General features: G+C 35.0%; 61 protein-coding genes, 1 pseudogene and 1 riboswitch (2 of these 63 running past the window's edge). Of the genes and pseudogenes, 53 read left to right on the top strand and 9 right to left on the bottom strand.

The window, feature by feature from the left end:
- A protein-coding gene (locus NSQ92_RS12840; protein WP_341152831.1) for a GerMN domain-containing protein crosses the window boundary here: on the top strand, positions 1–14 show its end. Its footprint begins 1,171 nt before the window's first position; only the last 14 of its 1,185 coding nucleotides appear in the window; the start codon falls outside the window, past its left edge; it ends in the stop codon at positions 12–14.
- Between the two features lie 370 nt (positions 15–384).
- Here the strand turns inward: NSQ92_RS12840 and NSQ92_RS12835 are convergent, their stop codons facing one another.
- Positions 385–561, bottom strand: a complete 177-nt coding sequence (locus NSQ92_RS12835) for a hypothetical protein (protein WP_341152830.1) — start codon at positions 559–561, stop codon at positions 385–387.
- Between the two features lie 754 nt (positions 562–1,315).
- On the opposite strand from NSQ92_RS12835, the gene NSQ92_RS12830 reads away from it, so the two are divergent.
- Complete coding sequence (locus tag NSQ92_RS12830) at positions 1,316–2,092, top strand: M23 family metallopeptidase (RefSeq protein ID WP_095320624.1); 777 nt, start codon at positions 1,316–1,318, stop codon at positions 2,090–2,092.
- 237 nt (positions 2,093–2,329) lie between these two features.
- Positions 2,330–2,464: riboswitch (FMN riboswitch) on the top strand.
- Positions 2,465–2,632: 168 nt separating this feature from the next.
- Positions 2,633–3,214, top strand: a complete 582-nt coding sequence (locus NSQ92_RS12825) for an ECF transporter S component (protein ID WP_047940335.1) — start codon at positions 2,633–2,635, stop codon at positions 3,212–3,214.
- A gap of 183 nt (positions 3,215–3,397) precedes the next feature.
- Here the strand turns inward: NSQ92_RS12825 and NSQ92_RS12820 are convergent.
- The 3 genes and pseudogenes from NSQ92_RS12820 to NSQ92_RS12810 form a co-directional block, all read right to left on the bottom strand.
- Positions 3,398–3,568 (bottom strand): annotated as a pseudogene (locus NSQ92_RS12820) (transposase); the annotation flags it as partial.
- A 227-nt stretch (positions 3,569–3,795) separates the two neighbouring features.
- A protein-coding gene (locus NSQ92_RS12815; protein WP_341132648.1) for an IS3 family transposase occupies positions 3,796–5,147 on the bottom strand; the annotation gives its coding sequence in 2 pieces (ribosomal slippage) (positions 3,796–4,697 and positions 4,697–5,147; 1,353 coding nt in all).
- A gap of 250 nt (positions 5,148–5,397) precedes the next feature.
- Positions 5,398–5,646, bottom strand: coding sequence for a ferredoxin (locus tag NSQ92_RS12810; protein WP_047940337.1), 249 nt, complete (start codon positions 5,644–5,646; stop codon positions 5,398–5,400).
- Positions 5,647–5,960: 314 nt separating this feature from the next.
- On the opposite strand from NSQ92_RS12810, the gene NSQ92_RS12805 reads away from it, so the two are divergent.
- From NSQ92_RS12805 to NSQ92_RS12785, 5 genes are all read left to right on the top strand, one after another.
- A complete protein-coding gene (locus tag NSQ92_RS12805) occupies positions 5,961–7,013 on the top strand; it encodes a helix-turn-helix domain-containing protein (RefSeq protein ID WP_047940338.1) in 1,053 nt (350 codons plus the stop codon).
- On the top strand, positions 7,010–8,503 hold the full coding sequence (locus NSQ92_RS12800; RefSeq protein WP_047940339.1) for a RecQ family ATP-dependent DNA helicase: 1,494 nt from the start codon (positions 7,010–7,012) through the stop codon (positions 8,501–8,503). Before NSQ92_RS12805 ends, NSQ92_RS12800 begins: the two co-directional genes overlap by 4 nt.
- 9 nt (positions 8,504–8,512) lie before the next feature.
- Positions 8,513–9,097: a CPBP family intramembrane glutamic endopeptidase gene (locus NSQ92_RS12795; protein WP_047940340.1), complete on the top strand. Its 585-nt coding sequence runs from the start codon at positions 8,513–8,515 to the stop codon at positions 9,095–9,097.
- Positions 9,098–9,173: 76 nt separating this feature from the next.
- Positions 9,174–9,923: a LysM peptidoglycan-binding domain-containing protein gene (locus NSQ92_RS12790; RefSeq protein WP_061798289.1), complete on the top strand. Its 750-nt coding sequence runs from the start codon at positions 9,174–9,176 to the stop codon at positions 9,921–9,923.
- Positions 9,924–10,046: 123 nt separating this feature from the next.
- On the top strand, positions 10,047–10,505 hold the full coding sequence (locus NSQ92_RS12785) for a DUF2663 family protein (protein ID WP_047940341.1): 459 nt from the start codon (positions 10,047–10,049) through the stop codon (positions 10,503–10,505).
- 323 nt (positions 10,506–10,828) lie between these two features.
- Here NSQ92_RS12785 and NSQ92_RS12780 read toward each other — a convergent pair whose 3' ends face one another.
- Genes NSQ92_RS12780 through NSQ92_RS12770 form a run of 3 tightly spaced genes read right to left on the bottom strand, consistent with a single transcriptional unit; the run spans position 10,829 to position 11,935 of the window.
- Complete coding sequence (locus tag NSQ92_RS12780; RefSeq protein ID WP_341152829.1) at positions 10,829–11,398, bottom strand: manganese catalase family protein; 570 nt, start codon at positions 11,396–11,398, stop codon at positions 10,829–10,831.
- 47 nt (positions 11,399–11,445) lie between these two features.
- Entirely contained in the window at positions 11,446–11,706 is a 261-nt protein-coding gene (locus tag NSQ92_RS12775; protein WP_047940343.1) for a spore coat protein CotJB, read from the bottom strand.
- A 7-nt stretch (positions 11,707–11,713) separates the two neighbouring features.
- Positions 11,714–11,935: a spore coat associated protein CotJA gene (locus NSQ92_RS12770; RefSeq protein WP_047940344.1), complete on the bottom strand. Its 222-nt coding sequence runs from the start codon at positions 11,933–11,935 to the stop codon at positions 11,714–11,716.
- Positions 11,936–12,215: 280 nt separating this feature from the next.
- Between NSQ92_RS12770 and NSQ92_RS12765 the strand changes: the two genes are divergently transcribed.
- The 11 genes from NSQ92_RS12765 (at position 12,216) to rpsA (ending at position 23,522) form a co-directional block, all read left to right on the top strand.
- Positions 12,216–13,004 (top strand): metallophosphoesterase, encoded by a 789-nt coding sequence (locus NSQ92_RS12765; RefSeq protein WP_061796526.1) that lies wholly within the window; start codon positions 12,216–12,218, stop codon positions 13,002–13,004.
- Positions 13,005–13,161: 157 nt separating this feature from the next.
- The gene (locus NSQ92_RS12760) at positions 13,162–13,743 is read left to right on the top strand and encodes an adaptor protein MecA (RefSeq protein WP_047940346.1); all 582 of its coding nucleotides are present in this window, start codon (positions 13,162–13,164) and stop codon (positions 13,741–13,743) included.
- A gap of 588 nt (positions 13,744–14,331) precedes the next feature.
- Positions 14,332–15,609 carry a Glu/Leu/Phe/Val family dehydrogenase gene (locus NSQ92_RS12755; RefSeq protein ID WP_047940347.1) on the top strand — a complete coding sequence of 426 codons (1,278 nt, stop codon included), beginning with the start codon at positions 14,332–14,334 and terminating at the stop codon, positions 15,607–15,609.
- 194 nt (positions 15,610–15,803) lie between these two features.
- The gene (locus tag NSQ92_RS12750; protein WP_341152921.1) at positions 15,804–16,772 is read left to right on the top strand and encodes a YpdA family putative bacillithiol disulfide reductase; all 969 of its coding nucleotides are present in this window, start codon (positions 15,804–15,806) and stop codon (positions 16,770–16,772) included.
- 39 nt (positions 16,773–16,811) lie between these two features.
- Positions 16,812–17,480 (top strand): glutamic-type intramembrane protease PrsW, encoded by a 669-nt coding sequence (prsW, locus tag NSQ92_RS12745; RefSeq protein ID WP_047940349.1) that lies wholly within the window; start codon positions 16,812–16,814, stop codon positions 17,478–17,480.
- A 197-nt stretch (positions 17,481–17,677) separates the two neighbouring features.
- Positions 17,678–18,667: a spore cortex-lytic enzyme gene (sleB, locus tag NSQ92_RS12740; protein ID WP_061796524.1), complete on the top strand. Its 990-nt coding sequence runs from the start codon at positions 17,678–17,680 to the stop codon at positions 18,665–18,667.
- A gap of 12 nt (positions 18,668–18,679) precedes the next feature.
- The gene (gene ypeB, locus NSQ92_RS12735) at positions 18,680–20,026 is read left to right on the top strand and encodes a germination protein YpeB (protein WP_047940350.1); all 1,347 of its coding nucleotides are present in this window, start codon (positions 18,680–18,682) and stop codon (positions 20,024–20,026) included.
- Between the two features lie 290 nt (positions 20,027–20,316).
- Positions 20,317–20,988, top strand: coding sequence for a flagellar brake protein (locus tag NSQ92_RS12730; RefSeq protein WP_047940351.1), 672 nt, complete (start codon positions 20,317–20,319; stop codon positions 20,986–20,988).
- A 99-nt stretch (positions 20,989–21,087) separates the two neighbouring features.
- Positions 21,088–21,261 (top strand): DUF5359 family protein, encoded by a 174-nt coding sequence (locus NSQ92_RS12725; protein WP_047940352.1) that lies wholly within the window; start codon positions 21,088–21,090, stop codon positions 21,259–21,261.
- Positions 21,262–21,515: 254 nt separating this feature from the next.
- Positions 21,516–22,193, top strand: coding sequence for a (d)CMP kinase (gene cmk / locus NSQ92_RS12720; RefSeq protein WP_095259104.1), 678 nt, complete (start codon positions 21,516–21,518; stop codon positions 22,191–22,193).
- Between the two features lie 189 nt (positions 22,194–22,382).
- A complete protein-coding gene (gene rpsA, locus NSQ92_RS12715; RefSeq protein WP_047940354.1) occupies positions 22,383–23,522 on the top strand; it encodes a 30S ribosomal protein S1 in 1,140 nt (379 codons plus the stop codon).
- Between the two features lie 46 nt (positions 23,523–23,568).
- Here the strand turns inward: rpsA and NSQ92_RS12710 are convergent, their stop codons facing one another.
- The gene (locus NSQ92_RS12710; protein ID WP_082138218.1) at positions 23,569–23,706 is read right to left on the bottom strand and encodes a YpzI family protein; all 138 of its coding nucleotides are present in this window, start codon (positions 23,704–23,706) and stop codon (positions 23,569–23,571) included.
- Positions 23,707–23,926: 220 nt separating this feature from the next.
- On the opposite strand from NSQ92_RS12710, the gene NSQ92_RS12705 reads away from it, so the two are divergent.
- The 26 genes from NSQ92_RS12705 to NSQ92_RS12580 all read left to right on the top strand — a co-directional run bounded on the left by NSQ92_RS12705 (position 23,927) and on the right by NSQ92_RS12580 (position 50,313).
- Positions 23,927–24,535 (top strand): YphA family membrane protein, encoded by a 609-nt coding sequence (locus tag NSQ92_RS12705; RefSeq protein ID WP_341152828.1) that lies wholly within the window; start codon positions 23,927–23,929, stop codon positions 24,533–24,535.
- On the top strand, positions 24,532–25,422 hold the full coding sequence (locus tag NSQ92_RS12700) for a YIEGIA family protein (RefSeq protein WP_047940356.1): 891 nt from the start codon (positions 24,532–24,534) through the stop codon (positions 25,420–25,422). Before NSQ92_RS12705 ends, NSQ92_RS12700 begins: the two co-directional genes overlap by 4 nt.
- Positions 25,419–25,604, top strand: coding sequence for a capping complex subunit for YIEGIA (locus NSQ92_RS12695; protein WP_047940357.1), 186 nt, complete (start codon positions 25,419–25,421; stop codon positions 25,602–25,604). Before NSQ92_RS12700 ends, NSQ92_RS12695 begins: the two co-directional genes overlap by 4 nt.
- A 376-nt stretch (positions 25,605–25,980) precedes the next feature.
- Complete coding sequence (gene der, locus NSQ92_RS12690) at positions 25,981–27,291, top strand: ribosome biogenesis GTPase Der (protein WP_341152827.1); 1,311 nt, start codon at positions 25,981–25,983, stop codon at positions 27,289–27,291.
- A gap of 14 nt (positions 27,292–27,305) precedes the next feature.
- On the top strand, positions 27,306–28,355 hold the full coding sequence (locus tag NSQ92_RS12685) for an NAD(P)H-dependent glycerol-3-phosphate dehydrogenase (protein ID WP_144544873.1): 1,050 nt from the start codon (positions 27,306–27,308) through the stop codon (positions 28,353–28,355).
- 645 nt (positions 28,356–29,000) lie between these two features.
- Positions 29,001–30,479, top strand: a complete 1,479-nt coding sequence (gene spoIVA / locus NSQ92_RS12680) for a stage IV sporulation protein A (protein WP_047940360.1) — start codon at positions 29,001–29,003, stop codon at positions 30,477–30,479.
- 445 nt (positions 30,480–30,924) lie between these two features.
- A complete protein-coding gene (locus tag NSQ92_RS12675) occupies positions 30,925–31,197 on the top strand; it encodes an HU family DNA-binding protein (protein WP_016203034.1) in 273 nt (90 codons plus the stop codon).
- Positions 31,198–31,557: 360 nt separating this feature from the next.
- The gene (locus tag NSQ92_RS12670; protein WP_161798381.1) at positions 31,558–32,343 is read left to right on the top strand and encodes a heptaprenyl diphosphate synthase component 1; all 786 of its coding nucleotides are present in this window, start codon (positions 31,558–31,560) and stop codon (positions 32,341–32,343) included.
- A gap of 6 nt (positions 32,344–32,349) precedes the next feature.
- Positions 32,350–33,051 carry a demethylmenaquinone methyltransferase gene (locus tag NSQ92_RS12665; protein ID WP_047940362.1) on the top strand — a complete coding sequence of 234 codons (702 nt, stop codon included), beginning with the start codon at positions 32,350–32,352 and terminating at the stop codon, positions 33,049–33,051.
- 197 nt (positions 33,052–33,248) lie between these two features.
- On the top strand, positions 33,249–34,211 hold the full coding sequence (gene hepT, locus NSQ92_RS12660; RefSeq protein WP_047940363.1) for a heptaprenyl diphosphate synthase component II: 963 nt from the start codon (positions 33,249–33,251) through the stop codon (positions 34,209–34,211).
- Between the two features lie 135 nt (positions 34,212–34,346).
- Complete coding sequence (ndk, locus tag NSQ92_RS12655) at positions 34,347–34,793, top strand: nucleoside-diphosphate kinase (RefSeq protein ID WP_047940364.1); 447 nt, start codon at positions 34,347–34,349, stop codon at positions 34,791–34,793.
- A 362-nt stretch (positions 34,794–35,155) separates the two neighbouring features.
- Positions 35,156–35,929: a CheR family methyltransferase gene (locus NSQ92_RS12650; protein WP_341132645.1), complete on the top strand. Its 774-nt coding sequence runs from the start codon at positions 35,156–35,158 to the stop codon at positions 35,927–35,929.
- A gap of 195 nt (positions 35,930–36,124) precedes the next feature.
- Positions 36,125–37,297 carry a chorismate synthase gene (aroC, locus tag NSQ92_RS12645; protein WP_047940366.1) on the top strand — a complete coding sequence of 391 codons (1,173 nt, stop codon included), beginning with the start codon at positions 36,125–36,127 and terminating at the stop codon, positions 37,295–37,297.
- Entirely contained in the window at positions 37,297–38,379 is a 1,083-nt protein-coding gene (gene aroB / locus NSQ92_RS12640) for a 3-dehydroquinate synthase (protein ID WP_095320628.1), read from the top strand. Before aroC ends, aroB begins: the two co-directional genes overlap by 1 nt.
- A complete protein-coding gene (gene aroH / locus NSQ92_RS12635) occupies positions 38,380–38,745 on the top strand; it encodes a chorismate mutase (RefSeq protein WP_047940369.1) in 366 nt (121 codons plus the stop codon). It begins immediately after the preceding gene.
- Between the two features lie 16 nt (positions 38,746–38,761).
- Positions 38,762–39,865: a histidinol-phosphate transaminase gene (hisC, locus tag NSQ92_RS12630; RefSeq protein WP_341152826.1), complete on the top strand. Its 1,104-nt coding sequence runs from the start codon at positions 38,762–38,764 to the stop codon at positions 39,863–39,865.
- A 27-nt stretch (positions 39,866–39,892) separates the two neighbouring features.
- Positions 39,893–40,996, top strand: coding sequence for a prephenate dehydrogenase (locus tag NSQ92_RS12625; RefSeq protein WP_047940371.1), 1,104 nt, complete (start codon positions 39,893–39,895; stop codon positions 40,994–40,996).
- A 15-nt stretch (positions 40,997–41,011) separates the two neighbouring features.
- Positions 41,012–42,304 (top strand): 3-phosphoshikimate 1-carboxyvinyltransferase, encoded by a 1,293-nt coding sequence (aroA, locus tag NSQ92_RS12620; RefSeq protein WP_047940372.1) that lies wholly within the window; start codon positions 41,012–41,014, stop codon positions 42,302–42,304.
- A 139-nt stretch (positions 42,305–42,443) separates the two neighbouring features.
- A complete protein-coding gene (locus NSQ92_RS12615) occupies positions 42,444–43,343 on the top strand; it encodes a hypothetical protein (protein ID WP_047940373.1) in 900 nt (299 codons plus the stop codon).
- A 24-nt stretch (positions 43,344–43,367) separates the two neighbouring features.
- Positions 43,368–44,630, top strand: a complete 1,263-nt coding sequence (locus tag NSQ92_RS12610; RefSeq protein ID WP_047940374.1) for a tetratricopeptide repeat protein — start codon at positions 43,368–43,370, stop codon at positions 44,628–44,630.
- Between the two features lie 138 nt (positions 44,631–44,768).
- Entirely contained in the window at positions 44,769–45,314 is a 546-nt protein-coding gene (locus NSQ92_RS12605; RefSeq protein WP_047940375.1) for a ReoY family proteolytic degradation factor, read from the top strand.
- Between the two features lie 125 nt (positions 45,315–45,439).
- Positions 45,440–46,033, top strand: a complete 594-nt coding sequence (locus NSQ92_RS12600; RefSeq protein WP_047940376.1) for a DUF1405 domain-containing protein — start codon at positions 45,440–45,442, stop codon at positions 46,031–46,033.
- A gap of 73 nt (positions 46,034–46,106) precedes the next feature.
- Entirely contained in the window at positions 46,107–46,907 is an 801-nt protein-coding gene (gene ypjB / locus NSQ92_RS12595; protein ID WP_047940377.1) for a sporulation protein YpjB, read from the top strand.
- Between the two features lie 67 nt (positions 46,908–46,974).
- Positions 46,975–47,649, top strand: coding sequence for a zinc metallopeptidase (locus NSQ92_RS12590; RefSeq protein ID WP_047940378.1), 675 nt, complete (start codon positions 46,975–46,977; stop codon positions 47,647–47,649).
- A gap of 312 nt (positions 47,650–47,961) precedes the next feature.
- The gene (locus tag NSQ92_RS12585; protein WP_144544932.1) at positions 47,962–49,146 is read left to right on the top strand and encodes an MFS transporter; all 1,185 of its coding nucleotides are present in this window, start codon (positions 47,962–47,964) and stop codon (positions 49,144–49,146) included.
- Between the two features lie 132 nt (positions 49,147–49,278).
- Positions 49,279–50,313: a serine hydrolase domain-containing protein gene (locus NSQ92_RS12580; RefSeq protein ID WP_047940379.1), complete on the top strand. Its 1,035-nt coding sequence runs from the start codon at positions 49,279–49,281 to the stop codon at positions 50,311–50,313.
- Positions 50,314–50,396: 83 nt separating this feature from the next.
- Here the strand turns inward: NSQ92_RS12580 and NSQ92_RS12575 are convergent, their stop codons facing one another.
- Positions 50,397–51,275, bottom strand: a complete 879-nt coding sequence (locus NSQ92_RS12575; protein WP_047940380.1) for a YitT family protein — start codon at positions 51,273–51,275, stop codon at positions 50,397–50,399.
- 229 nt (positions 51,276–51,504) lie between these two features.
- Here NSQ92_RS12575 and NSQ92_RS12570 point away from each other — a divergent pair, with 229 nt between their 5' ends.
- The 8 genes from NSQ92_RS12570 to panB form a co-directional block, all read left to right on the top strand.
- Positions 51,505–51,837, top strand: coding sequence for a nucleotide pyrophosphohydrolase (locus tag NSQ92_RS12570; protein ID WP_047940381.1), 333 nt, complete (start codon positions 51,505–51,507; stop codon positions 51,835–51,837).
- Between the two features lie 30 nt (positions 51,838–51,867).
- Positions 51,868–52,668: a 4-hydroxy-tetrahydrodipicolinate reductase gene (gene dapB / locus NSQ92_RS12565; RefSeq protein WP_047940382.1), complete on the top strand. Its 801-nt coding sequence runs from the start codon at positions 51,868–51,870 to the stop codon at positions 52,666–52,668.
- Positions 52,669–52,681: 13 nt separating this feature from the next.
- Positions 52,682–53,128: a methylglyoxal synthase gene (gene mgsA, locus NSQ92_RS12560; protein WP_047940383.1), complete on the top strand. Its 447-nt coding sequence runs from the start codon at positions 52,682–52,684 to the stop codon at positions 53,126–53,128.
- Positions 53,118–53,831: a bacillithiol biosynthesis deacetylase BshB1 gene (gene bshB1, locus NSQ92_RS12555; protein ID WP_047940688.1), complete on the top strand. Its 714-nt coding sequence runs from the start codon at positions 53,118–53,120 to the stop codon at positions 53,829–53,831. Before mgsA ends, bshB1 begins: the two co-directional genes overlap by 11 nt.
- On the top strand, positions 53,828–54,982 hold the full coding sequence (bshA, locus tag NSQ92_RS12550; RefSeq protein ID WP_095259092.1) for an N-acetyl-alpha-D-glucosaminyl L-malate synthase BshA: 1,155 nt from the start codon (positions 53,828–53,830) through the stop codon (positions 54,980–54,982). Before bshB1 ends, bshA begins: the two co-directional genes overlap by 4 nt.
- Complete coding sequence (locus NSQ92_RS12545) at positions 54,966–56,171, top strand: CCA tRNA nucleotidyltransferase (RefSeq protein ID WP_095322310.1); 1,206 nt, start codon at positions 54,966–54,968, stop codon at positions 56,169–56,171. Before bshA ends, NSQ92_RS12545 begins: the two co-directional genes overlap by 17 nt.
- The gene (locus NSQ92_RS12540; protein ID WP_095322309.1) at positions 56,156–57,139 is read left to right on the top strand and encodes a biotin--[acetyl-CoA-carboxylase] ligase; all 984 of its coding nucleotides are present in this window, start codon (positions 56,156–56,158) and stop codon (positions 57,137–57,139) included. Before NSQ92_RS12545 ends, NSQ92_RS12540 begins: the two co-directional genes overlap by 16 nt.
- A 239-nt stretch (positions 57,140–57,378) precedes the next feature.
- On the top strand, positions 57,379–57,671 hold the 5' end (the start) of the coding sequence (gene panB, locus NSQ92_RS12535; protein ID WP_047940387.1) for a 3-methyl-2-oxobutanoate hydroxymethyltransferase. Its footprint extends 547 nt past the window's final position; only the first 293 of its 840 coding nucleotides appear in the window; the start codon lies at positions 57,379–57,381; its stop codon lies beyond the right edge, outside the window.

Below are 57,671 nucleotides of genomic sequence, written 5' to 3'. Positions count from 1 at the left end.
ATATTGAGCAATAATAAAAGAGAATTTTTTTGTATTAGTGAAGTTATATTAGAGATAATATTACAATAGTTCATTTTACGTGCTTTAGCACTTTATATAGAGAAAAAACATATTAAGATGGGTTGGGACATAAGTATTTCAACAAATATAACTCCGAACAATTATACGTATATCCTAAAAAATTCGTATAATTGTTCTGGGTTTTATTCATTTAAGAAAGAATGCTTTTTTTCATCACCTGCAGACTGAATATACTTCGCTTTCCATTGGGCGAGCTCCGATCCGCTTTGTCATTTCACTCTACAAAATTATAATAGTAAATGATTGAAATTTAAGATAACTGATATATAAATAGAGATGCATAATCTTTATTTAACTTATCAGCTATATCCCACAATAGACCGACAATAACTCCTGAAAAATGGATATTCCATATAAATGAGTCATGTCAGTATCGCTAATAATACTTAAAGTAGTATTAACTACCCATCCCGCTACTCCTCCAGCGGTCACACTCACAACTGTTAAGCTTCCACTTCTCCTTTGTATATTCTTTTTCACACAGAACTCTCCTTTAAATAGCTTTGTTACTACTAGTATTAATTGACTATTTTTATGCCTAACTCCCTAAAAGACAATTTTTTCCTTATTGTTAGTATAGTTAAGGACAATTCCTTATCATCTATTTTGTTTTAACATAAATTTACAAATTAGTTTCCAATAAGAATTACAGAAAGAAGGCATCTTTTTTTGATTAATTATGTATGAATATCCATAGTCATCTATACATAAAAAAGAAAATATCGAAAATCCAATATGCGGTCTGCTAATGGCTTTGTTCTTTTTTACGTTAATCTCCTCCTTAGACTTCATCGTAAAATTCATTTTTTATGGAAGTTTTTTATTACCTTAGAATAAAATCAGAAAGAATGTAGACAATATATCGTGTCTCTTTTCCAATTAAAATCAGCTATTGGCACATACATAAAAAATAGATATGCATTTTTCTCTATGCATTCTATAGTTCTAACCATTAACATGTACTCATAAGTTGAAAGAGAAGATTGGATAGGGACAGATAGAAACTTGCCTGCAAGTAATTTTTCTATCTTTGCAGGCGGTTAAAACTTACATAGAATGCAGATAAGTGAATAGGATAGCGCGTTAAGTATTTTTTTAAAGAAACCTTCTCTTCTTGAAGAGTTCTTTATAAACCATTGATACAATACTTTACAACCAAAAGAGAATAGGTAGTATTCAACTGAAAACGGTCATAAATAGGCTGTTGAACACGGACAGAATAGGAGGATACCAAATGGGAGACTATATTAGGAGAATACTTATTGCTGCTATCATGCTTTTGTTCATTAGTTTATTGTTTTTAGGAGGGAAGCATTCTCAAGCACAGTCTTTCTCCTTAGCGGAACGAACAAAAACATGGACATGGCCAAGTGAAGGAATAATCACGGATACCTTTAATACTAGAAATGGTACACATAAAGGAATAGATATTGCAGGCGATTTGGGAGAGGACGTTTATGCAGTTGATGAAGGAATTGTAACCAGATCTTATTATTCCCAATCTTATGGAAATGTTGTTTTTGTTAAACATAAAAATGATCTTGAAACGGTCTATGCTCATTTGAATAAACGATTCGTAAAGGAAAAGCAATTGGTGAAAAAGGGTGAAGTAATTGGTGAAATGGGCAATACAGGACAGTCTTCTGGCGTTCATTTACATTTTGAAATACATAATAAAGAGTGGACTGTTGCAAAAGAAAATGCTATTAATCCAATTTTAGTTTTAGGAGATGTAGAGGTAGGGCAGACTGTGAAAATAGCTGTGGAGGAAGAGAGTGAGGCTGTCATAACAGAGCCATCCGAAAACCTTACCCACACACCACATTCGAACTTAGTTCACGAGGAAGAAAAGAAGTTAGAAGAAGAATACATAAGGAGAAGTATTAAGGAAATGGAAATTAATATAGAAGAGGATAACTCGGAACTATCAACAATACCCTATAAAAAAGCAAGTATTTATTTAAAAAGTAGTAAGTATCTTTTAGGAGAAACAAGCGAGGATTATACATAGAAGCTATATATGGAAAGATACAGAATTTCGCTTTTATGGAGGAAAAACCGCGAAAAGAGTTCACAAGATACTATTTTTTTAAGGAATAAATATAATAGTATTTTGTGAACTCTTTTTGAGTTTAAATGGCATATATTTGTGAATTTATGAACAAAATTTGAAATTATAAGCAAACTTCTTCACAAATATTTATTCCTTAGGGTATAATAACTTATGTAATAAAACAAATTAATATTGGTCTATCTTCGGGGCAGGGTGAAATTCCCGACCGACGGTGATGAGTTTGTACTCAAAGTCCGTGACCCTACTACGGTAGGTTGATTTGGTGAAATTCCAAAACCGACAGTAAAGTCTGGATGGGAGAAGATGGAGGTTCTGCAATCGTTCAAATTATCTGTTAAGAACGTTTATTGAGTTTGCGTACCTTTAATTACTCCCTCAAGTCTCTAGAGCTTGAGGGTTTTTATTTGGCGCATTCCTAAAAAATTGCTGAATCTTTCTTCTTAGGTAGATGGATCCTAATTAGAAGGAGAGAAAAAAATGAAGAAAAAAATGAATGTAAGAAAGTATGTTTTAATTGGGATGATGAGTAGTTTAGCCTATGTGCTAATGATGCTTAAATTTCCAATCCCACCATTTCCAAGTTATTTAAAAGTTGATTTTAGCGATATTCCAGCATTAGTTGCCGCACTTATTTTAGGACCAGGGGCTGGAATATTAGTTGAGTTGATTAAAAATATATTAGATTATTTAATAACCGGAAGTGATACTGGAATTCCTGTTGGTCATTTCGCGAATTTTATCGCTGGAATTTCTTTCATCTTACCGACTTATTTTATGTATAATGCGATTAAATCCAAAAAAGGAATGGCTATCGGCTTAGCCCTTAGTATTATCATAATGACGGGATTATTAAGTTTGTTTAATTACTTTATTATGCTGCCATTCTATAATACATTAATGAAAATACCGACTGATACAACTTTATTAAAACAAACGGTTCTTTCAGCTATTATTCCATTCAATTTGTTAAAAGGAGTAATTATTTCTATCATTTTTGCATTAGTATTCTCAAAAATGGGTGTATGGATTAATAAACAAATCCCTTCTAGGAATGTTTAATCAAAAAACAGTTCAGTGTCTATCTGAATTGTTCAGTTTGTCGACAAAAGGGGATCAGAATGTTTTCATTCTGATCCCCTTTTGTAATTTATGGTCTTTTTTTTGTTATTTTATTGTATTTTGATCTATTCTTTATGCTCTTCTTAAGCTGTTACCGGGCTCACCCAAGTCCAGTTGGCCATTTTCTTTTGCATCTGCGAAAACACGTTCAATCGTTTCTTTTCGCTTGGCATAAATTTTTTTGATAACTTGTTTATGTCGAAGGTGATCTGCTTCTTCCACATACTTTTCCCATGCATGTCTTTGAATGAGTTTTTGGTAACTAAGTGATTTGGTGGAACAAGTTGATCTAAAGCAATCATTTCTACTTTGACCTCTTTGAATAGAAGAATGTTTTGGAAAGCATGATTTCACCTCTAAATAATATCTATATTTTAAACCAGAGCAGTTAAAATTCTAGACTAACTTGATGAAACCAGGTTGATTGGAGCGGAAGGGGGGAGACTCCTAGGGGAGATGCGAGAAAGTCCGAGACCCTGCAGGAGCGTATGCAGTGACCCCCAAAAATTAAACACATTATTTTAACCTATGGTCTGAGTTCGATATTCTGTTGGACTCAGACCATTTAGTTTTGTTTTAATTCGTTTATGGTTGTAGTAATAAATATATTTTTCTAGTTCTTTTAAAAAATGCTCTTTATTTTTAAATTCCATGGAATAGAAAAACTCTGATTTTAGAATGCCAAAAAAATTCTCCATTACCGCATTGTCGTAACAGTTTCCTTTTCGCGACATACTTTGTGTGATTTTCCGTTCCTTTAAGGATTCACGATAAGACTTCATCTGATAATGCCATCCTTGATCCGAATGTAACAGGAGATTTGTATATTTCTTGGGCAAGCGCTTCATAGCCTTTTGTAACATTTCCGATACTAGCGAATAGGTCGGTCTAGATCCTGTGGTATACGTAATAATCTCTTGGTTAAATAAATCTAAAACAGGAGATAAATAGACCTTTTCGCCAAATAGCTTGAATTCGGTGATATCTGTTACCCATTTTTCATTCGGTTTTCTTGCAGTAAAGTCTCTTTTCAATAGATGGGGAGCAGTTTTTCCTACTACTCCTTTATAAGACTTATATTTTTTCAATCGAATCATACATTTTAAGCCTAGTATTTTCATGATTCTTTGCACTTTTTTGTGATTGATTTTATATCCCCTGTTCTTTAATTCACTCCAAACACGACGATATCCATAACGGCCTTTATTTTCAACAAAGATAGAGGTAATCTCCTTTTTCCAATTTTCATCGGGATCTGGCTGATTCATTAACTTAACTCCATAGTAATACGTACTGCGACGAATATTCGCTATTTTGCATAACTTATTCACCGGATATTCATGCCTTAGTTCATACACGACCTTTATTTTGTCTTGTTTGGTGACTTTTCCTTGTCTTGAACTAAGGCATTCAACTTTTTTAAATACGCATTTTCCATACGTAATCGTTCTAATTCTCCCTTTATTTCTTTGATTTCATCTTTCTCTGCTTGTCCTTTTTTCTCCATGGTAGATTTCTCCTCTTTCCTGGAAACAAAGGCTACTTCCCCTAGACGATTATACTTCTCCTCCCACCGTTGGATAGTATACGGGGAAGGTAAGTTAAAGTAAGTGGCAGTATTCAGATAAGATGCCCCTGTCTCTACACGATATTTTAGTACCTCCAGTTTAAAGGAGGGTTCATACACCGTGCAACTATTTCGGGGCATTAGTGCCTCTACTCCATGCATTTGATATAACTTCCACCACTTTATGACTGATTTTTTATCGATCCCGATACGATTAGCAACTTCAAGAAAGGAAAATTTGCCACTTTCATATAGTACAATAGCTGATATTTTTTCTTCTATAGTCCACCGTTTTCTTTTATCCATACAAAAGCCCCAATTCTTGTGGTGTCCAATAATTGGGGTGCAGTTCAGTATGCGACGAAGCGGCTCGGCGCTCGCCCCATGGAAAGCGAACCCCTGTAGCGGAAATCAACACCTTATTAAAAAAGGTCACAAAAAAGACCATAGGCAAAACCTCAAATTTCAAGGAGTTTGTCTACAGTCTGAAACAGTTTAAATAAAAAGAACAGAAAGGAATCATTATCCCTTTCTGTTCTGTGTATGATAAAGAGCGCTATTCGAATTTAAGAGGATCTCCATCAAAGGATTCGTCGCTCACTTTAATCGAATCTGTCGGACAACCTTCAAAAGCATCTAACATATCATCTAATAATACTTCAGGTACTTCCACTGTTCCTTGATTATCATCTAACATAACGAAAGCAATCCCTTCGTCATCGTAGTCATAAATATCAGGTGCCGCTGCTCCGCAAGCTCCACATGCAATACATGTGTCTTTATCAACAATTGTATATTTTGCCATGAGTAAAAAAACCTCCAGTGTTATTCATACGGAGTATATACATGACTAGCATACTCCTTACTATTATCTTATTGTAAGACTGAATCTTTAACTTTTCAATATAAAAGAAAGATAAAAAGTAGAAAGTAAGGACTACCTTCCTTAAAATAGTCAATAACTCAAACGCTTTCCATTATATTTAAAGCCCTTTTTATTGAAAAATATGTGAAGGATATGTGATCAAAGTACACTAAAAAATAAAATTCATGGTAAAATATAAGAAATGTTACAAACAAATTTCAACAAAATTTGTCAAACTGAAGGAAGAGGAAAATATGTCCTTTATTAAAATGATCATTTTAAACTGTCTATATAAAATGAATGGAGAAAGAACTATTTACTCTATTCTTCATATATTAAATGGAAAAAAGTCATCACAAACCATCCAAGATATTCATATCTTTCAGCTGACCTCTTTATTTCAGGCATTCCCTTTATTAACAAGAGAGCAACTGGATCAAATAATTTATACCTTATATAAGGAAGAATGGCTAGAAAAAACAGGAGAAAATCATTATTTAGTTAAAAACGATAGAAAGCTAGAATTAGAAGTATTATTGAAGGATAATCCATTTCCAAAAGATTTAAAAGGCTGGAGATATCATTCATTAACTGGGCCATATTGGCAAAGACTTTCATTATTTGTACAAGTTACTTCTCACTTATCGAAAAAAAGTAATCATTATATGCCGATACAAAGAAACCCTGCAGCACAACTATGGTTGAAGAATACCTTACATACTATGTCGTCTATAGATAGAAGTGAAATGAATCGCTATCTCTATCAGGAAATAGTTGACTGTCTGGAAGAGAGTGAATTAGATCCGCTCATTCTTATTATCCGACTTACCGGAAGTGATAGAATAGGTCTAACTTCAGAGCAAGCAGCAATAGAATTGGAACTAGATCCATACTATTATCAGCTATCTTTCCTTGCTATTCTTCATTACATGATAGAGAAAATTCTATCTAATAAGGGGGAGTTTCCACTGTTAAGTCAAATGATTAAAGAAAGTAAGAAACCATTTACCCTGACAGAGTCAACGGCTAAAACATTTAATTTAATCCAAAAGGGGTTAAGTATCGAGCAAATTGTTCGTGTGAGAAATTTAAAACAAAGCACAATTGAAGATCATATTATTGAAATACTATTGAATGTGCCTAACTTTCCTATAGATAATTTAGTGAGCAGCGAGAATATATCAAAAATCAAAGCATGTATGGAAAAATCGCCTTCTAAATCTTTAAAGGTGATAAAGCAGCAGTTAGCAGATGTTTCTTACTTTGAGATACGTGCAGTGATGGCAGGATACGGTGATTTTTCATGAATTTAGAAGCAATCTTAAAAAACTACTATCAGTTAAGTGCCTTTCGAGGTGGGCAAAAAGAAACGATAGAATCCATTCTTAACAAGAGGCACACATTAGCGATGCTGCCAACGGGGACAGGAAAGTCTCTATGTTATCAATTAGCTGGCAGGCTTATGGAGGGAACAGTAATTATTATTTCTCCTCTCTTGTCACTAATGCAGGATCAAGTGGAGCAAATGAAAATGAAAGGGGAAAAAAGAGTCGTTGCTTTAAATTCCTTTTTGAACCCAGCAGAAAAGAATAAAGTATTACGGCAAATTCAGCAATATAAGTATATCTTTATATCCCCAGAAATGATTTCATTGCCACATATCATAGATCAGCTGCAAAAAATGAAAATTAGTCTATTCGTTATAGATGAAGCACATTGTATTTCCCAGTGGGGATACGATTTTCGACCGGATTATCAAAAATTAGGGGAGATTCGACAAAAAATAAATAATCCCTTAACATTAGCTCTAACAGCAACCGCAACAGAAGCGGTTCGTGAGGATATCATAAAGTCTTTACATTTAGAAATGGTTGAAGAAATCATTTATTCTGTCGATCGAGCAAATATTGCTATAAATCTAGAGGAAGTCTCACACGTTCAAGGAAAAATGGATAAGCTTTTAGAATATATTCAAAGGCTTGATGGACAAGGCATTGTGTATTTCTCTAGCAAAAAGCTAGCTGAACAAACAGTAGCGTTTTTGAAAGAAAAATCTTCCAAACGAATAATGGCATACCATGGCGGCATGACGCAAGAAGATCGTATTCTTGTTCAACAGCAATTCCTAGCAGGACAATTAGATGTTATATGTGCAACAAGTGCCTTTGGAATGGGAATAAATAAAGAGGATATTCGCTTTATTATTCACTATCACCTGCCCACACAATTAGAATCCTATCTTCAGGAAATAGGCAGAGCTGGTAGAGATGGCAAACCGAGTGTATCCATCATCTTGTATACTCCAGGAGATGAGTGGATTGCTTATCAGTTGATTGAATCGGAATTGGCGGACGAATTACAAATTAATAAATGGAAAGCACGCTTAAAAAATTTCCCTTCATTTGAAGCATGGCAGAAAAAAGAAGGCTATCAATTAGAAATGCTCTTTACCGAGACCCAATGGCGCGTGTTGGAGTCTTATATTGAACCGAATAATAAAACGGTCTCCGAGCTATTGCATTCTCTAGATTTATATAACAATTTTAGAGAAAATCGGGTAAATGAAAAAAGACGAAAAGTGCAAGATCTAATGGAATGGCTACATTCTATATCTTGCCGGAGAAGGTATATATTAGAGTATTTCGGAGAAAAGTACGAAAGCAAAGAAAATGAAAATTGCTGTGATAGATGCGGAATAGATTTATCTAATTTCTTTCATAAAAAAAGCATGGAGGATGACGAGGTACTAGTGGATTGGAAAAATCAGCTGGCATTTATTTTAAATATAGTAAAGTAGGATATATAAATGAATAAAGCAAAATATACGGCCATAATTAATCAATTGTCAGACCGAGACTTAATAAAAAATGTATATATAACACAGTTTCTTCTCCTTATCATCACTTTCATACTGTATATTTTTGTTTTTCAATCGAACCCTCCATTAACAACAGTATTTAAGTATGAACAGACAGATTTTATCATTGGTTTGATAGCAGGATTAGCAATAACAGGAATAGATATTTTCTTGATGATACGATTTTCTAAACATTACCACGATGATGGTGGTGTGAATAAGCGAGTCTTTGAAAATAGGAATCCTTTTCATATTGCATTCATCGCATTAATGGTAGCATTTTGCGAAGAAATACTATTTAGAGGAGTAATCCAAACGAATTTAGGGCTGCTGCTAAGCTGTCTCCTTTTTGCTATGATGCATTACCGCTATTTATTTAATCCTTTTTTATTTATGAATGTCATTTTGGTAAGTTTCGTTATCGGTGTCTTATTTGAAGTAACAGAAAATCTCTGGGTGACAGTGATTATGCATTTTCTTATTGATTTCTTACTCGGTTGTATTATTCGGTTCAAGTTATTTCAAACGAGTTGAGTACATCAAGGGGAATGTCATGGAATAACCGCTCCTTTGTTAGGGGATTTTGGGGAATTGTAAGGATGGGATGTTTATGAAGAAAGAGGATCCATATAGAGTTCAGGCACAATTACAAAAACAAAGATTAAAGAAAGTGACAAGTGAAGAAGAAGTACCAGTAACAGAGGAAAGACAAGACTCTTCCCTCCCATCAAGAAGTACTGTTCACAAGAATAAGAAGAAAAAATTAAAGATACCAATTATTAGCTTGTTAGCATTTTTATTTATTTTATTACCAGTAGCTGTATTATTAGTATTAAATGGGAAAGATATTTCCAATCTTTTATCAACCGAGAATACTTCAGGAGTATTTGAAAATGTAAATATTCAAAAAGGGTACTCACCTAATAATAAAACAACACCTGACGATAGTGACAATAATCAAGATGAACTCGTAATTGTAAGTAATTCAACAGTGAAAAAAGAAGAAGAAATTCCTGAAGATAATTTGAAAGAAAAAGCTGAAGAAAAGGCTGAAGAAAAAGAAAAGGAAGCAGAGAAACAAAAAGAACAAAAAGAACAAAAAGAACAAAAGCAACGTTCAGAGAAAAAGATAGATAAGGAGCAGAAGCAGAAGCAAAAAGAAAAAGAAGAGAATTCTAGTCAAACAAATCCTAATGAAAAAATTGTGTACCATACAGTAGCAAAGGGTGAAAATTTATATCGAATAGCTTTAAAATATTATCCAAATGGAGATGGTATGGGGAAAATTAAAGCAGCCAATAATATGACAACAGATCAGGTGCAATTAGGGCAAACGCTGAAAATTATCATTGAACCATAATAACTTATTCTAACTTGTCCTTCCTCCACATATAGTTAAGTAAAGATGTTGAAATTGTTGTTTATACATTACAACGCTATTGGTAAATCAGACTTAATGTGCTATATAAAGGAGGAAGTGACTTTGGAACGATCAATCTTCCCTGAAAGGTATGATTTGGATGGTACGACGAAAAAGGTTCTCATAAAAATCATTGAGAAAAAGAAAAAATATGATAAATTAAAAAATCGACATTTGCTTATTATGTGGTTTACTATCTTTGCCTCATTCTGTTATTTTATTTGGTTATATAAACACATAGCTATACCATATTCACATTCATTTGCAGTCATGTTTTCCGTATATGTAAAAGAGAGTGAAAATTTATATCTCTTATTTCTATTGATTGGTGCATTTGGGTATATGAATGTGTTGAGACAAAAAAGAGATAAAGCGGAAAAGGAATACCATGACTTACGCTGTGAATTTATTGACAAAAGCAAAGATTTATTCGGAAATAGTGAGACTTGGAACGTTCGGCATGAAATATATAATACAATCAAAGATTCATATGATATCAATTTATTCCATCAAGCAAAGTGACAATTAGTTAGGTGGAAGATTACATATCCTGTTACTTATTTAAATATCTGCTTTATATCTATAAGTAGTTAGGGTAAAAACAAAGCAGACTAAAATACACGTAGACTCGTATGGGAGCTTGCAAGAAAGTCACCCGCAGAAACGCAGAGATGAGGAGAATAGGTTCTCAGCCCATGCAGAGAGAAGGGTATTCAGTCTGCGAGTGATTATCGGAAAAGCTGAAACAATCATACGTAATATGGTTAGCATTTCTATATTAAGGTTGCGATTTCTCTTTGGATGGAAAACTTGGAACTCTGCACTGTATTTATATAAAGCGAATACTAAAATATCTTTCGTTGGGCACGATTTTCTTTGATAATTTCTACTGCTTCTCTAAATCGTTGCGAGTGGACGATTTCTCTTTCTCTTAGAAAACGAAGGCTATCATTTAAATCTGGGTCATCACTCATATTAATAATCCATTGATAAGTAGCTCTTGCCTTTTCTTCCGCTGCTATATCTTCATACAGATCTGCGATTGGATCTCCTTTAGCTTGTATGTATGTTGCCGTCCAAGGATTTCCAGCAGCATCATGGTAGAATAAGGCGTGGTCGTGATTGACATAATGGTCACCAAGTCCAGCAGCTTTTAGCTGATCTGGAGTGGCATCTTTTGTCAGTTTATAGATCATAGTCGCGATCATTTCTAAATGAGCAAATTCTTCTGTTCCTATATCTGTTAATAACCCAATAACCCGATCAGGTATGGAATACCGCTGATTTAAGTATCTTAATGCTGCTGCTAGTTCTCCGTCTGCTCCTCCATATTGCTCAATTAAAAATCTAGCAAGCATAGGATTACAAGTACTTACTTTAACGGGATACTGTAATTTTTTCTCGTATATCCACATATCTTTTCATTCTCCTTTATCCCAAAATTATTTAGAAACATATCTTCTTATACTTGCCAAGGCCAAGGAGCAGCATCCCAATCCCATGGGGAACCAGATGGGCTATTTCCAAATTGTAATAAGGGCCCAAAATTATTTTCATATATTTTTTTGAATTTTTCTCTTTCTTTTACATAATGGTTAAATTGATTTATGGCATCTTGATCATAATGATGAGTATCTAAATATAAAGTAAGTTCAACTAATACAAAGTCTACAGCTTGAAGCTGCTCTAATAATTGATAATATTCTGGTGGCAACTGCTTCATTGTCTTTTCACTCCCTTTTCGTTTTTTCATATGGACTGAAATATGGGTCATAGAATGCTTTCCATAATGTTCCTGCTTTTAATGCTTCCATTGGACTAAATTGGGGCAGATTTGGTGGCTGAAAACCTAAAAATAAATTAGGCGGTGTGGAAAAAACTTTTGTTTTTATGGGTGGGCAAGGATCAAATGGACTGATATAAGGCTGATATTCTCTGTAAAATGAAGACATAGATTTCCCTCCTTTTTTTAATTTACTTTACATCTTATGTTGAAAGATTTAGTTACATGCTTGCTTTTAATAAAGTAGCAAATTCGTTTTGGTTTAAGTATGAATAGCTGAAGGGAAGGAAAAAGAGAAGCAGAAATTCTTGAGTAAATTACTTATCATTAGGAGCTATATAGATGGGGAGTGAATAGAGAAAAATTTTCTTAAAAATGGTATTAAGTGTAAGAGGTGTATTAAAATATAAACATCATCCTTTGTAAGATGGGGAAGTTAGGGGGACTTTATGATATATGTACTAGTTGGATTTGTTTTACTTGTTTTGGCAGGGATTGCTTTAATTTTACATATGAGAAAAATTGCAAATGAAAATCATGTTAAATATGAGATGTTTTATTTTCCAAATTTCCCTGCTTCCTTCCGTGAAATCACCCTTTTCTTTATTTCAGATATCCATAGAAGATCAATTGATGATTCCGTTATTAATGAGGCGGTGGATGTAGCTGAGATAGTCATTATAGGCGGAGATCTTTTAGAGAAGGGAGTTAAGTTAGAGAAGACACGCGAAAATTTGCGGAAGTTAAAAAAAATCGGTCCTGTTTATTTTGTCTGGGGAAATAATGACTACGAGATAGACCGAGATGTTTTGGAGACTTTATTACTAGATGAAGATATTATTTTATTGAATAATAAAGCAATAACTTTTCAATCTGCAGATGGGGAAAGCTGGTCCTTGCTCGGTATTGAAGATTATTCATTAGAATATGATGATTTAGAAAAAGCGTTAGAGCAAGTGGGGAATAGTGATTTTAAAATATTAGTCAGTCACAATCCGAAAATAGTGGAAAAGATGGAAGAGAAGGAACAGATTTCCTTAGTGTTAAGTGGTCATACCCATGGTGGCCAAATTCGAATTTTGGGATTTGGTCCATACGAATTAGGAGGAACGAAAGTGGTTGGAAATACTACTATATTTGTCAGTAATGGATATGGCACGACAAGTATTCCATTAAGGCTCGGCGCACATCCAGAAACTCATATTATCAAGATTCAACATAAACAAATGGACAATTAAATTTAAAGCATTATTACGATTTGACCAATATTTCTTTTTTGAATCGGTTGGCTCTTATATATATCATCCTCCACTTTGTAATATTACTCACCGATTCCTGCTTTCATTCATAAACTAAATTAAGAGTTTTTTCAAGGAGCAGGCAGGAGGCGTAGTCATGCGTTTGGAGAGATTGAATAGTAACAGAATTAAAATCCATCTGACCACAGATGATTTGTATGAACGTGGATTGACCAAGGAAGATATATGGAAAGACTCGATAAAGTGGCAGTATTTTTTTCATGAAATGTTAGAAGAAGCAAATGACATATTTGATATGGAGATACACGGATCGGTAGCTGTTGAGATATTTTCCATGAAAGCCCAAGGAATGGTAATGATCTTAACAATAACTGAAACTGAATTGGATACGGAAGAATTATTATCAGAGGGCTTTTTAGAGATGCAAGTAACGGTAGAAGAAACAGTGGATATATTATATGAGTTTACAGATATAGAATATGTAATAGATGCGGTAAAACAGTTAGAGCAAAACAATTTTAAGGGTGGTTCTTTATATAATTTAAATGAAAGGTATTATTTATGCTTTGTCGATATTTCTTCATTTAAAGAAGAACAAATTATTGCTATTCTAAGTGAATTTGGAGAAGCGAGTTTAAAGAGTATATATATAATTGAAGAATATGGGAATGTCATCAAAAAAGATAATGCTATTGAAACATTAGTGCATTTTTTTTAACCAGCTATTTTTAAGATAGAACAATTCCAATTTTTGAAGTTAATCTCAGATAACGGGGATATAGGAACTTCGACGGAGTTTGGAATTATCTATCTTTTTTTGTGTGTTTAAAGGGGATTTTGTACATAAAAATTTCTAAGTTGATGATTGGTAAAACTTGTTGAAAGTGTTAAAATGAAATGGGGAAGATACATAATAGTATTTTACCACTAAATTTTTGTTTAGCCTCAGGGAAAAGCTGTATGGGAAAGTGTAGAAGAAAAGGAAATAATGATAATTAAATGAGGGTGAGGTAGGACAAAGAATCGTTTAATTGAATATACTGATACTAGCAATGAGGAAAAAACAGTTTATCACAGTAAAAAAAGAATATATTATGGAATGAAAGCCTTCTGAAGGAAGGGATTCGTTTAAATCTAAATAAGTAAATAAATGATCTTGCATAATGTAAGTAAAAGTGTATACTATGCTTTGAATTAGCAACTAATTTTGTATTTATGTTTTGCATTCTATTGAAGCTAAATAATTATTCTTATAAAGAAGAACTGCAGTGGATAACTACAAGTAGTTTTTTAGGAGGATTTATTAATGGTAGCCAACAAATCTAATGAGAAGAATCATGTAGAAGAGCAACACGATGTTTTGAAATCAACACAAACAGTAATTCATAAAGCTTTGAATAAACTTGGATATTCAGATGAAGTTTATGAATTATTAAAAGAGCCGATTCGAATGATGACAGTCAAAATACCAGTGCGAATGGATGATGGGACTGTAAAAATCTTCACAGGCTACCGCGCTCAACATAATGATGCCGTGGGACCAACAAAAGGGGGAATTCGTTTTCATCCTAATGTTACGGAAACAGAAGTGAAAGCACTCTCTATTTGGATGAGTTTAAAATGTGGAATCGTTGATCTTCCTTATGGTGGCGGAAAAGGAGGCATTATCTGTGATCCACGTGATATGTCTTTTCGTGAATTGGAAAGATTAAGCCGGGGCTATGTACGAGCAATCAGCCAAATTGTTGGACCAACTAAAGATATTCCAGCTCCAGATGTTTTTACAAATTCACAGATTATGGCATGGATGATGGACGAGTATAGCCGAATTGATGAATTTAACTCCCCTGGATTTATCACAGGCAAACCACTTGTATTAGGTGGTTCACAAGGAAGAGAAACTGCTACGGCTAAAGGTGTTACTATCTGTATACGCGAAGCAGCAAAAAGAAGAGGCATAGAGATAGAAGGAGCACGTGTCGTCGTCCAAGGTTTTGGGAATGCGGGCAGCTTTTTGGCTAAATTTATGCATGATGCTGGAGCGAAGGTCATTGGTATTTCGGATGCGTATGGTGCTTTACATGATCCAGAAGGATTAGATATTGACTACTTACTAGATAGACGAGATAGTTTTGGCACTGTTACAAACTTATTTAATAATACCATCTCAAATAAAGAACTATTGGAGTTGGAGTGCGATATTTTAGTGCCTGCTGCGATAGAAAATCAAATCACAGAACATAATGCAGATAATATTAAAGCAAGTATTGTGGTGGAAGCAGCGAACGGACCAACTACATTAGAAGCTACTCGCATTTTAACAGAAAGAGGAATTTTATTAGTTCCGGATGTTTTAGCTTCAGCTGGAGGAGTAACTGTTTCTTATTTTGAGTGGGTACAAAATAATCAAGGGTATTATTGGACAGAGGAAGAAGTGGAAGAAAGACTGGAAAAAGTAATGAGTAAGTCCTTTAAAAACATCTATGATACTGCCGAAATACGTCGAGTTGATATGAGGTTGGCAGCATATATGGTGGGGGTTAGAAAAATGGCGGAAGCATCTAGATTCCGCGGTTGGATATAAATTTGATTAAATCTATTGCTGATTTTACAAAAATCTCCTATCCTTATAGGTAGGGGATTTTTTATATTGGACCTTTTTAGAGGTACGCCTTTTCTGTTATGAATCATCTATTAGCTAAAATAAATGCATAATAGAAAAGAAAGGATTTTGTTAGAAGAGGCTAACCTTTTTGTAAAATGTTAGGAGTGACTATGTTGAAACGAGAAGAAGCAATTATCATTGGTGCTGGTCCCTGTGGTTTAGCAGCAGGGATCGCCTTAAAGGCAATAAATATAAATCCGTTAATCATTGAAAAAGGGAATGTTGTAAATGCCATACATGGTTATCCAACTCATCAAACCTTTTTCAGTACAAGTGAAAAACTGGAGATTGGGGATGTCGCCTTTTTAACAGAACAATATAAGCCCAATCGGAATCAAGCATTAGTTTATTATCGCGAAGTGGTAAAAAGAAAAGATCTTCGTATCCATGCGTATGAAGAAGTATTAGACGTCAATAGAACAGAGGGACAGGAGTTTCTTGTAAAAACAAAAAAAGAGGAGTATATCACTCCTTACGTTATTGTTGCTACTGGTTATTACGATAATCCCAATTATATGAACGTTCCAGGCGAAGACATGGATAAAGTAATGCATTATTTTAAAGAGGCACACCCTTATTTCAATCATGATGTAGCGGTAATTGGCGGGAAAAATTCAAGTGTGGATGCTGCGATTGAGCTAGTCAAAGCTGGTGCAAGGGTAACCGTTTTGTATAGAGGGAACGAATATTCCACTAGTATCAAACCGTGGATTTTACCTGAATTCGAGTCTTTAGTCCGCAAAGGAATAATTAAAATGGAATTTCAGGCAAATGTTGTCGAAATAAAAGAGGGATCTCTTCTGTATGAAGTAAATGGAAATCTTCATGAAATAAAAAATGACTTTGTTTTTGCAATGACCGGATATCATCCTGATCATGCATTTTTGAAAAAAATGGGGATAGAAATTGAGAAAGAAACAGGAAGACCTGTATTTGATTCGGAAACCATGGAAACAAATGTGGAAGGAATATTTATTGCTGGGGTAATTGCTGCTGGAAATAATGCGAATGAAATCTTTATTGAAAATGGTAGATTTCATGGTGTGCAGATCGCAAAAGCCATACAAGAAAAAAATAAATGAGACCGTGCAACTCTTATATAAGGGAAAAGGGGAAATAAAATGTTGGCGATTTTTTCAGCCGGAATTGCACCAGGTTTAGCATTATTAAGCTATTTTTATTTAAAAGACCAATACGGTTCCGAGCCAATATCACTTGTCATGCGGTCTTTTATTACAGGGGCACTTCTTGTGTTTCCCATAATGTTTATCCAATATGTTTTTCAAGCAGAGCATGTCATTCCAGAGGGAATTTGGAGTTCCTTGCTTACTACGAGCTTACTGGAAGAATTTTTTAAATGGTTTATTGTTTTTTATACAGCGGTGAAGCATGCCGATTTCGATGAGCCTTATGACGGGATAGTCTATGGGGTTGCCGTGTCCTTAGGATTTGCTACTATGGAAAATATTTTGTATTTAGTGGCAAATGGACTGGAGTATGCAATCGGGAGAGCCTTGCTTCCTGTATCCAGTCATGCCCTTTTTGGGGTTATTATGGGTTATTATTTTGGAAAAGGTAAATTTATTGTGCCTAGAGGGAAATGGCTTGTCTATTCCTTGCTTGTTCCTTTTCTGCTTCACGCTATATACGATTATATTGTATCTCTAGAGAAAAATTGGCTGATCTTCATCACTCCTTTTATGTTTTATTTATGGTGGTTAGGCCTTAGAAAGGTGAAAAGTGCTAGAGAATTAAGCAGCGGACATATTCGAAGAATGACAGGGACATAATAGGAATAAGGTAAAGGGAATATTTACCACAATGAAAGGGGAATGGTTAAAATCCTCTTTGGAATAAGTATTTGAAGTATCTAGTATGTAAAAAAGTAGAGTGAAGTCATTCACTCTACTTTTTTTTTGTATAAAAATCCAATTGCTACAAAAAATACAGTTAATGTTAATAGTAATTAGTTATGGGGGTAATAAGCATGAATAAAAAGTTTTTACTCACAAAAATATCAATCATCCTTTTTGTTATGTCAGGACTACTAGTATTTCCTTATGCTGAACAAAAAGTACATGCTTTTTCCAATCAGGTTATTCAGCATGGAGCGGTAGGAGATGATGTTATTGAATTGCAATCAAGACTTCAATATGTAGGATATTATAATGGGAAGATTGATGGGGTATTTGGTTGGCAAACCTATTGGGCGTTAAGAAATTTTCAATATGAATATGGTTTGCCGATAGATGGATTAGCCGGTACGAAAACGAAGAATAAGTTAGCAAGTGCAACGAAATACAATGAGCAATTTGTCAAGGAACAGATAAATCGCGGGAAAAAGTTCTCCCATTATGGAGGAGTAGATTTAGAAAAGCAAAAAATGCCTTCTTCGAACAAAAACACTGCAAAAAAGCAAAACGAAACAGTACAAAAGAAAACAAATAATAACAGTCAAACAGCTAAACAAAATAATGCATCTAGCAACAACGATACAACTAATAAAAGTAGTAATCAAGGTACTACTAACAACAATAATGCGCCAAAGAATACTGCTAATACAAATGGCGGAGAAAATACAACTGGAAAAAAACCTACTGCAGCAAATGTTCCAAATGGTTTTTCGCAAAATGATATTCAAATAATGGCGAATGCTGTATATGGTGAAGCAAGAGGGGAGCCATATGTAGGACAAGTGGCTGTTGCAGCAGTAATTTTAAACAGAGTTAATAGTGCATCATTTCCCAATACTGTATCAGGGGTAATCTTTGAGCCGCGTGCATTTACAGCAGTTGCTGACGGACAGATATGGTTAACGCCTAATGAACAAGCAAAAGAGGCAGTTTTAGATGCAATAAATGGGTGGGATCCTACAGGACATGCGTTATATTACTTTAATCCAGATACAGCAACAAGTGGATGGATCTGGGGTCGACCACAAATTAAACAAATAGGTAAGCATATATTCTGTAAATAGTGGGGTGAGACAATGTTAAGAGGAATATTAATAGGAGTATTAACACTCGGAGTCGCAGGGGTGGCCTTTTGGGGCTATCAGGAACATAAAGAGAAAAATGCTGTATTATTAAACGCAGAGAATAACTACCAGAGAGCTTTTCATGATTTAACCTATCAAGTAGATTTGCTTCATGATCAAATTGGGACAACTTTAGCAATGAATTCACAACAATCTCTGTCTCCTGCATTGGCAGAAGTATGGCGAATTACTTCGGAAGCCCATTCCGATGTAGGTCAACTACCATTGACATTACTACCATTTAATAAAACAGAAGAGTTTCTAGCGAAAATCGGTGATTTTAGTTATCGGACAGCGGTAAGAGATTTAAATAAAGAACCTTTATCGGAAGAGGAATCAAAAACATTAACAAAGCTGTATAAAGATGCAGCAGACATTCAAGATGAATTACGAAACGTGCAGCACTTAGTACTGGAAAAAAATCTTCGCTGGATGGATGTTGAGATGGCATTAGCTACCGATAAACAATTAGATAATACCATTATTGACGGTTTAAAAACGGTTGAAGATAAAGTAGAAGGTTATCAGGAAACGAGCTTTGGTGTGACAAATGTAAACATGGAAAAGAAAGATGAAAACTTTAAAAATTTAAAAGGGAAGATAATTACAGAAAAAGAAGCAAAGGAAATCGCAAAAGAATTTGCAGATTTTAAAAATCCTGTTGATGTAAAAGTCACAGAAAGTGGCAAAGGATCAAACTACGGTTTTTATAGTGTTTCTCTTAAAGAAAAGGGAACAAATGTAGAAGCTAGTATGGATATCACGAAAAAAGGAGGATATCCAATATGGTCAATTGTCTCACGAGAAGTCAAGAAAGATAAAATAAGTCTAAATGAAGCAAGTAATCAAGCAGTTAAATTTTTAAAAGAACATAAATTTAAAAATCTAGCGTTATTCGAAAGTATGCAGTATGAGAATATTGGTGTGTTTAATTTTGTCACCGAAATAGATGGGGTGAAAATTTACCCAGATAGTGTCAAAATGAAAGTTGCTTTGGATAATGGAAATATCATTGGTTTTGCAGCAGAGGATTATTTAATAGCAAATAAAGAAAGAGAAATAAAAGATCCGGTTATTTCCAAACAAGATGCACGCAAGAAAATTAATAAACAAGTAAAAATAATGGATGATGGATTGGCAATCATCTTAAATGACTTGAATAAAGAAGTATTATGTTATGAATTTATCGGGACATTAGGTGAGGACACTTATCGAATTTATATAAATGCCGATAATGGAGTGGAAGAGAAGGTAGAGAAGTTAAAAAATGCTGAACCTGTATATGAAGAAGTTGTGTAATTAGAAAGTCGCTGTCAACAAACTTTTATAAAAGGATGTTGACAGCTTTTTTAATTATTAGTAAATAAAAGCGGAATGATTGAAGTGATAAGGGAAGGGACGGTATTGCCAAATATAAAACGTTCATGTAATAATGATACATAAAAGTAGGTATTTTGATATAATTTACCAAATTAATTATTAGGACTTTAAGTCTAGGAAGGTAATTTTCTAAACGATTTATATATGGAAAAATTAGGTTGTCTAGCATTAAGATATTTATATAATTAAGAAGGAAAGTGTGAGATAAAGTGATTTCAATTGGAGATACGTTAGTAATTGAACCGATTCATGGCGAAACAAAAGTAGAACAGTATAAAAGTCGTATTTTAGGAGTCGAGGAGAAATCAATCAGTATTGAATATCCAATTCACCTTGAAACAAATAAGCTTGTTTTTCTAATGAATGGAGCTCAGTTAAGGATTAACTTTGTAACAAACGAAGGTATCGCTTATTTATTTCATTCAGAAGTTATCGGTAGGAAAAAAGAGAATAATGTTCCACTGTTAATCCTTTCGCTTCCTTCTGATGATCAAATGATTAAGATTCAGCGACGACAATTTGTAAGAATTGAAACAAGTGTTGATATGGCTATCCATCCTTTCAAGAAAGAGAATACTGTCGAACCATTTACAACTGTTTCGTTGGATTTTAGTGCAGGCGGGGCTGCAGTAATAGTTCCTAAACATATAAATCTGCAGCAAAATAGTAAAATTAAAGTTTCGGTAGTCTTACCTTTACAAAATGGTGAGTATAATTATTTACATTTATCTGCGGAAATAAAAAAAATCTTCGAATACAACGAACAGAACTATAAAATGGCTATTGAATTTTTGGACGTCGATCCAGTTGATCGTCAGTCGATGCTGAGATTCAGCTTTGACCGTCAACTTTCGCTAAAAAAGAAAGGGCTTGAAATTTGAATAAAGGCATGCATTTACTCCGATACTATTCCTATAATCTAAATTTTAAATGACTCTAGCTTTTGTGTATAAGAAAAGTAGGAAAAGGAGTTGCATGGAGTGAAAACGGTTGAAAGAATTTTAATAAAGATTATTGGTCTTCAAATTGCCTTTTTTATTATAGGCCAAATGCTTCATACTTGGGACTTTATACCGGAAATAAGAACAATCACTCAATATGAGGGTGTAATGGATTCTAATTTTGTCTCCTTTCTTGAGACCTTTGGAAGATAAGGATGATTTTTCTTAAACTTCCTATCCAAAGAGATAGATAAAAGAAAAGGATTTAATGATAAAAAGTCGAAAGAATATGTTAAAATAAAAGAAAGTGAAGCCATAAAAGCAAAACTTGCTCTCCCTATTATAATAATGTTCTCTTTTATGAATAGGACTAGCTAAGGTTTCCGATTCCTTTTAGAGGAGAAATAGAATAGGAGAATTTTTAATAAGTTAATTGGTATTTTTGAGCCAGTAGTTCAGGAGGATTTATGGAAAAGAAAATTAGCATTGCAATTGATGGACCTGCAGCAGCAGGGAAAAGTACTGTTGCAAAGATTGTTGCGGAACAATTAGGATACATTTATATTGACACAGGTGCTATGTATAGAGCATTAACCTTTAAAGCAATTAATCATCATTTAAATTTAGAAGATGAAAAAAGTTTAATAAATATGTTAAATGAAACAGTTATTGAGCTTTTCCCAGGGGAACATGGACAGCTAATCTTTTTAGATAACCATGATGTCACAAAGGAAATTCGTTCAAGTGAAGTAACTAACTCTGTTTCCATTGTTTCTAAACATAAGCTTGTAAGGGAAGAAATGGTAAGAAGACAACAAATGTTTGCTGTAAACGGTGGGGTGGTAATGGATGGTAGAGATATTGGTACCCATGTTATTCCAACCGCTGAAGTAAAGGTCTTCCTTTTAGCTTCTGTTGATGAAAGAGCAATTAGAAGACATAAAGAGAATGTGTCAAAAGGATACCAATCAGATTTAGAACAATTAAAACAAGAAATTGCTGCAAGAGATAAATTAGACTCAGAACGTGAAATTGCACCATTGAAGAAGGCGGACGATGCAATTGAGTTGGATACTACTTCCTTATCCATAAATGAGGTAGTCGAAAAAATCATGGGGTTAACTAGAGAAAAAATAAGCAATTAATGAAAACGAAAGCAAAAATCACTTAATCTTTCAAACTAGTCTAGTGTTTCTTACTTGACAAAAAAAGAAGTTTGTAAGAACTTTAAAGAGAAGGTTTCTTATAAATCGTAAGGATGATTAATTTATTTTCGGTTGCCTGAACATTTTTCTAGAATGTTCAGGCACTATAGAGTTGAAGGAGGAGTACATATGTCTGAGGAATTAAATGATGTAGTTGTAAATAATTATACTGTCGGAGACGTAGTAAGTGGTCAGATTACGAAAGTGGAAGAGAAACAGGTAATTGTTGCAATCAGCGACAGTAAACTCGATGGGATTATACCAATAAGTGAATTATCTAGCCTGCACATTGAAAAAGCGAGTGACGTAGTATCTGAAGGAGACAAACTTGAATTAGAAGTAATTAAAGTGGAAGAAGATGCTCTCGTTTTGTCAAAAAGAAAAGTGGATGCGGAAAAAGCATGGGATCAGCTTGAAGAGAAGTTTAATTCTGGCGAAGTGTTTGAAGCAGAAGTAAAAGACGTGGTAAAAGGCGGACTTGTGGTTGATCTTGGTGTCAGAGGCTTTGTACCTGCCTCCTTAGTAGAAGCTCATTATGTAGAAGATTTTTCTGATTATAAAGGTAAGACCATTTCTTTTAAAATTGTAGAATTGGAAAAAGACAAGAGTCGCCTTATTTTATCCCATCGTGCAGTTGTTGAGGAAGAGAAAAATAAACAAAAACAAAACCTCCTTGACTCAATTGAAGTTGGCGAAACACTAACAGGTACCGTTCAAAGAATTACAGATTTTGGTGCTTTTGTTGATTTAGGCGGTATTGATGGATTAGTTCATATTTCTCAATTATCTCATGATCATATTTCTAGTCCGACAGATGTAGTTCAAGAAGGACAAGAAGTAAAGGTGAAAGTATTAAGTGTTGATCGTAATAATGATCGTATCTCTTTATCTATTAAAGAAACACAGCCAGGACCGTGGGCAGACATTGCAGAGCGCGCTGAAAAAGGTAGCGTACTAGATGGAACTGTAAAACGTATTGTTTCCTATGGAGCTTTTGTTGAAGTGTTCCCAGGGGTTGAAGGTCTTGTTCATATATCTCAAATTGCCCATAAGCATATTGGAACACCTCACGAAGTATTAAAAGAAGGACAGAAAGTCCAAGTAAAGGTTTTAGATGTGAATGAAGAAGAACAACGTCTTTCTTTAAGTATTAAAGAATTAACAGAAAAAGAAATAGACGAAGAAGAAGTGTATGAACTTCCTGAGGAATCAAAAGGTTTCCAATTAGGTGATATGATTGGAGAGCAATTGAAAAAATTAAAAAATTAATGTTATGGAATCAAGAGGTGGCCATTTTGGCCACCTCTTTTGTATTTTACTTATTATCGTTAAGTAATCTTCCTTCTTCTGGACTTTGTAACCGAGTGGATCCATTATAATGAAGTGCTTGATCACGATCAGATTCTACTCTTTTACTATTTTTTAATTTTTTTTCCTGTCTATCTTTACCCATTTACAATGCCTCCTGCTTTTTTATTTCCATTATAAAATGGATGTTCTCCTTCTTTTCTTTCATAGAAGTTCTTTTTATTATTCTTCCGAAGGCAGAAAACTACTTAATGAAAAAATTTCCTGAAAAAAATTTACAGAATACTCACTATGAGCTCTTCTAACTTTTTCGTTTAAATTACATAGTTCCGAGACATAATGGAAAAATAGAGGAGAGTGAGGATGTGGAAGGATCAATCTTTTTATTTTGTACATGGTGTATCTGGATAATAACAACGTTTTTTATGGACAAAAATAACCCAAGCCGAACGAAATATTCTATTTACATATTAACAGCAATTATTTTAAGTCCTTACCGTTGGGAATGGCAAGGAATAAGTTGCTCTATTTTGCTCCTGATTGTGTTAATAATGTCTTTTTTTTATACAGGTACTTTGCGGTGGATGAACTGTATTTATACGATTATTTCATCTTTTTTTATGATGTTAGCTTATGTTACATATGAGTTAATGGCCATTATTGATCCTGTTTGGGTATTTATTCCAGGTGTGTGGCTGAAAACAAGTATATTATTTACATTCCTTATCTTGTTACATAAAAATATATTTTGCCAAATACTTGTTTTGCTGATTGGAAGTATTAATGGGGAGATGGTTTTAAGCTTCCTTATAAGAAACTATCAGATGGATTATTCCATTGGATCAATGGCCTTTTTCGACTTTTTAACACTTGGTTTGCTAGGACTGATTTCACTTTATTACTTAAAAATAACACTTGCAAGATGGGAAAATTATGTATTTTTGCTTGAAAAGGAGAGACAAAAAAACTTATGAGCAATTTCGTTTATCCAATTTTATTTGGAGTGATTGTTGGAACATTGTTAAGGATGTTTATGCTGCGCACGGATTATAGACAATACCCGACTTATTTGCATGGAAAAATCATTCATATAGCGTTAGGTTTTATTGCAGCAGGTTTAGGTTCGGTTGCAATACCATCGATTTTAAACAAGGATTTTACGGCAGTAACATTTCTTACTGTTGCAGCGTCTCAATTTCGAGAAGTTAGAAATATGGAGAGAAATACATTAACAGAACTAGATAGTTTTGAAATGGTACCAAGAGGAAAAACATATATTGAAGGAATTGCGATTGCTTTTGAAAGTAGAAATTATTTAGTAATGTTTGCAGGATTAGTCAGCACGTTTGGATATATTGTTTTCAATATATGGACAGGAATACTTGCAGCGATCATTTCGGTAGTCATATCGAAGAAACTAATGTCTGGTGGTCAATTAAAGGATATAGTGGATATAGAATATGTTCAACCGACGTTTAAAGGGGCTGGTTTACATATTGATACTATTTACATTATGAATATTGGGTTACCGGAGCGACAGAAAGAAGTGTTGAAATATGGAATGGGATTTATTCTCACACCTAAGAATTTTAACGCGAGAACCACCATTGCAAATTTAGGGCAAAGACAAGCTATTTTATATGATGTTACAACAGCTCTTGGGGTATACCGTGACTCCGGAACACCTGCGTTAGTACCTCTGGCAAAAAGAGACCTTGAAGATGGGAGAGTAGCTGTTTTTGTGTTACCCCAAATACATAATGAAAAAAAAGCTATTCGCATCATTGGTGCAGTTCCAACTCTAGAAAATGCGATTCGCATGCCAAGTAAGCGTGAAGAAAGGGAGGATGAGTTAGAATGACTATAGAGAAATACATTTTAGCCTCCATAACAACTAATCCAAATAAAGTTGCTCCAGGGAGCGGTGTATTTTATTGCCAAGATACAAAGGAATTAGAAACCGTAGCGACAAATTTAGAAGCGATATTAGATGGGATTGCCCATAAAATCAGCGAGGAAGTTTTTATTATTGTAAGACATTAATTCTCATAAGAGAACTATCAAAAAGTAAGCTTATACAAAAGAAATATAGTTTTATGTTGCTAGGTTAACATCTGTTTGATAAACTATTTTAGTTAGGGGTCTGCCTCTCAGTTTAAGGGTTAGTCCCTATTTTACTATTTTTGTTAAAGGGTATTACTTGAGCAATCGATTATTGGTTTCGTTTTGAATTAGTTTTTAAGACGTTTTTAAAACGAAGCTATAAAAACGGAAAGTACAAAAAGCTTTAGTGCTTACGTTCATAAAAGAAATAAATAATCTAAGAATGTTCTTTAACATCGTGATTACCTTGAGATGTTTATGCTAAGGAATCATGCTGCATGGATAGAATGATTATGTATATGAAGGGATGATAGCGATGGCGAAACCAGTTATTGCGATAGTTGGACGACCGAATGTTGGGAAATCTACTATCTTTAATCGGATAGTAGGAGAACGTATTTCTATTGTAGAAGATATACCAGGAGTAACGAGAGATCGTATCTATAGCTCGGCAGAATGGTTAAATCATGATTTTAACCTTATTGATACAGGAGGTATTGATATTGGAGATGAACCATTTTTAGACCAAATACGTATGCAGGCAGAAATCGCAATAGAGGAAGCAGATGTTATTATTTTTATAACAAACGGTCGGGAAGGTGTTACTTCCGCAGATGAAGAAGTGGCGAAGATTTTGTATAAAGCGAAAAAGCCTGTTGTGCTAGCTGTTAACAAAGTAGATAATCCAGATATGAGAGAGCAAATTTATGATTTTTATTCATTAGGCTTTGGAGAACCGTTTCCGATCTCTGGTTCACATGGATTAGGACTTGGAGATTTATTGGATGAAGCTGCAAAGCATTTTCCTAAACGTGATACAAAGGATTATGATGATGATGTCATTAAATTTTCGCTTATTGGACGACCAAATGTAGGGAAATCTTCATTAGTGAATGCAATACTAGGCGAAGAGCGCGTAATCGTAAGTAATGTTGCAGGAACGACTCGTGATGCAATTGATTCCCAAGTAACGGTTAATGGCGAAGAATTCGTGATTATCGATACAGCTGGAATGAGAAAAAAAGGAAAAGTATATGAGTCTACAGAAAAATACAGTGTACTTAGAGCATTGCGAGCAATTGAAAGATCGGATGTTGTTTTAGTAGTTATTGATGGGGAAGAAGGAATTATTGAACAAGATAAAAAAATTGCTGGTTATGCTCACGAAGCAGGAAGAGCAGTTATTATTGTCGTAAATAAATGGGATGCAGTAGAAAAAGATGAAAAAACAATGAAAACCTTTGAACAAAATATAAGGGAGCATTTCTTATTCTTAGATTATGCACCAATTGTATTCTTATCTGCGAAAACGAAAAAACGTATTCATACTTTAATTCCGATGATTAAAGTTGCCAGTGAAAATCATACACGCCGAGTGGAAACAAGTGTGTTAAATGATGTTATAATGGATGCGGTTGCGATGAATCCAACTCCAACAGATAAAGGAAAAAGGTTAAAAATATACTATACTACCCAAGTTGCGGTTGGACCGCCTACTTTTGTTGTTTTTGTAAATGATCCAGAATTGCTTCACTTTTCTTATGAGCGATTTTTAGAAAATCGGATTAGAGATGCCTTTGGTTTTGAAGGAACACCGATTAAAATATTTGCAAGAGAAAGAAAATAAAAGAGGTGTAAAGGATGAAAGATAAAAAATCCGTAGCAATGATTGGTGCTGGAAGCTGGGGGACAGCACTATCATTGGTACTTGGCGACAATGGTCATACTATTCATATTTGGGGAAAAGATGAGAAAAATATTGCAGAGATAAATAATTTACATCAAAACAGTAAATATTTGCCTGGAATTACCTTACCCAATGAAGTAAAAGGCACCACTTCGTTAGAAGAGTGTGTTCATGATGTGGATATCATTGTTTTAGCTGTACCAACAAAAGCGATGCGTGAGGTAATTCCTCAATTACTCCCGTATATTAACGAACCAAAAACGTTCGTACATGTAAGTAAAGGAATTGAACCCGGTACATTACTTAGAATTTCTGAAATAATGGAGGAAGAGATACCTGAAAGCATCCGAAAGAGTATCGTTGTGCTATCTGGACCTAGTCATGCGGAAGAAGTAAGCTTACGTCATCCGACGACTGTTACAGTATCTTCTAAAAATATGAAGGAAGCTGAACTGGTACAAGATTTATTTATCAATCATAATTTTCGAGTGTACACAAATCCGGATCTTATTGGTGTAGAAATTGGCGGGGCATTGAAAAATATTATTGCGGTGTGTGCAGGGATTGCAGATGGATTAGGTTTTGGTGACAATGCAAAGGCCGCATTAATTACAAGAGGCCTTGCTGAGATGGCAAGACTAGGTACAAGAATGGGAGCAAATCCACTTACTTTTGCTGGTTTGACCGGGATTGGAGATTTAATTGTTACTTGTACAAGTGTTCATTCCAGAAACTGGCGAGCAGGTAATATGCTTGGAAAAGGTCATGCACTAGAAGAAGTGCTGGAGCAAATGGGAATGGTTGTAGAAGGAATCCGAACAACGAAAGCAGCCCATCAGCTTTCCGAAAAATATGATGTTACGATGCCTATCACAAATGCATTATTCGAAATTTTATTTAATGGCCAAGATGCAAAAGCAGCAGTCGAAAGTTTAATGGCAAGAGGAAAAACGAATGAAATGGAAGATTTAATAAACATTCTTGCTTCTCAGTACATAGAATAAGGAAAAGATGTGTACTTTGTAAATCCTTTCTTATGAAAGGAGAATGAACGAAATCTTTTTATGGAAATTAGGCGTTTTAATGGTTCGAAAATGTATGTAATAACATAAAATGCTTTGAAGCAACCTAGTGGAATGAACAGGGTTTGGGTTAAATAGTCAATGGAAATCAAAGTGAGAAGTTTCCCCTACTTCTTACTTTGATTTTTTTTGTTTTTCGCGCTTTGCTGCATTTGAACGATATATGTCATTACAACAGATTGGCAAGTTTACTAGACTGGCCGATAATCAGTTTCCCCTTTTCTAGTTTTTTATAGATGATTGCGAACAAAAAGTGTCATATCCCTTCTCTTCTTGTATATATTGAAGAGAAGGTTTTATTTATTCATACACAGAAAAAATGGGATTAATATAGCTTATAAATGAATTCATGCTAGTTTCATAAAAATAAAACGTATGGATGGGCATCATTTTTACGTTCATAAACAAAGGTCTTATTACTTTAAAATAAAAACTAGCAAAAAAAAGGGGGAGAAAATAAAAAATAAGGCATAAAGAGATAGGACAACATCATAAATATATATTGTCTAATAGTATTAAATGGATAATTCTATCCCATGTACTAGGAAAAGTTCAGGAGGGGATCACTTGGAAAAGGTAAATATTTTTAAAGATATTGCCGAAAGAACGGGCGGTGATATTTACTTAGGTGTAGTAGGAGCAGTACGTACCGGAAAATCAACTTTTATAAAAAAATTCATGGAATTGGTTGTTATCCCAAACATGGACAATGAAGGTGATAGAGCTCGGACTAAAGATGAGCTTCCACAAAGTGCAGCAGGAAAAACAATTATGACAACAGAACCAAAGTTCGTTCCAAATCAAGCGGCCTCTATTAAAGTAGATGAAGGATTAGAAGTGAATATCAGGCTTGTAGATTGTGTCGGCTATACTGTGCCGGGAGCACAAGGTTATGAGGATGAAAACGGCCCTAGAATGATCAATACACCATGGTATGAAGAGCCTATTCCATTTCATGAAGCTGCTGAAATAGGAACAAGAAAGGTTATTCAAGAACACAGTACAATTGGAGTCGTTATTACAACGGATGGTACGATTGGTGATATTCCAAGAAGTAACTACCTAGAAGCCGAGAATAGAGTAATTGAAGAGTTAAAAGAGGTTGGTAAACCATTTATTATGATTATAAATAGTGCTCAGCCATATCATCCTAATACGGATGCTCTAAAACAAGAGCTTTCCGAAAAATATGATATTCCAGTTATCGCCATGAGTGTAGAAAGTATGCGCGAAGCAGACGTGTTAAATGTTATGCGTGAAGCGCTATTCGAGTTTCCAGTTTTAGAGGTAAACGTAAACTTACCAAGCTGGGTAATGGTATTAAGAGAAAATCATTGGTTAAGAGATAATTATCAAGAAGCAGTAAAAGAAACGGTTAAAGACATTAAGAGATTAAGAGATGTGGATAGAGTAGTTTCGCAATTTAGTGAATATGAATTCATTGAAAATGCTGGTCTTGCAGGTATAGAAATGGGGCAAGGTATCGCAGAAATTGATTTGTTTGCCCCAGATGAATTATATGATGATATCCTCAAAGAAATTGTAGGAGTGGAGATTAGAGGAAAAGACCACCTACTAGAATTAATGCAAGATTTTGCACATGCTAAAACAGAATATGATCAAATCTCAGATGCTTTAAAAATGGTGAAACAAACTGGGTATGGCATTGCAGCTCCATCATTAGTGGATATGAGTTTAGATGAACCGGAAATCATTCGTCAAGGCTCTAGATTTGGGGTTAGATTAAAAGCCGTTGCGCCATCTATCCATATGATTAAAGTGGATGTAGAAAGTGAATTTGCACCAATCATTGGATCAGAAAAGCAAAGTGAGGAATTAGTAAGATACTTAATGCAAGATTTTGAAGATGATCCGTTATCCATCTGGAATTCAGATATTTTCGGAAGAAGTTTAAGTTCCATCGTCCGGGAAGGAATACAAGCAAAATTGTCCTTAATGCCAGAAAATGCACGTTATAAACTGAAAGAAACATTAGAAAGAATTATTAACGAGGGCTCTGGTGGACTCATAGCAATTATTTTGTAAGGACTCTATTCTAGAGTTCTTTTTTTGATGAATGAATAAAAAGGCTTTTCTTTTATTATAAATATACCCGTTTATTACATTATTGGTACAACGGGAGAATAGTTCCATTTCCGCTCAAATTATGGATGGAATTGGTAAAAATATGGTTTTAATGTTACGCTTTTATTTCAAAATAAGAAAATATTGCTATCAATATATAAAATTTCTTGATATGCAGAAATGATTATGATAATCTTTTAAAGGAATTAGCGTTATAAAAGGTTTCTTAATCTTTATTAAAAGCTTAAGGCTTTTCATACTGGCATTTCTTTTTAGTAGAAACCAATTGGTCTCAATTAAGAAAAAATTCAGTAGGACGTATATAATTCCGTTAATTTGTTTACAAATAAAGATATGAAACTAATTTTTAGCTTTTATTTGAAACACTCGGGAGGAGGTGAAAGGCATGAACAAGACAGAATTAATCAATGCAGTTGCTGAAGCAAGTGAACTATCAAAAAAGGACGCTACTAAAGCAGTTGACGCTGTTTTCGATACAATTTTGAATGCTTTAAAAGATGGTGATAAAGTACAACTTATCGGTTTCGGTAACTTTGAAGTACGTGAGCGTGCGGCTCGTAAAGGTCGTAACCCACAAACTGGTGAAGAAATTGAAATCGCAGCAAGTAAAGTTCCTGCTTTTAAACCAGGTAAAGCACTTAAAGACGCAGTGAAATAATTACATACAATAATAGTATTTCACTAAAACCGCGAAAATTATCGCGGTTTTTTTCTGTTGTTTTTTCATGGTGCAGAGTAACAAAACTGAATTATGTTCAGTTAATTCGGAAAAGATAAAGCAGAACCTTTACTAAGTGCCAATTGTATCCCTTTACTTTTTCTTGTGATATAATAATTAGAATATGTGATAGAAATGGAAAGTGGCTTTTTAAAAAAGTTTACTTTGTTAATTTGTAGTTCTAAGATAGATAGACAATCTTTCGAGAGATGGTTTCACTTGTCTTAATTAAAAGTAGATGCGAGAAACAAAATTATAGAAAACCAGGAATAAATGGGGAACAAGGGTGATGTTATGGTTATGCAGGAATTAATAGAAAGTGTAAAAAAAAGAGTGATTGAGCGAACTTCGAATCATTATTTGCAAAAACATATACCAAATCCAGTTATAGATGAACATAAGATATTACTAATTATATCTGTCCTTTTAGAGGCAAATATAAAAAAGCAAGAAATAATTACATATGCAGCAACTATTACACTTATACAAATTGCCCTTGATACCCATGAGCTTGTTACAAATGAAAAGATGCATAAAGGGAACGAAAGAAATCGACAGTTAACAGTATTAGCAGGGGATTTATATAGTGGGCAATATTATAAAATATTAGCGGAAATCGAAGACTTTAAAATGCTTAAAATCCTAGCAGAAGGAATTAAAGAGGTAAATGAGAATAAAATATTCTTTTATCAACAGAATGATAAAACAATAGAGCAGGTAATAGAAAGTCTGAAAAATATTGAGGGAGCATTAATTAAAAAGCTTGTGGACTTTTATCAATTAGATCGATGGAACTCACTTATAGAGGAATACTTGTTTCTTTATCGAATACGCAAAGAAAAAGAATTATATGACAGCACACAAAGATCAATTGTCGTCGAAACATTTTATAAGTATGAGAATAAAAACCATTTATTATCTATAAGTGATAAAGCTACCGTATTAGATAAATATCTAAAAGAGACAAGTTCACGACTAGAAGAGATGCTAGAAAATCTTCCTGAATTACAAACGGTGTTTAGAGAAAATACCTATCAATTATTAAATGCTTTAAATAAACAACAATTGTACGTAGAGGAAGGGTAATTAAAAATGCAGGAGCAACAGTCTAAAGAAGAAAAGGTACATAATGTATTTGAAAAGATTTATGGTAATTACGATAAAATGAATTCAGTCATTAGCTTTCAGCAGCATAAACTATGGCGAAAAGACACGATGAAGAGAATGAATGTTCCTAAAGGAGCAGCATGTTTAGATGTATGCTGTGGAACAGCTGATTGGACAATTAGCTTAGCAGAGCAAGTTGGACCAAACGGTAAAGTAGTTGGACTTGATTTTAGTGAGAATATGCTGAGTATCGGCAAACAAAAGACAGCGGAATATGATAATATTGAGCTTATTCATGGGAATGCTATGGAATTGCCGTTTCCTGATAATCAGTTTGATTTTGTGACAATTGGCTTTGGATTGCGAAATGTTCCAGATTATTTAACTGTTTTAAAAGAAATGCGAAGAGTTGTAAAACCAGGTGGATTGGTAGTTTGTTTAGAAACGTCCCAGCCGACAATGCCAATCTTTAGACAGGGATACTATTTCTATTTTCGCTACATTATGCCGGTTTTCGGGAAATTATTTGCGAAAAGCTATAAGGAATATTCATGGCTTCAGGAATCGGCACGTGATTTTCCAGGTATGAAAGAACTAGCTGAGATGTTTCAAGAAGCTGGACTAAAAAAAGTGACATATAAGCCTTATTTTGGTGGTGTTGCTGCGGTTCATTTAGGTTATAAATAATTATGCAATCATAGGGGAGAGTCTAAATCAAAATCCAAAGAGCAATATTTGGATTTTGATGGGGGACTACATTTTAATCCTGTATTCTTGACCTTGTATTTAGACTCTTTTTTCATAAATAGGATTAAATTTATACATAAGCATTTTTATGCTGGATAATTATTTCAAAATATCGATACAAGTTGGGTGAGTAGTTAGTGAAATTAAAAATGATGTACTCATTTTTGAATTCGGATATAGATAAGATTGAGAAAGCTTTGGAAGAAACGGTACAGGCGAACTCTTCCATTTTAAGAGAATCATCGTTACATTTATTGCAAGCAGGCGGCAAAAGAATACGTCCGATATTCGTATTGCTTGCTGGACAGTTTGGTAACTATGATATTCAAATTATAAAAAAGGCTGCTATTTCATTAGAATTAATTCATATGGCATCATTAGTTCATGATGATGTTATAGATGACTCCGATTTAAGGAGAGGGCAACCAACGATTAAAGCAAAATGGGATAATAAAGTTGCCATGTATACAGGGGATTATATTTTTGCTAGGTCAATAGAAATTATGAGTGAGATAGATAAGCCTGCTGCTCACAAAGTCCTTGCTAATACGATAGTGGAAGTATGTATCGGTGAAATTCAGCAAATAAAAGATAAATACCGATTTGATCAAAATATAAGGGATTATTTTCGACGAATTAAGCGGAAAACGGCTTTATTAATATCGGCTAGCTCATTAGTAGGGGCCATTGTTTCTGATGTAGAGGAAGAGTATCAACATAAGTTATATCGATTTGGCTATTATGTTGGAATGTCCTATCAAATTATAGATGATGTTCTCGATTTTGTTGGTACGGAAGAAGAATTAGGAAAACCTGCTGGTGGAGATTTACTTCAAGGAAATATTACCTTGCCTGTTTTATTCGCGATGGAACAAGAAAAAGTGCGCGATAAAGTGATAACTGTTCATGAGAGAATGTCCAAGATAGAGTTAATGGAAATTATCTCCATGATCAAAAATACAGATGCTATCGATCGTTCCTTGCAGGTTAGTGATTTGTATTTAAAAAAGGCTTTGCAAACTATTCGTGATTTGCCAAATGGAAAAGCAAAATCTGCACTTAATAATATCGCTAAATATTTAGGGAAGCGCAAATTTTAAAGGAATAAGCAAACCTTTTGAACCTTTTTTTCATGAAAGCGTTTTTAAATTTCTTTTGCATAAATTGGATTTTTGTGGTAAGTTTTTCATGAATGACCATGTTACTAGTCTAATACATATGGTAGGAGTGAGCTTATGGAAAGAACATTTCTAATGGTAAAGCCAGATGGGGTACAAAGAAATTTAATTGGGAAAATAGTAACCCGTTTTGAAGAGAAAGGTTTTCAACTTGTTGGTGCAAAGCTTATTCATATTACAGAAAATTTAGCGGAACAACATTATGCAGAACACAAAGGCAAGCCGTTTTTTACTCAATTAGTAGATTTTATTACTTCAGGTCCTGTTTTTGCAATGGTTTGGCAAGGAGAGGAAGTCATTGCAAAGGCTAGAATGATGATGGGAAAAACGGATCCTTTGGAAGCTTTGCCTGGTACGGTACGTGGAGATTTTGGGGTAGTAAAACATAAAAATATTATCCATGGATCTGATGGTTTTGAAAGTGCCCAAAGGGAAATTGCGCTATTCTTTAAAGAAGAAGAGTTAGTAGAGTATAAGAAACTATTAGATGGTTGGATTTACTAATATAGCTTACTTAGCTGTCCTATGCAGGGCAGCTATTTTATTTGAACGATCAAACTAAGAAACTTGGTACCGTGGAGTATGTACACCGATAACCAGTCGCTTCCGCTTTTCAATGTATGGCTCCAGCTCCTATCGTCTAGCAAACTTCGGCCGCTTCCCTACGATAAGTCAACATCGATTCACTAACGTTCATCGTGTTTCCTTTATCTCAGTCAATGCCCTCCAGTTTGTACACCGATAACCAGTCGCTTCCGCTTTTCTAGTAATTATATGAATAATCGGAATAAAATTTGGCCGTTTTGTGGGAAAATCGTATATACTTAAAAAGTAGTTGATTTTATTATACTTGTGAGGAATTTTAAATGGAGAAGGATTTTCAAGAGTTTATAAAGAATTTTTACAGATTATCTGGAATAGATTTGTCTTTATACAAAGAAGCACAAATGAAAAGAAGGTTGACTTCTCTTTATGAAAAAAGAGGTTTTACTTCTTTTGAAGATTATTTTAAAGCGATACATAAGGATAAACATTTATTGGACGAGCTATTAGATCGAATGACAATTAATGTTTCTGAGTTTTACCGTAATTATAAACGCTGGGAAGTACTGGAGAAAAAAATCTTACCATCTCTTCTACAATCAAAAGCACAATTAAAGGTTTGGAGTGCAGCTTGCTCAACAGGAGAGGAGCCGTACACTTTATCTATGCTTCTTTCTAATGAAATGAAATGGAGAGACTTTCAAATTCTTGCGACCGATATTGATATTAACGCCTTAGACAGGGCCAAGAAGGGGATTTATTTAGAACGAGCATTAAACGAAGTACCAATCGCTCAGAAGGATAAATATTTTGAGAAAGATGGTGCAATGTTCAAAATAAAAGAGGAAGTAAAAAGAAATGTAACATTTAAGAAGCAAAACTTATTATCGGATTCGTTTGGCGGACCATTTGATTTAATTGTATGTAGAAATGTTCTCATCTATTTTACAGAGGATGCAAAAGATTTACTTTACCATAAATTTTCTCAAGCATTAAGACCTGGTGGGATTTTCTTTGTGGGGAGTACGGAGCAAATTTTTACACCTGCTAAATATGGATTTGAGACAGCAGATACTTTTTTTTATCGGAAAATATAAGTTAATGGCAAAACAACATGGCAAAAATTATTGTTGTTTTGCCATTGTTTACATGATTGCTATTTTTCTTATGGATAGGATAATCACGTGGTAATATTTTACGAGGATTTTTAGATTTTCACTATTCATAACAGGATTGGTATGTTATATTGGAACATAATCACTTTAAAGCGTTGAAGGGAGAAAGGATTCATTATGAGATATTTAACATCTGGGGAGTCACATGGTCCCAAATTAATTACAATTATCGAAGGACTTCCGGCTGGAATGCCTTTATTAGCTGAAGATATAAATAAGGAGTTAGCTAGAAGGCAAAAGGGGCATGGCAGAGGAAGAAGAATGCAAATAGAAACCGATACCGTTGAAATTGGCGGCGGTATTAGACATGGCTATACGTTAGGTTCACCGGTTTCATTGATTGTAGAAAATAATGATTGGAAGCATTGGACCAAAGTTATGGGACAGGATCCAATTGATGAAGCGGAAGCAAACGAAATCAAACGAAAAATAAGTCGTCCACGTCCAGGACATGCAGATTTAAATGGCGCCATTAAATATGGTCATCGTGATATGAGAAATGTATTAGAGAGATCTTCTGCCCGTGAAACGACAGTTCGTGTAGCAGCAGGGGCGGTGGCGAAAAAGCTCCTTGACTTACTAGGGATTAAAGTTGCCTCACATGTTGTCGAAATTGGTGGTATAAAATCAAATATAACTAATTATGAGTCGATTGAAAAACTTAAGGAAATTACGGAAAATTCTCCTGTTCGCTGTTTAGATGAAGAAGCAGGCTTAAAAATGATGAATGCCATTGATGAAGCGAAAGCAAATGGCGATTCCATTGGCGGTGTAGTAGAAGTAATTGTGGAAGGTATGCCGATTGGTGTGGGAAGTTATGTACACTATGACCGTAAATTAGATGCGAAGCTTGCTGCTGCAATCATGAGTATAAATGCATTTAAGGGAGTAGAAATTGGGATAGGATTTGAAGCTGCTAGAAAGCCAGGAAGTGAAGTCCATGATGAGATCATATGGGATCAAGAAAAAGGTTATTCTCGCAGAACAAACCGTCTAGGCGGCTTAGAAGGTGGAATGACAAATGGTATGCCAATTGTTGTAAGAGGCGTTATGAAGCCAATTCCTACCCTATATAAACCATTAAAGAGTGTAGATATCGATACAAAAGAAGAATTTACAGCAAGCATTGAACGCAGTGATAGTTGTGCAGTTCCAGCGGCATCCGTAGTAGCAGAGCATGCTGTTGCTTGGGAGCTTGCTGCAGCTATTGTCGATCAATTTTATGCTGATCGATTTGAAGGGCTTGCAGCTAATATTGCTGAGCACAATAGACACGCGAGGGAATTCTAATGCAGACTGTTTCCATTCAAACAACGTCGAAACAATATGATGTATGGATCGGAGAACGTGTTATTGATGCGCTTTCAGCGTTTCTGCAAAAGGAATTTGTTGATGTAACAAAAGTTTTAATTATTACCGATGAGTCAGTTGAAAAGTTGCACCTGAAAACGGTAGAAAAGAAACTTTCCTCCTTTCCTGTCATTAGCTATATAGTGCCAGCAGGAGAAAAGGCAAAAACTTTCGATGTTTTTTATGCTTGTTTGACCTATATGCTAGAACAGCACCTTGATCGTAAATCGCTAGTATTAGCATTAGGTGGCGGAGCGGTCGGTGATTTAGCAGGCTATGTAGCTGCTTCCTTTATGAGAGGAATTCCTTTTATTCAAATCCCAACCACTATTTTAGCTCATGATAGTGCGGTTGGCGGGAAAGTGGCTATAAACCATCCTTTGGGTAAAAACATGATTGGTGTTTTTAATCAGCCAGAAGCTGTTTTTTATGATACAACGTTTCTATCTACGCTGCCGCTTCAAGAACTTCGATCTGGGTTTGGAGAGGTAATCAAGCATGCGTTAATTAGTGATATAACCTTTTATCAAGAACTACATAGCAAGATAAGTGATTTATCACAAGTAAAAATAGCTTATTGGTCTGAAATTCTTGAGAAAGGTATTCTTGTTAAACAAGCGATTGTTGAAAAAGATGAAAGAGAAACAAGCGTACGCGCCTTTTTGAATTTTGGGCATACATTAGGGCATGCAATTGAGGCAGAGATGGGGTATGGAAAATTTACTCATGGAGAAGCTGTCGTGATTGGAATGATATTTGCGTTAAGATTAAGCAAACGAGAATACGACATAGTATTTTCGATGGAGGAGTATATAAAGTGGCTTAAACAGCTAGGATATACTTGTGATATTCCAAGTGATCTGGAAATAGAACGTTTAATTGATCGAATGAGACAGGATAAGAAATCTATAAATGGAACAATACGTTTTGTCCTTTTGAAAGAAATAGGTTTTCCTGTTCTAGTAGAAGTGACTGAAGAGGTAATTAGAGAAGAATTAGGGTTATTTAAAGGTGGGAAGTAGATGATTAGAGGCGTTAGAGGAGCAATAACGGTTAAAAACAATATCGAAGCAGAAATTCTCTCTGCGACAGAAAGACTTTTTAAAGAGATGATAAACGCAAATAAGATAAAGGCATGTGATGTAGCATCCGTATTTTTGTCGGTTACAGATGATATAAATGCTGCTTTCCCAGCTAAAATTATTCGTATGCAAGAAGATTGGACATATGTTCCAGTCATGTGTATGAAAGAAATAGCTGTTCCTTTTGCATTAGAAAAGTGTATTCGGATTATGATGCATTGGAACACGGAGCTGCCGCAGGATGAAATACAGCATACTTATTTAGAAAAAGCGATTCAATTAAGACCAGATTTAACAAAACAATAAACTTGAGGTGAATATAATGAAATGGAAACAGCAGCTTTTAGGGTTGAAAGCTTACCAACCTGGTAGAACGATAGAAGAAGTGAAAAAACAATTTAATCTCAATCATATTGTTAAGCTTGCATCTAATGAGAATCCATTTGGGAGTTCTCCAAAAGTATTAGAGGCTTTAAAAAAAGTCGATGGCTCTTATGCATTGTATCCCGATGGATATGCAACAAACCTCCGCTATGCATTAGCTGAGTTTTTAAAGGTTAAACCAGAAGAGCTAGTATTAGGAAATGGTTCAGATGAAATTATTTTAATGATATCTAGAGCCTTGTTAAGACCAGGCTTAAATACGGTAATGGCTAGTCATACATTCGGGCAATATAAGCATAATGCAGTCGTTGATGGAGCAGAGGTTCGAGAAGTTCCTCTAACAGAAAAAGCAGAACATGATCTGCCTGCAATGCTTAAAGCTATTGATGATAATACTAGTGTTGTCTGGCTATGCAGTCCAAATAATCCAACCGGTACATATATTCATGAGAAGGACTTACTTGCTTTTCTAGAAAAAGTTCCAGAGGATGTGCTTGTAGTACTTGATGAAGCGTATTACGAGTATGTAGTGGCGGAAGATTATTATGAAGCTATTTCGCTTACCCGACAGTTTAATAATCTAATCGTTTTACGAACATTTTCAAAGATATATGGTCTTGCAAGTTTCCGTGTAGGATATGGTGTTGCCAATGCTAGCTTATTAAACACATTAGATCCGGTAAGGGAACCATTTAATGTTAATACATTAGGGCAGATTGCAACAGAAGAAGCCCTAAAGGATCAAGAGTTTGTGGAATCTTGTCGTCAGAAAAATAGAGAAGGTCTTGAACAGTTATATCGTTTCTGTGAGGAAAATAATTTATCCTACTTCCCATCACAAACAAATTTTGTGCTAGTTGATTTCAAAATAGATGGGGATGAAGTATTTCAATACTTAATGAGTAAAGGGTATATTGTCCGTTCAGGTGTTCCATTGAATTATCCAACCTCTGTTCGAATTACAATAGGCTCAAAAGAAGAAAACGATGGTTTGATTGAAGCAATGAAACAGTTTCTTGCTGAAAAGAAAGTGGCGCAATAACAATTGGGAATAGAAGGCGGTGATAGAATGAACGGTCGCGTCTTCATAATAGGTTTAGGACTTATAGGTGGATCGTTAGCTTTATGTATAAAAAAAGAACACCCAGAAAGCATCATTACAGGTTTTGATATTTCCGTGGATAATTTGAAATTAGCCAGTATGATGGGGGTTATTGATAATCTTTCAACAACGATTGAAGAAGGTGCAAAAACTGCTGATTTGATTATTCTTTCTACACCAGTTAAAGAAACAGAAAAAATCATCGAAATACTTTCTAAAATAGAATTGAAAGAAAAAGTTATAATCACAGATGTTGGAAGCACTAAGTCTGTTATTACAAAAAAGTCACAAGTACTATTAGATAAAAACGTTACTTTTATTGGGGGACATCCAATGGCTGGCTCCCATAAAAGTGGTGTTTCAGCATCAAAAGTACTTCTTTTTGAAAATGCTTTTTATTTATTAACTCCCCATGAAAAAATTGAGGATCAGCATGTTCAGTGTTTATTAAAATGGTTACAAGGCACAAATGCGAAATTTCTTGTTATTTCTCCTGAAGAGCATGATTTGTTAGCTGGGGCTATCAGTCATATGCCGCATATAGTTGCTGCATCACTTGTACATCAAGCAGATCAGATTAGTGAAAAGCATAAACTAGTAACTAGGTTAGCAGCCGGAGGATTTAGAGACATTACAAGAATCGCTTCTAGCAGCCCTTCTATGTGGCGGGATATATTAATACATAATAAAAACGTGTTAATTGAGTTAATGAATGAATGGAAAAAAGAAATGGACAGAGTCCTTACTCTCATTGAAAATGAACGTGCCGAAGAATTATATGACTATTTTTCCCGAGCGAAAAAGGTAAGAGATGGTTTGCCCCAAGATCAAAAAGGGGCAATCCCAGCTTTTTATGATTTATATGTGGATGTACCGGATTATCCAGGGGTTATATCTGAGATTACAGGTTATTTAGCTCAAGAAAAAATAAGTATAACGAATATTAGAATAATGGAAACCAGAGAAGAGATATTCGGGATTCTGGCAATTAGTTTTCAAACCGAAGAAGATAGAATAAGAGCACAGAAGTGTATCGCTGCCTATTCTAATTATGATACTACGATAGGATAGAAGGATGTGAAGCTATTGGACTTAATCACACTTAATACAAAAAATCGAGGCTTAAAAGGAGAAATTGCAGTCCCTGGTGACAAATCAATTTCTCACCGCTCGATTATGTTTGGATCGATAGCAAATGGGAAAACAACGGTTACAAATTTTCTATTAGGCGATGACTGCTTAAGTACCATCGCTTGTTTCCGGAAGCTAGGTGTACTAATAGAACAAAATGAAAAAGAAGTGGTAATACACGGAAAAGGAATGGAGGCATTACAAGAGCCAAAAGATATTTTGGATGTTGGGAACTCAGGGACAACTATCCGCTTGCTAACAGGAATATTATCCGGTTTACCATTTCATAGTACGCTAATTGGTGATTCATCCATTGGCAAACGGCCAATGACAAGAGTTGTTGCTCCTCTAAGAGAAATGGGGGCAAAAATTGATGGCAGGGAAGACGGAAAATATACTCCTTTATCCGTTCGAGGCGGTAATTTACAGAGTATTACCTATCGATTACCAGTAGCAAGTGCTCAAGTTAAATCAGCCATTTTATTTGCAGGTCTGAATGCAGATGGAGTTACAAAAATAATAGAGCCTGTACCTACTAGAGATCATACCGAAAGAATGATTCAGCGATTTGGAGGCGAAATTAGCAGAAAAGACAAGGAGATTTTTGTAGAAGGTGCTCAAAAGCTTTCTGGAACTGATATTCATGTCCCAGGTGATATTTCGTCTGCAGCCTTCTTCCTTGTAGCTGGCTGCATCGTTCCTAACAGTAAAATTTCATTAAATAATGTCGGTCTTAATCCTACTAGGACTGGTATTTTAGATGTTCTTCATAATATGGGAGCATGCATGGAGATTCATAAAAATGATACCGATGTATTTGAACCTACAGGAACGATTACCGTGTCTACAAGTGATTTAAAGGGAACAACGATTGAGGGCGAGATTATTCCGAAGTTAATTGATGAAATTCCAATTATTGCTTTATTAGCTACCCAGGCTGAAGGGGAAACGGTGATAAAGGATGCTCATGAGCTTAAGGTGAAGGAAACGAATAGAATTGATACAGTAGTAACCGAGTTAAAGAAATTAGGTGCGGATATACAAGCAACGGAGGATGGGATGATTATCCGGGGAGGGAAGAAGCTTATCGGAACGAAAGTGGATTCTCATGGAGATCATCGTATCGGTATGATGCTGGCGATTGCTGCACAGATTTGTGAAGGAGAACTTATCCTTCAAAATGCTAAGGCAATTTCAGTATCTTATCCTTCGTTTTTCGAGCATCTCAATGCATTATCAAATGGATAATAACAGAGGACGTCGATGAACATATTATGTTTATCGGCGATTTTTTTCCTGACGATAAATAAGATTAAAATCATGCAGGAGGAATATTTGCAAACTTTAAATCATAGCTTGTCTTAAAAAGACTAGGTGGCGATTTAGGATGCAGTATATCATCGAAAATATACATTTATTAAAGAGGCAGCGAGTAAAAAAGACCTCCATTCTAATTGAGGATAACAGGGTGGAATTGATGAGAGATACATTTCACTCTTATCAATATATGCGAATGGATGGTTCCCCTTATATGATGACTCCCACCACAGTTATGCTTGATAATCACGTCACGCGAATTCTTTCCTATACTCAACAAAAACAATACATTGAAGAAAATTTAATTAAAAAAGGGTGTACAACCTTGCTGTTTTATTTAGAGGTTAACAGAGAAAGGGAATTGCCGTTACAAGTGAAAAAAATGAAGAATCCTTTGTTAAACTGTGCGATTGATTATGTTGCTGGAGTGAAAATTCCTTTAAAACTGCTATCACCAAGTTTTATACGAGGATGCAAAAGAGAAAAAATCCCTGTTATATTTATCGAGGTAGAAGATATAAAAGCGTTATACCAAGTACCTTGGGGATGGATAAAAGAAGCCCTGTTCCCCTATAACGCTCCATTAGTTCCGATTTTTTTAACGAAAGATCCACAAGAAAAGAAAATAGCACAAAATATGTGGTCAATCTTAATGAGAGATGTTAAAATACCCTCTATTCCCCATGAGATAAATGAAGGAATAGCAATAGATTATCATGATTTAGTGAAAATGGGGATATATCCATTTAAAGGAAATGTGTATCAAGGTGGAGAAGTAACATATAATTTATTTGCTATGGATGATTCAATCATAAATATTGAAGAAAATGATTTGTTTCATTATCATTATGATAGAATACAAATGACCATACACAAAGGCAAATGTATTCGAGCGGGGGATAAAGTGTTTTACCGCCCTGGATTTGGTGAATTACTGGAAGTAAAAGTACCTTCCTTCCTGACAGTATAGAAGGGGATTAGAGAGGATTATTATATGGAAAGAGTTAATGAAATTATTTCTTTATTAGAGGACGGTCAACAAGACAAAGCATTAAAATATTACCAGGATGTATTAAAATCGGGAAATAATGAAGAAAGGTTTGTGCTGGGTGAAGAATTATTTCAGTTAGGCTTTTTGGAGGAAGCTAAAGATTTATTCTTAGTTTTACTGGAAGCTTACCCAGAAGAAGGGGAATTACTTGTTCTTGCTGCGGAAGTAGAAATGGAAATAGGCAATGAAGAAGCCGCGATTTCTTATTTGGAACAATTAAACCCGAATGATCCTTCATTTCCTCAAGCTTTGCTATTGCTTGCTGATCTCTATCAAATGGATGGGTTATATGAGGTTAGCGAACAAAAACTAAAAGAAGCGCAAAAAATTTTACCAGATGAAGTAATTATCGATTTTGCGTTAGGTGAATTATATGCAGAACAAGGAAAAATTACCGAGGCGATTAAGTCCTACCAAAAGGTGTTACCGAAAGAGGAAAATATCGCTGGCGTAAATATAAATGGGAGAATTGCAGATAATCTAAGTGCTGGGGGAGCATTTGAAGATGCTATTCCTTATTATGAAAAAGCGCTTGAGGAAAAAGTCGAGATTAATACGCTCTTTAATCTTGCTTTGACTGCATCGCAAGCAGGATTATATACAATTGCTATAAATCGGTTTGAAGAGGTAAAAGCACTGGATCCTTCTTACCATTCCTTATATCTCTATTTAGCTCGCAGCTATGAGCAGGAAGAAATGCTGAATGAAGCGTATAATACAGTTATCGAGGGAATTAAGCAAGATGAGTTTAATAAAGATTTGTACTTATATGGTGGTAAATTGGCTTTAAAACGTGGTGACGAGCAAAAGGCTGAGGAACATTTTAGAGAAGCGCTTGCAATAGATCCTGAATACACAGAAGCAGTTCTTTTATTAAATAAATTATTTTTAACACAAGATCGATTTGATGATGTCCTAGAGTTAATTGAGATGATGGATAACCAAGAAATAGAAGAACCTCAATTACATTGGGATGCTGCTAAAGCATTTCATGGAATAGAAAAATATTCAGAGGCATTAAACAAATATCAATTAGCATATACTTTCTTTAAAGAACTTCCAGATTTTCTATATGATTATGGATATTTTCTTTTAGAAGAAGGAAAAAGAAAGGATGCTGCCGAAATTTTTAATATGCTTTTACAAACAGATCCAAGTAATGAAGAGTATATTGAAATATTACAACGCCTTACGGATAACGAATAAAGTTATTGGATGAACCAGATTTAATAATAACGTTGTCAAAAGGCTTATCAAGTGCAAAGAGAATTGTCATTTCCTTAGACGCAGGTAAAACAGGTTGGATAGTAAAAATTTGTTGCAAGCAGAGGAGGGAATTACAAAATGAAAACCCCTGTATCTGTCAACGAGAAAAAAGACTTCATTCGTTGGTTTTTGAATCACTATCAATTGAAGAGACGGGAATGTGTATGGATTTTAAATTATTTAATGAGTCATGATCAATTGATGGAAAAAGTCCATTTTGTTGAAAATGCAGAGAAATGTCCAAGAGGTTTAATTATGTCCACGCATTGTGTAGATGAAGTACCTTTTAGATTTTATAAAGAAAATGTGATGACTACAGATGCAGAAAAGTCTTTTCATGATATCCGCCTTAATCGTGATGAAGATATTTATATTCAGCTTAATTTTTATGCATCGAATCAAGTTCATCAATATGCAGCTGTGTTAGTTGAAAATCCATTTATGCCGAAAAAACTGCAAATTACCGAAAAAGATAAAATGATTGCAGAACAATTTTTAGTGAAGAGTATAGAAAAATTCCAAAAAGAAAAACTTCTCCAATTAATTGATGAGGCATTAGACAATGGCGATAAAGAGATGTTTATTACCTTAACAAATCAATTGAAGTTCTTTCAAAATAAATGAAAAAGCAGTTAGTCCCGTAAAGCTGATAATAGACTTTGCGGGATTATTTTAATATCGATAGATTTTCCGATACTTTATAAACTATGGTAAAATAGGACGATAAAGATAGAAAAAGGAGAAAAAGTGTGAGAAGCATTTACATGATATTAAGTAATCGATCTTTTATTGGACTATTACTCGCTATTAACCTCTTCGGAACGGTTTATGGCTATTATTGGTATAGATATCAGTTGGCGGAAACACCGGCGAAATTTTTATTGTTTGTACCTGATAGTCCAACGGCAAGCCTTTTTTTTGTGCTAGTATTGATCGCGTTTTTATGGAGAAAAAACTGGCCGCTAATGGAAGCGCTGGCAGTAGTAACATTATTTAAATATGGTATATGGGCAGTAGTTATGAACTTCCTTGTTTATTTTGAAACAGGAAAAATTGGCATTGATTCATGGATGCTCATTATTTCACATGGGGCAATGGCCATTCAAGGATTATTATATATTCCTTTTTATCGTTTTAAATGGGGGCATATTATTCTCGTAGCGATTTGGACATTGCATAATGATGTGATAGATTATGTGTTTAAAATGATGCCTAAATATAGTGTATTAGATCAATATATGGCAAATATCGGCTACTTTACTTTCTGGCTCAGTGTTTTAAGTCTATCGATTGCCTATTATGCCTATAAAAAGAGCGAGGAATTACAATGGAGGATTCAATAGAATTGCATTTTTTTTAGTCTAACCTTGTCCAACTCATCATACATTTTTAATAGTAGATAGAGGAGGGACAAGAATGAAGGCTAAATTGGTTATGTTGTTAATGATATTGATTTTACTTTTGCCTATTTCTTTTTCTGTATATGCAGACCAAAAAACGCCTGCAAAGGAATTGGATGAACTAGATACGCTTTCAGATGAGGTATTACAGCTTGTACGATCAGAACGTTATGAGGATGCAAAAAAAATTCTTGATTATTTTTCGAACCAGTTTAGCTCAGTTAGTGTAAATGGAAGTCCATTTACAGTAGATGAACGGAGGATTTTAACTGGTACACATGATGAAGCGGTAGAGGCAATCACTAATCAATCAATTAAAAATGACGAACGGATAAATTCGGTAACGAAATTTCGATTGGCGGTTGATGCTGTTTCATCAGGTGAACAACCTTTATGGACACAGATGGAAGAACCTGTTATGTCAACCTATCGAGAGATGAAGGATGCTATCCTTTTAGATGATAAGGAAAAATTTGATGAAAAGTTAGATTCTTTTCTATCGTTATATCAAATTATTTATCCAAGTCTTAAGCTGGATGTTTCCGCCGCACAATTTCAAGAATTAAACTCCCTTGTAGAGTTTATGAATACGTATCGATTACAAGTTTTTAATCAACAAGGCGATTTGGAGGAAGTAACCCAATTAGAAAGTGAATTGCAGGATGTTTTTAATCAACTCTATGAAGATGAGGCAGATCCCTCTTTATGGTGGGTAATTATTTCGACCGGAAGTATTATTATCCTTACTTTATCCTACGTTGGCTGGCGGAAATATCTCGGGGATAAAGCGGAAAAAAGAAAAACAAAAAAGGGATAATATTTGACTTTGGTGTTTTTCCTGCTTACAATAAAAATATACTACAAGAAATAATAGGGGGAAAAACATGATTTTTATATATTTTATTCTAATAATTCTCATCCCTATTTGGGCACAAATGAAGGTGAAGAGTGCATACAAAAAATATTCCAAAGTAGCTTCTTCCTCCCATATGTCCGGTAGAGAGGTAGCGAGAAGAATATTAGATTCTAATGGGCTTTATGATGTATCTGTCGAGGAAACAAGAGGGGTATTGTCTGACCATTATGATCCCCGTTCTAAAGTTGTCCGTTTATCTACTGATAACTATCATGGGCATTCAGTAGCAGCTGCTGCTATTGCAGCACATGAAGTTGGTCATGCTATCCAAGATCAGCAAGAATACTCTTTCTTACGTTTTCGTTCTACATTAGTTCCAGTTGCTAATTTTGGAAGCAATGCATCGTGGATATTTATCTTAATTGGAATGTTTGCAAGACTTCCAGAGATGATGTTATTAGGTATCATCTTAATGGCGGCCGGCGTATTGTTTCAATTTGTTACACTTCCAGTGGAATTTAACGCATCTAACCGTGCGATGGATCAAGTTGTGTCATTAGGGATTATAAGAAACGATGAGGAAAGAGAAACGAAAAAAGTGTTGAATGCAGCAGCATTAACATATGTGGCAGCGGCAGCAGTTGCTGTTCTCGAACTAGTTCGTTTGCTGTTGATTTATACAGGAATGTTAAGAGATGAATAGAAATTAAAAATAAGCTGGGCTTTAATTTATCCAGTCGAAACTAAACCCAACCAATGATACGAAAGCCTTTCGTATCATTGGTTGGGTTTTTTCTCCATCAAAAAAGAAGATTTGTGGTATTACACGGAACTTTTTATGGGAGAGAAATATCTTGATGAATCAAGTTCTTTGAATTTTGAGTTTTTAGAAAATTATAGATTTTAAAAGATGCTAGGTGTATAATAAACAATGCCATTTACATAAAAGAAAACAAAAGAAAGAAGGGTTTTTTTGCAAACTGCTGAATATGTACAAGGGAAAAAGCGGCAGGAGATGACTATTTATCGGATTTTATTTGCGATAAGTCTTGGACATTTTTTGAATGATTGTATGCAATCGGTTGTGCCTGCCTTATTTCCTGTTATCCAAAAGTCAATGGAATTAAATTATACACAAATTGGTTGGATTGCCTTTGCATTAAACATTACATCCTCTATTTTACAACCTGTGTTTGGTGTTTTGGCAGATAAAAGGCCAGCACCATATTTATTGCCGATTGCAATGTTCTCAAGCTTAATCGGAATGCTGGGCCTTTCTCTCGCTCCAAATTTTTACTTGGTCTTATTATCCGTTTTATTTATTGGATTTGGTTCCGCTATCTTCCATCCAGAAGGATCTCGTGTTTCTTATATGGCAGCCGGAGCGAAACGCGGGCTTGCCCAATCAATTTATCAAGTGGGCGGAAATGCAGGTCAGTCATTAGCACCTGTATTTACTGCTTTTATTTTTGTACGAACAGGTCAATTCGGAACCATTTGGTTTACTCTTCTAGCTACAATTGGCATGATTGTATTATTTCAAGTATCAACTTGGTATAAGAGAGAATTGTATATTAGAAATCCACAAAGGAAACAACAAGGAAAGCGGGAATTTGTTGTTAATAAAGAAATTATTCTGGCAATATGTTTATTAATTTTCCTTGTATTTGCACGTTCGTGGTATGGAGCGGGAATGAGTAATTTCCTTCACTTTTATTTAATAGAGAAGTTTGGCTTAAGTATTGAAAATGCGCAAATATTCGTTTTTGTGTTTTTACTTGCTGGTGTAATTGGGACTTTTCTTGGTGGACCATTGGCAGACCGCTTTGGGAAAAGAACGATTCTTCTCTTTTCTTTAATCGGATCTGCACCGTTTGCTATACTGCTCCCACATATGCCGTTTTGGCTAATAGGACCTATATTATTTATCATCGGCTTTATTTTACAGTCTAGTTTCAGTGTGACCGTTGTTTATGCACAAGAGCTGCTTCCAGGTATGATTGGCCTTGTGTCTGGCTTAATTGTAGGGTTAGCATTTGGAATGGGGGCACTTGGTGGAGTAATCTTTGGTGTTATTGGAGACGCATTTAGTTTGCAAGCAATTATGATTATTTGTAGCCTGCTGCCGCTATTAGGAATATTGACATATTTACTGCCGACGGATAAGCGGGTTAGTGAAATTCATTCCTCTTTAAAATAAGGTAATAGCTAGAATATCATTTCTTATAGACGGCGAGAGAAGCTTCGGCTTTGAGATAATTATAATCTAAATAGATCGTACGTTCGTTTTTTTATGCTATAATTGCCCTAAAAGAAAATAGGAGGAGTTGGGATGGCACTAACAAATCTAAATGTAAAAGAACGAATGAATCATTATAAGATAGCTGGTTTAAGCATAGCGGTAATACAAGATGGAAAACTTAGTTGTATCAAACAGTATGGCATGAAGGAATCAGGTGAAACGGATAAAATTAATGAACAGACACGCTTCCATTCTGCTTCTATAAGCAAGTTTGTGACAGCTATGCTGGTTTTAAAGCTAGTAGAGACTGGACTGCTTGATTTAGATGAAGATGTTAATGTTAAACTTAGCTCCTGGCATTTAACAGCAAATAAACAGATAAAAGGCAAAAAAGTAACTTTAAGAGATCTTTTGAGTCACCAATCAGGTATTATTGACCCAGAAGGTAGTTTTAGTGAATGGAAAGAAAACGAGGAGGTTCCTCCTATGATAGACATATTAGAAGGAACTTCCGTATTCAATCGGCAGAAAATACAGATTAGTTGTGAACCAATGAGTGCATTTCATTACTCGGACGCTGGCTTTTGCATTATTCAACAACTGATTGAAGATACTTTGCAGAAATCTTTTCACATAGTATTAAAAGAATTTCTCTTTCAGCCTTTACATATGAATCAGAGCTGTATTGATATAAGAGGTGTCGAAAATATTTCTTCTGGTCATGATAAAAAAGGACAGATTGTCTACGGAAACTACCCCTTTTATCCTTATCCAGCAGCCTGTGGTATTTGGACTACTCCCGCTGATTTAGCGATTTTAGTATTGGAATTAATGAATGCTTTGGAAGGTAGAAGTCAATTAGGATTATCGAGAAAAAATGCTAAGGATATAATCAGTCCGCAAGGGAACAAAAATTGGATCGGACTGAGCGTGTTTTTAGATAGTTCTAATAACGAGGTGGAAATTTCTTCATTAGGATGGGGGATTGGGTTTCAGAGCATGCTTGTAGCTTACCCATTATTAAAAAAAGGCGCGATAATTATGACAAATACTGATTTAGGTGTACATCAAATGAAAGGGATAATAGGAGAGATCTATCATTCTATTTTTGGCAATGATTATTAAGTCAATAGTAAGAACAAAAAAATTGTATTCATCGTTGCGAGTATTTTCTTTCATTAAATGCAAAGTGAATACAATTTTTTAGTTTATTTCTCGAGAGGCTGTTTATATTCATCTAAAGTGAAACCTTCACCCATTACGTCATGGACGACACTAACCGATACAAATGCATGTGGATCTATGCTTGTAATGATGCTTTTTAAACGAACAATTTCTGTTTTTGCGACAACACAATAAAGTACTTCGCGATCTTGTTTAGTAAAAGAACCATGTCCTTTTAATACAGTAACACCACGATCCATTCCACTCATTATCTTATTAGCGATTTTTTCGTTATCGTCAGAAATGATCATTGCTCCTCTAGCTGCATATGCGCCTTCTTGAATAAAGTCGATTACTCTTGCCCCAACAAAAACAGCAACCAATGTATACATTGCTTCTCTGTATGATAGATAGGTGATCAACGAAAGCGTAATGACACAAAAGTCAAAAAAGAACATGGTTTTTCCCATACTCCATCCGAAATACTTAAACCCTAATCTAGCTATAATATCAACTCCGCCAGTTGTCCCTCCATAGCGGAAAATAATACCTAAGCCGACACCAATGAATGTTCCTGCAAATAAAGCAGCTAGAGTCAAATCTTCAGTGAGGGGAATATGTAACTCGATCTTTGGAAGCTGAAAAAACCAGAGGAAAATAGACACTGCTACGGTTCCAATAATCGTGTAAATAAAAACATTTCTTCCTAATAACTTCCATCCAATAAAAAATAAAGGGATATTTAGCAGTAAATTTGTGATGGAAGGATCCCAATTCCATAATGCATATAATAAAAGCGTAATACCAGTAAAACCGCCTTCTGCTAAATTGTTCTGCATATTGAAATGAACAATACCGAAGGAAAATATCGCAGATCCTAAAAGGATGAACAAGATATTTTTAACTTTAATACTTTTAAACATCGACTCGCCTTCTTTCTTAGACAAAATGCATTATTATTAGCGTATCCATTATATCGAATCACATGCAGTTGGGCAATCTAGCAGATAAGCAAGAAAAAAGAATGTTAGGTAAATAAAGACAAGCATTTTTAGGTACTTATATCAATATCGTCAAAAATGTTTGTAAAAATGGTTTAGATTAGCTAACATGGAATTGGATAAGATTACTTATTGACTAGAGGTGCTTATATTGAATCAGGAAAAAACGGTGAAGGACATACAAAGAGAAGTAGATGAATACATAGGACAATTTAAAGAAGGTTATTTCAGTCCGCTGGCTATGCTTGCCCGTCTGACAGAAGAGTTAGGAGAGCTGGCTAGAGAAGTAAACCATTACTATGGAGAGAAACCAAAAAAAGAAACGGAAACAGAGAAAGAAATTACGGATGAAATGGGGGATATGCTGTTCGTGTTAACTTGTTTAGCCAATTCACTTAATATCGATTTAGAAGAAGCGCATAATCGTGTTATGCATAAATTTAATACACGGGATAAAGATCGTTGGACAAGAAAAGATCAATAAAGACAAAATACATACTAAGGAGTTAGGACATTGAATAAAGTAAAAATCGTAATCGCAGGACCTAGAGGCAGAATGGGAAAAGAAGCAGTTTATTTAATGGGAAGAACAGAGAATTTTGAACTTGTTGCAGTTTTAGATCATAAGAATGAGGGGAAAAGCTTAAAAGAGATAGAAGGCTTTGCTTCTTATGATGTACCAGTATATACGGATATAGAAAAATGTCTACAAACAGAAAAGCCGGATGTACTTATTGATTTAACAACGCCTGAGTTCGGGATGCATCATGCTAAAACAGCGTTAAGCTATGGCGTTAGACCAGTAGTAGGAACAACCGGATTTACTAAAGAAAACTTAGCCGAATTAGAAAAATTATGTGAAGAAATGAATCGCGGCTGTATCATTGCGCCAAATTTTGCTTTGGGTGCTGTGTTAATGATGAAATTCTCTAAAATGGCTGCACGCTATTTTGCAGATGTGGAAATTATGGAAATGCATCATGATCAAAAACTAGATGCACCATCTGGAACTGCTGTAAAAACAGCCGAGCTTATTGCGGAAGTAAGAGAAAGCAAAAAACAAGGTCATCCAGACGAAAAAGAGACCATTCCAGGAGCAAGAGGCGCAGATTTTGATGGAATGAGAATACACTCTACACGTCTGCCAGGCTTAATTGCCCATCAACAGGTTATGTTCGGATCAGATGGAGAGTCATTAACCATTAGACATGATTCTTATAATCGGGCTTCCTTTATGTCAGGTGTTAAATTTGCAGTAGAAGAGGTATTAAAGGTAAATGTATTGATATACGGTTTAGAAAATATTATGGAGTAGGAGTGGAATTAGGATGAACATTGCTTTAATTGCTCATGATAAAAAGAAAAATGACATGGTTGCTTTTGTTGTTGCTTATAAAAATATATTTGCAAAGCATACTTTATACGCAACTGGAACAACAGGTGGTAGAATTCAAGAAGCAACAGGGTTAGATGTACATCGTTTTCATTCAGGACCACTCGGCGGTGATCAAGAAATTGGCTCGTATATTGCTAATAATGATATGGATATGGTTTTTTTCTTTAGAGATCCTTTAACAGCACAGCCTCATGAACCTGATGTTACAGCATTAATCCGTTTATGTGATGTTTATTCTGTTCCTCTAGCAACAAATATGGGAACTGGAGAAGTATTAATTCGAGGACTCGAGCAAGGTGACATAGATTGGAGAAAGATAGTTCATGGAAAGACAGAACCAGTGGCAAAAAAATTCACAGAAAAACTCAATGATAACTGATGAAATAGATATACTCGCTTTTGGTGCTCATGCCGATGATGTAGAAATCGGCATGGGTGCAACCATTGCAAAATATGCCGCACAGGGGAGAAAGATTATAATTTGTGATTTAACAGAAAGTAATCTTTCTTCAAATGGCACAGTACAAAGACGTAAACAAGAAGCGGAAAAGGCAGGAGAAGTCTTGGGGATTGCTGAAAGGATTACATTGCAGATTCCTGATCGAGGTTTATATCTAGAAGAAAATGCTATAAAAAAAGTAGTGGAAGTGATTCGTACATACAAACCAAAGTTAGTGTTTTCCCCTTATTGGGAAGATAGACATCCGGATCATGGAAATTGCACCAGAATTGTGAAGGAAGCAGTCTTTTCAGCAGGTATAAAAAACTATCGGGTTGGAAATACATCAGCACATAAAGTACAGAATCAATACTATTATATGATAAATGGTTTTCATAAACCTGATTTTGTTATTGATATTAGCGATTATATGGAGCAAAAGCAAGCTAGTCTAAATTGTTATCAAAGTCAATTTGTTAAAGGTGAAAACAGTGTGGAAACCCCATTAACAAATGGTTATATTGACACAATAGAAGCAAGAGAAAAACTGTTTGGCAAAGAAGTTGGTGTGATTTATGCAGAAGGATTTATAAAATCTAAGCCAATATTATTAAATCAAGATTTATTAGGTGGAGACAAATGAAAAAATTAAAAATCGGCATTACCTGTTATCCAACAGTTGGCGGATCAGGGGTTATTGCAACAGAATTAGGAAAGATGCTGGCTGAGAGAGGACACGAAATTCACTTTATTTCTTCCAGTATTCCTTTTCGTTTAAATAAAATGTATCCGAATATTTATTACCATCAAGTGGAAGTAAATCAATATGCTGTTTTTCAATATCCGCCATACGATTTAGCATTAAGCAGCAAAATGGCAGAAGTCATTAATCGAGAAGAGTTAGACTTGCTGCATGTTCACTATGCAATCCCACACGCTGTTTGTGCTATATTAGCAAAACAGATGAGCAACAGGGACGTCAAAATAGTTACAACGCTTCATGGCACGGATATAACAGTACTAGGATATGATCCATCACTTGCAGCGGGAATACGTTTTGGAATTGAAAAATCAGATCTAGTAACAGCAGTTTCTAATTCATTAATCGCACAAACTCATGAAGTAATTGAGCCAAACAAAGAAATACTCCCTGTTTATAATTTTATTGATGAGCGAATTTATCGTAAAGTCGACGCAAGTCATTTGAAAAAAGAACTGGCAATTTCCGATACAGAAAAAGTTGTTATTCATGTCTCTAATTTTAGAGGAGTGAAAAGAGTTACGGATGTTGTACAAGCATTCAAACAAATCGCAAATCAGATTCCAGCAAAACTATTGCTTGTTGGTGATGGACCGGAAATGTCGAAGGTGACCAAATTAGTGGATGAGCTCCAATTAAGACAAAAGGTATTATTCCTTGGCAAACAAGAGAATTTGGAGGAGCTCTATTCTTTAAGTGATCTCATGCTGCTTCTTTCGGAAAAAGAAAGCTTCGGTTTAGTGGCATTAGAAGCGATGGCGTGCGGGGTTCCCGTCATAGGAACAAATGTCGGCGGTATTCCCGAGGTAATTGTTCCAAATGAGACAGGCTATATTTGTGAACTTGGAGATATAGAAGATATTGCTGAGCATTCGATCAAGCTGTTAACGGATGAAAAAAAGCATGCCCAATTTTCACAGCGTTCGATTTCGAGAGTACGAGATTATTTTAAGGCCGATATCATCGTTGACCAATATATAGAGATTTATAAATCTATTTTAGAAACTGGTGAAATGAATGATAAATCCGTTTAAAGAAGCTCTCCCGATTATTAATAAAATCGAGGAAGCGGGTTATGAAGCATATTTTGTAGGAGGAGCAGTTCGCGACCATTTATTAAATAAGCAAATTCATGATATCGATATCGCTTCTTCCGCAACGCCGGAAGAAATTAAATCGATCTTTCCTCACACTATTGATGTGGGGATTGCCCATGGAACCGTGATGGTAATATGGGATCAACATACATATGAAATAACAACTTTTCGAACAGAATCCACATATCGAGATTACCGCAGACCAGAGCAAGTATATTTTGTACGAGAGCTAAAAGAAGATCTAAAACGCCGTGATTTCACCATTAATGCAATGGCAATGGATAAAAACGGCCATGTCATCGATTATTTCAATGGGAAAGAATCCTTAGAAAAGAAAGAAATTAAAACAGTTGGCAATCCGAACGAACGTTTTCAAGAAGACGCGTTAAGAATAATGAGAGGAATTCGGTTTGTGAGTACTTTAGGCTTCCACCTAGAGACAGAAACGCTGAATGGCATTAGAAATAATCGACAGCTGCTTTCAAAAATAGCGGTAGAGAGAATAACCGCTGAATTTGAAAAACTATTACATGGTCCATGGTGTTTGGAAGCTTTAGAAATTATGGTAGAAACTAAGATGTATCAAATTTTACCGATGCTATCCTCAGAAGAAAAAGGGATTTCTAAATTCGCAAAATTACCGCTGACCAAGCTTGAATTGCTAGAAAAATGGGCTGTTTTACTTTTATGTCTAGGAAGGAAGGAGAAGCACCAGATAGAATTGTTTTTGCGAGCATGGAAGTTATCGGTCAAGCAAATAAAGACTATTCAAAAGCTAATATATTGGATGCTGCAAAGAGAACAGATGACTAATTGGTCTAATCAGGCGCTGTATTTTGCTACATTATCTGTTGCGGTTAGTGTGGAAAAAATGTATCAACTTTTAAAAAATAACGAGGTAAACATAGATATTGTTCATCTAGAAGAAAGGTATGAGAAGCTGCCGATTAAATCAATGGAAGAACTTAAAATTGGCGGAAACGATCTATTAAGCTGGACAGAAAAAAAACCTGGTCCGTGGATAAAAGATGTTCTCTCCTTAGTGGAAAGGAATGTCGTAGAAGAAAAGCTTTCTAATGACAAGCAATTAATAAAGGAGTGGCTGAAACAATGTCATCAGATATAAGAAAAGGATTAATTGAAGCCTTTACTAATAACCCTGATCAATATTTATCTGGTGAATCGCTAGCAGAACTTTTAGGGTGTTCGCGAACAGCCATTTGGAAACATATTGAGTCATTGCGAAAAGATGGCTTTATATTAGAAGCTGTCCGCAAAAAAGGCTATCGAATTATCAGTTCACCAGAAAAAATAGTGCCGGATAAAATTTTTTTTGGCTTAAATACGAAGTACATGGGAAGAAATATTCATTTTGAAGACTCGGTGGATTCTACTCAAACTATTGCCCAGAAACTTGCGCTGGAGGGAGCAGAAGAGGGAACATTAGTGATAGCAGAAGAGCAATTAGGGGGCAGAGGACGGTTAGAAAGAAAATGGCAATCACCTAAATATAAGGGAATATGGATGAGTCTTATTTTAAAACCGAACATACCGATAATGAGAGCGCCGCAGCTGACATTGCTGACAGCTGTTGCAGTCGTCCAAGGAATTCATGAAGTAACTGGGGTGCAAGCAGATATTAAATGGCCAAATGATCTTTTATTGCATGGAAAAAAACTAACAGGCATCTTAACAGAAATGCAAGCAGATAGTGATAGAGTTCATTCGTTGATCATCGGAATAGGAATTAATGTGAATCAGCAGCTTGAGGACTTTGAGAAAGATCTCCAATCAAGTGCCACTTCTATTTATCTAGAAACACAAAAGAGCTGGGATCGGGCAGAACTTATCCAAGGAATCATGCTGCAGCTGGAAAAATTATATCAGCTTTATTTAGAGAAAGGTTTTTATCCAATCAAGCTTCTGTGGGAAAGCTATTCGGTGAGTCTAGGACAAAAAGTGACGGCTAATACGCTGAATGGAAGCATAGCGGGACTTGCAAAGGGTATTACAGAAGATGGTGTTTTGCTACTTGAAGATGAGCAAGGTGTTATGCATTCGATTTACTCTGCGGATATTTTGTTGGAAACGTAATTTGCCCATAGTCAGGATAGAGAAATATTTGTTATAATGCTTTTGTCGGGCAGTATCTTAATGAACTGCACCAGTTTGTTTGAATGTGCATAAACCATAATTTAATCTGCCTAGATCCACAATTGGACAAGGACAGAGGGATGAAAATAGACATATAAAACAATCCTTCTATGCTTTGTAGAAGGTTTTTTTTTCGTTTAAAGCCATTCCCTCTTCCTATTTAAAAGGAGGAAAACTTAGTGAAAGCAACAACTGATTTTATCAAAATGAAGCAGAAGGGTGAAAAAATTACGATGCTCACCGCATATGATTACCCTTCTGCTAAATTAGTTGAACAAGCAGGAACAGATTTAATATTGGTAGGGGATTCCTTGGGAATGGTTGTACTTGGATATAATTCTACCGTTCCAGTAACAATGGATGATATGATTCATCATGGAAAAGCGGTTAAACGCGGTGCTGAAGATACGTTTATCGTCATTGATATGCCGTTTATGAGCTATCATTTATCTCGTCGCGATACTTTATTAAA

This window comes from Niallia sp. FSL M8-0099 (genome assembly GCF_038006945.1).
GTDB lineage: Bacteria > Bacillota > Bacilli > Bacillales > Cytobacillaceae > Niallia > Niallia circulans.
The sequence above is the reverse complement of the archived record's forward strand: the minus strand, read 5'-3'. Positions and strand labels throughout refer to the sequence as shown.

Bases quoted from the DNA above. Each gene is read 5' to 3' on its own strand.
- NSQ92_RS12830 (WP_095320624.1), top strand. From the start codon at position 1,316: ATGGGAGACTATATTAGGAGAATACTTATTGCTGCTATCATGCTTTTG.
- NSQ92_RS12825 (WP_047940335.1), top strand. From the start codon at position 2,633: ATGAAGAAAAAAATGAATGTAAGAAAGTATGTTTTAATTGGGATGATG.
- NSQ92_RS12810 (WP_047940337.1), bottom strand. From the start codon at position 5,646: ATGGCAAAATATACAATTGTTGATAAAGACACATGTATTGCATGTGGA.
- NSQ92_RS12805 (WP_047940338.1), top strand. From the start codon at position 5,961: ATGTCCTTTATTAAAATGATCATTTTAAACTGTCTATATAAAATGAAT.
- NSQ92_RS12800 (WP_047940339.1), top strand. From the start codon at position 7,010: ATGAATTTAGAAGCAATCTTAAAAAACTACTATCAGTTAAGTGCCTTT.
- NSQ92_RS12795 (WP_047940340.1), top strand. From the start codon at position 8,513: ATGAATAAAGCAAAATATACGGCCATAATTAATCAATTGTCAGACCGA.
- NSQ92_RS12790 (WP_061798289.1), top strand. From the start codon at position 9,174: ATGAAGAAAGAGGATCCATATAGAGTTCAGGCACAATTACAAAAACAA.
- NSQ92_RS12780 (WP_341152829.1), bottom strand. From the start codon at position 11,398: ATGTGGATATACGAGAAAAAATTACAGTATCCCGTTAAAGTAAGTACT.
- NSQ92_RS12775 (WP_047940343.1), bottom strand. From the start codon at position 11,706: ATGAAGCAGTTGCCACCAGAATATTATCAATTATTAGAGCAGCTTCAA.
- NSQ92_RS12770 (WP_047940344.1), bottom strand. From the start codon at position 11,935: ATGTCTTCATTTTACAGAGAATATCAGCCTTATATCAGTCCATTTGAT.
- NSQ92_RS12765 (WP_061796526.1), top strand. From the start codon at position 12,216: ATGATATATGTACTAGTTGGATTTGTTTTACTTGTTTTGGCAGGGATT.
- NSQ92_RS12760 (WP_047940346.1), top strand. From the start codon at position 13,162: ATGCGTTTGGAGAGATTGAATAGTAACAGAATTAAAATCCATCTGACC.
- NSQ92_RS12755 (WP_047940347.1), top strand. From the start codon at position 14,332: ATGGTAGCCAACAAATCTAATGAGAAGAATCATGTAGAAGAGCAACAC.
- prsW (WP_047940349.1), top strand. From the start codon at position 16,812: ATGTTGGCGATTTTTTCAGCCGGAATTGCACCAGGTTTAGCATTATTA.
- sleB (WP_061796524.1), top strand. From the start codon at position 17,678: ATGAATAAAAAGTTTTTACTCACAAAAATATCAATCATCCTTTTTGTT.
- ypeB (WP_047940350.1), top strand. From the start codon at position 18,680: ATGTTAAGAGGAATATTAATAGGAGTATTAACACTCGGAGTCGCAGGG.
- cmk (WP_095259104.1), top strand. From the start codon at position 21,516: ATGGAAAAGAAAATTAGCATTGCAATTGATGGACCTGCAGCAGCAGGG.
- rpsA (WP_047940354.1), top strand. From the start codon at position 22,383: ATGTCTGAGGAATTAAATGATGTAGTTGTAAATAATTATACTGTCGGA.
- NSQ92_RS12710 (WP_082138218.1), bottom strand. From the start codon at position 23,706: ATGGGTAAAGATAGACAGGAAAAAAAATTAAAAAATAGTAAAAGAGTA.
- NSQ92_RS12700 (WP_047940356.1), top strand. From the start codon at position 24,532: ATGAGCAATTTCGTTTATCCAATTTTATTTGGAGTGATTGTTGGAACA.
- NSQ92_RS12695 (WP_047940357.1), top strand. From the start codon at position 25,419: ATGACTATAGAGAAATACATTTTAGCCTCCATAACAACTAATCCAAAT.
- der (WP_341152827.1), top strand. From the start codon at position 25,981: ATGGCGAAACCAGTTATTGCGATAGTTGGACGACCGAATGTTGGGAAA.
- NSQ92_RS12685 (WP_144544873.1), top strand. From the start codon at position 27,306: ATGAAAGATAAAAAATCCGTAGCAATGATTGGTGCTGGAAGCTGGGGG.
- NSQ92_RS12675 (WP_016203034.1), top strand. From the start codon at position 30,925: ATGAACAAGACAGAATTAATCAATGCAGTTGCTGAAGCAAGTGAACTA.
- NSQ92_RS12670 (WP_161798381.1), top strand. From the start codon at position 31,558: ATGCAGGAATTAATAGAAAGTGTAAAAAAAAGAGTGATTGAGCGAACT.
- NSQ92_RS12665 (WP_047940362.1), top strand. From the start codon at position 32,350: ATGCAGGAGCAACAGTCTAAAGAAGAAAAGGTACATAATGTATTTGAA.
- ndk (WP_047940364.1), top strand. From the start codon at position 34,347: ATGGAAAGAACATTTCTAATGGTAAAGCCAGATGGGGTACAAAGAAAT.
- NSQ92_RS12650 (WP_341132645.1), top strand. From the start codon at position 35,156: ATGGAGAAGGATTTTCAAGAGTTTATAAAGAATTTTTACAGATTATCT.
- aroC (WP_047940366.1), top strand. From the start codon at position 36,125: ATGAGATATTTAACATCTGGGGAGTCACATGGTCCCAAATTAATTACA.
- aroB (WP_095320628.1), top strand. From the start codon at position 37,297: ATGCAGACTGTTTCCATTCAAACAACGTCGAAACAATATGATGTATGG.
- aroH (WP_047940369.1), top strand. From the start codon at position 38,380: ATGATTAGAGGCGTTAGAGGAGCAATAACGGTTAAAAACAATATCGAA.
- hisC (WP_341152826.1), top strand. From the start codon at position 38,762: ATGAAATGGAAACAGCAGCTTTTAGGGTTGAAAGCTTACCAACCTGGT.
- NSQ92_RS12625 (WP_047940371.1), top strand. From the start codon at position 39,893: ATGAACGGTCGCGTCTTCATAATAGGTTTAGGACTTATAGGTGGATCG.
- NSQ92_RS12615 (WP_047940373.1), top strand. From the start codon at position 42,444: ATGCAGTATATCATCGAAAATATACATTTATTAAAGAGGCAGCGAGTA.
- NSQ92_RS12610 (WP_047940374.1), top strand. From the start codon at position 43,368: ATGGAAAGAGTTAATGAAATTATTTCTTTATTAGAGGACGGTCAACAA.
- NSQ92_RS12605 (WP_047940375.1), top strand. From the start codon at position 44,769: ATGAAAACCCCTGTATCTGTCAACGAGAAAAAAGACTTCATTCGTTGG.
- ypjB (WP_047940377.1), top strand. From the start codon at position 46,107: ATGAAGGCTAAATTGGTTATGTTGTTAATGATATTGATTTTACTTTTG.
- NSQ92_RS12590 (WP_047940378.1), top strand. From the start codon at position 46,975: ATGATTTTTATATATTTTATTCTAATAATTCTCATCCCTATTTGGGCA.
- NSQ92_RS12585 (WP_144544932.1), top strand. From the start codon at position 47,962: ATGACTATTTATCGGATTTTATTTGCGATAAGTCTTGGACATTTTTTG.
- NSQ92_RS12580 (WP_047940379.1), top strand. From the start codon at position 49,279: ATGGCACTAACAAATCTAAATGTAAAAGAACGAATGAATCATTATAAG.
- NSQ92_RS12575 (WP_047940380.1), bottom strand. From the start codon at position 51,275: ATGTTTAAAAGTATTAAAGTTAAAAATATCTTGTTCATCCTTTTAGGA.
- mgsA (WP_047940383.1), top strand. From the start codon at position 52,682: ATGAACATTGCTTTAATTGCTCATGATAAAAAGAAAAATGACATGGTT.
- bshB1 (WP_047940688.1), top strand. From the start codon at position 53,118: ATGATAACTGATGAAATAGATATACTCGCTTTTGGTGCTCATGCCGAT.
- bshA (WP_095259092.1), top strand. From the start codon at position 53,828: ATGAAAAAATTAAAAATCGGCATTACCTGTTATCCAACAGTTGGCGGA.
- NSQ92_RS12545 (WP_095322310.1), top strand. From the start codon at position 54,966: ATGATAAATCCGTTTAAAGAAGCTCTCCCGATTATTAATAAAATCGAG.
- NSQ92_RS12540 (WP_095322309.1), top strand. From the start codon at position 56,156: ATGTCATCAGATATAAGAAAAGGATTAATTGAAGCCTTTACTAATAAC.